53 protein-coding genes are annotated in these 57,157 nt (G+C 55.3%); 24 read left to right on the top strand and 29 right to left on the bottom strand.

Annotation, left to right across the window (positions count from 1 at the left end):
• Positions 1-18: 18 nt before the first annotated feature.
• The 3 genes from arsC to AC1V0D_RS13715 are packed head-to-tail and all read right to left on the bottom strand — an operon-like array spanning position 19 to position 2,111.
• Complete coding sequence (gene arsC / locus AC1V0D_RS13725) at positions 19-444, bottom strand: glutaredoxin-dependent arsenate reductase (RefSeq protein ID WP_337021662.1); 426 nt, start codon at positions 442-444, stop codon at positions 19-21.
• A 12-nt stretch (positions 445-456) separates the two neighbouring features.
• Positions 457-1,746 carry an arsenic transporter gene (locus AC1V0D_RS13720; RefSeq protein WP_140029310.1) on the bottom strand — a complete coding sequence of 430 codons (1,290 nt, stop codon included), beginning with the start codon at positions 1,744-1,746 and terminating at the stop codon, positions 457-459.
• Between the two features lie 44 nt (positions 1,747-1,790).
• Positions 1,791-2,111 (bottom strand): transcriptional regulator, encoded by a 321-nt coding sequence (locus AC1V0D_RS13715; protein ID WP_046102799.1) that lies wholly within the window; start codon positions 2,109-2,111, stop codon positions 1,791-1,793.
• Positions 2,112-2,682: 571 nt separating this feature from the next.
• On the opposite strand from AC1V0D_RS13715, the gene AC1V0D_RS13710 reads away from it, so the two are divergent.
• Complete coding sequence (locus tag AC1V0D_RS13710) at positions 2,683-3,501, top strand: AraC family transcriptional regulator (protein WP_337021663.1); 819 nt, start codon at positions 2,683-2,685, stop codon at positions 3,499-3,501.
• Here the strand turns inward: AC1V0D_RS13710 and AC1V0D_RS13705 are convergent.
• Positions 3,472-4,110 (bottom strand): LysE family transporter, encoded by a 639-nt coding sequence (locus AC1V0D_RS13705; RefSeq protein WP_482907587.1) that lies wholly within the window; start codon positions 4,108-4,110, stop codon positions 3,472-3,474. The two genes, AC1V0D_RS13710 and AC1V0D_RS13705, sit on opposite strands and share 30 nt — an antisense overlap.
• Positions 4,111-4,454: 344 nt before the next feature.
• Here AC1V0D_RS13705 and AC1V0D_RS13700 point away from each other — a divergent pair, with 344 nt between their 5' ends.
• Entirely contained in the window at positions 4,455-5,474 is a 1,020-nt protein-coding gene (locus tag AC1V0D_RS13700) for an alpha/beta hydrolase (RefSeq protein WP_482907586.1), read from the top strand.
• A 397-nt stretch (positions 5,475-5,871) separates the two neighbouring features.
• Here the strand turns inward: AC1V0D_RS13700 and AC1V0D_RS13695 are convergent, their stop codons facing one another.
• The gene (locus tag AC1V0D_RS13695; protein WP_140029306.1) at positions 5,872-6,384 is read right to left on the bottom strand and encodes a GNAT family N-acetyltransferase; all 513 of its coding nucleotides are present in this window, start codon (positions 6,382-6,384) and stop codon (positions 5,872-5,874) included.
• Between the two features lie 260 nt (positions 6,385-6,644).
• On the opposite strand from AC1V0D_RS13695, the gene AC1V0D_RS13690 reads away from it, so the two are divergent.
• Complete coding sequence (locus AC1V0D_RS13690; RefSeq protein WP_482907585.1) at positions 6,645-6,908, top strand: hypothetical protein; 264 nt, start codon at positions 6,645-6,647, stop codon at positions 6,906-6,908.
• A 181-nt stretch (positions 6,909-7,089) separates the two neighbouring features.
• Here AC1V0D_RS13690 and AC1V0D_RS13685 read toward each other — a convergent pair whose 3' ends face one another.
• Positions 7,090-8,340, bottom strand: a complete 1,251-nt coding sequence (locus AC1V0D_RS13685) for an MFS transporter (protein ID WP_482907584.1) — start codon at positions 8,338-8,340, stop codon at positions 7,090-7,092.
• Between the two features lie 316 nt (positions 8,341-8,656).
• Here AC1V0D_RS13685 and AC1V0D_RS13680 point away from each other — a divergent pair, with 316 nt between their 5' ends.
• The 5 genes from AC1V0D_RS13680 to AC1V0D_RS13660 all read left to right on the top strand — a co-directional run bounded on the left by AC1V0D_RS13680 (position 8,657) and on the right by AC1V0D_RS13660 (position 17,804).
• The gene (locus AC1V0D_RS13680; RefSeq protein ID WP_482907583.1) at positions 8,657-9,082 is read left to right on the top strand and encodes a VOC family protein; all 426 of its coding nucleotides are present in this window, start codon (positions 8,657-8,659) and stop codon (positions 9,080-9,082) included.
• Positions 9,083-9,580: 498 nt separating this feature from the next.
• On the top strand, positions 9,581-13,612 hold the full coding sequence (locus tag AC1V0D_RS13675) for an Ig-like domain-containing protein (RefSeq protein ID WP_482907582.1): 4,032 nt from the start codon (positions 9,581-9,583) through the stop codon (positions 13,610-13,612).
• 404 nt (positions 13,613-14,016) lie between these two features.
• Complete coding sequence (locus AC1V0D_RS13670) at positions 14,017-14,721, top strand: gluconate 2-dehydrogenase subunit 3 family protein (RefSeq protein WP_009092780.1); 705 nt, start codon at positions 14,017-14,019, stop codon at positions 14,719-14,721.
• Positions 14,718-16,493, top strand: coding sequence for a GMC family oxidoreductase (locus AC1V0D_RS13665; RefSeq protein WP_482907581.1), 1,776 nt, complete (start codon positions 14,718-14,720; stop codon positions 16,491-16,493). Before AC1V0D_RS13670 ends, AC1V0D_RS13665 begins: the two co-directional genes overlap by 4 nt.
• A gap of 12 nt (positions 16,494-16,505) precedes the next feature.
• Positions 16,506-17,804 carry a c-type cytochrome gene (locus AC1V0D_RS13660; protein ID WP_482907729.1) on the top strand — a complete coding sequence of 433 codons (1,299 nt, stop codon included), beginning with the start codon at positions 16,506-16,508 and terminating at the stop codon, positions 17,802-17,804.
• A 133-nt stretch (positions 17,805-17,937) separates the two neighbouring features.
• On the opposite strand, the gene AC1V0D_RS13655 is transcribed toward AC1V0D_RS13660, so the two are convergent.
• From AC1V0D_RS13655 to AC1V0D_RS13640, 4 genes are read right to left on the bottom strand one after another with little or no spacing between them, the layout of a single operon-like run.
• On the bottom strand, positions 17,938-18,798 hold the full coding sequence (locus AC1V0D_RS13655; RefSeq protein ID WP_058957274.1) for a metal ABC transporter permease: 861 nt from the start codon (positions 18,796-18,798) through the stop codon (positions 17,938-17,940).
• Positions 18,798-19,658 carry an iron/manganese ABC transporter permease subunit SitC gene (gene sitC / locus AC1V0D_RS13650; RefSeq protein ID WP_482907728.1) on the bottom strand — a complete coding sequence of 287 codons (861 nt, stop codon included), beginning with the start codon at positions 19,656-19,658 and terminating at the stop codon, positions 18,798-18,800. The genes AC1V0D_RS13655 and sitC overlap by 1 nt, the downstream gene beginning before the upstream one ends.
• 2 nt (positions 19,659-19,660) lie before the next feature.
• A complete protein-coding gene (locus tag AC1V0D_RS13645) occupies positions 19,661-20,476 on the bottom strand; it encodes a manganese/iron ABC transporter ATP-binding protein (protein ID WP_482907580.1) in 816 nt (271 codons plus the stop codon).
• On the bottom strand, positions 20,473-21,387 hold the full coding sequence (locus AC1V0D_RS13640; RefSeq protein WP_482907579.1) for a metal ABC transporter substrate-binding protein: 915 nt from the start codon (positions 21,385-21,387) through the stop codon (positions 20,473-20,475). The genes AC1V0D_RS13645 and AC1V0D_RS13640 overlap by 4 nt, the downstream gene beginning before the upstream one ends.
• A gap of 457 nt (positions 21,388-21,844) precedes the next feature.
• On the opposite strand from AC1V0D_RS13640, the gene AC1V0D_RS13635 reads away from it, so the two are divergent.
• From AC1V0D_RS13635 to AC1V0D_RS13620, 4 genes are all read left to right on the top strand, one after another.
• Positions 21,845-22,138 (top strand): hypothetical protein, encoded by a 294-nt coding sequence (locus AC1V0D_RS13635; RefSeq protein ID WP_009092773.1) that lies wholly within the window; start codon positions 21,845-21,847, stop codon positions 22,136-22,138.
• A 245-nt stretch (positions 22,139-22,383) separates the two neighbouring features.
• On the top strand, positions 22,384-22,629 hold the full coding sequence (gene ycgZ, locus AC1V0D_RS13630) for a regulatory protein YcgZ (RefSeq protein ID WP_009092772.1): 246 nt from the start codon (positions 22,384-22,386) through the stop codon (positions 22,627-22,629).
• A gap of 176 nt (positions 22,630-22,805) precedes the next feature.
• Positions 22,806-23,102, top strand: a complete 297-nt coding sequence (locus AC1V0D_RS13625) for a hypothetical protein (protein ID WP_009092771.1) — start codon at positions 22,806-22,808, stop codon at positions 23,100-23,102.
• A 162-nt stretch (positions 23,103-23,264) separates the two neighbouring features.
• Positions 23,265-23,519, top strand: a complete 255-nt coding sequence (locus tag AC1V0D_RS13620) for a biofilm/acid-resistance regulator YmgB/AriR (protein WP_009092770.1) — start codon at positions 23,265-23,267, stop codon at positions 23,517-23,519.
• A gap of 431 nt (positions 23,520-23,950) precedes the next feature.
• Here AC1V0D_RS13620 and AC1V0D_RS13615 read toward each other — a convergent pair whose 3' ends face one another.
• Entirely contained in the window at positions 23,951-24,145 is a 195-nt protein-coding gene (locus AC1V0D_RS13615; protein WP_009092769.1) for a hypothetical protein, read from the bottom strand.
• 367 nt (positions 24,146-24,512) lie between these two features.
• Between AC1V0D_RS13615 and AC1V0D_RS13610 the strand changes: the two genes are divergently transcribed.
• Positions 24,513-25,529, top strand: coding sequence for a substrate-binding domain-containing protein (locus AC1V0D_RS13610; RefSeq protein ID WP_482907578.1), 1,017 nt, complete (start codon positions 24,513-24,515; stop codon positions 25,527-25,529).
• A gap of 23 nt (positions 25,530-25,552) precedes the next feature.
• On the opposite strand, the gene AC1V0D_RS13605 is transcribed toward AC1V0D_RS13610, so the two are convergent.
• Positions 25,553-26,464, bottom strand: a complete 912-nt coding sequence (locus AC1V0D_RS13605) for a LysR family transcriptional regulator (protein WP_482907577.1) — start codon at positions 26,462-26,464, stop codon at positions 25,553-25,555.
• A gap of 99 nt (positions 26,465-26,563) precedes the next feature.
• Between AC1V0D_RS13605 and AC1V0D_RS13600 the strand changes: the two genes are divergently transcribed.
• Positions 26,564-27,289, top strand: a complete 726-nt coding sequence (locus AC1V0D_RS13600; protein WP_046102819.1) for an SDR family oxidoreductase — start codon at positions 26,564-26,566, stop codon at positions 27,287-27,289.
• A 47-nt stretch (positions 27,290-27,336) separates the two neighbouring features.
• On the opposite strand, the gene AC1V0D_RS13595 is transcribed toward AC1V0D_RS13600, so the two are convergent.
• The 3 genes from AC1V0D_RS13595 to AC1V0D_RS13585 all read right to left on the bottom strand — a co-directional run bounded on the left by AC1V0D_RS13595 (position 27,337) and on the right by AC1V0D_RS13585 (position 29,305).
• On the bottom strand, positions 27,337-28,077 hold the full coding sequence (locus AC1V0D_RS13595) for a YoaK family protein (RefSeq protein ID WP_009092765.1): 741 nt from the start codon (positions 28,075-28,077) through the stop codon (positions 27,337-27,339).
• Positions 28,078-28,264: 187 nt separating this feature from the next.
• The gene (locus AC1V0D_RS13590) at positions 28,265-28,594 is read right to left on the bottom strand and encodes a DHCW motif cupin fold protein (protein ID WP_058957266.1); all 330 of its coding nucleotides are present in this window, start codon (positions 28,592-28,594) and stop codon (positions 28,265-28,267) included.
• Between the two features lie 18 nt (positions 28,595-28,612).
• The gene (locus AC1V0D_RS13585) at positions 28,613-29,305 is read right to left on the bottom strand and encodes an aspartate/glutamate racemase family protein (protein WP_009092763.1); all 693 of its coding nucleotides are present in this window, start codon (positions 29,303-29,305) and stop codon (positions 28,613-28,615) included.
• A gap of 184 nt (positions 29,306-29,489) precedes the next feature.
• Here AC1V0D_RS13585 and AC1V0D_RS13580 point away from each other — a divergent pair, with 184 nt between their 5' ends.
• Positions 29,490-29,810, top strand: coding sequence for a hypothetical protein (locus AC1V0D_RS13580; protein ID WP_476640343.1), 321 nt, complete (start codon positions 29,490-29,492; stop codon positions 29,808-29,810).
• A gap of 49 nt (positions 29,811-29,859) precedes the next feature.
• Positions 29,860-30,237 carry a RidA family protein gene (locus AC1V0D_RS13575; protein WP_046102823.1) on the top strand — a complete coding sequence of 126 codons (378 nt, stop codon included), beginning with the start codon at positions 29,860-29,862 and terminating at the stop codon, positions 30,235-30,237.
• A 21-nt stretch (positions 30,238-30,258) separates the two neighbouring features.
• Here AC1V0D_RS13575 and AC1V0D_RS13570 read toward each other — a convergent pair whose 3' ends face one another.
• The 3 genes from AC1V0D_RS13570 to AC1V0D_RS13560 are packed head-to-tail and all read right to left on the bottom strand — an operon-like array spanning position 30,259 to position 31,480.
• Positions 30,259-30,786 carry a DUF4865 family protein gene (locus AC1V0D_RS13570; protein WP_482907576.1) on the bottom strand — a complete coding sequence of 176 codons (528 nt, stop codon included), beginning with the start codon at positions 30,784-30,786 and terminating at the stop codon, positions 30,259-30,261.
• Positions 30,783-31,175 carry a tautomerase family protein gene (locus tag AC1V0D_RS13565; protein ID WP_150029240.1) on the bottom strand — a complete coding sequence of 131 codons (393 nt, stop codon included), beginning with the start codon at positions 31,173-31,175 and terminating at the stop codon, positions 30,783-30,785. The genes AC1V0D_RS13570 and AC1V0D_RS13565 overlap by 4 nt, the downstream gene beginning before the upstream one ends.
• On the bottom strand, positions 31,175-31,480 hold the full coding sequence (locus tag AC1V0D_RS13560; protein WP_482907575.1) for a carboxymuconolactone decarboxylase family protein: 306 nt from the start codon (positions 31,478-31,480) through the stop codon (positions 31,175-31,177). Before AC1V0D_RS13560 ends, AC1V0D_RS13565 begins: the two co-directional genes overlap by 1 nt.
• Positions 31,481-31,576: 96 nt before the next feature.
• On the opposite strand from AC1V0D_RS13560, the gene AC1V0D_RS13555 reads away from it, so the two are divergent.
• The gene (locus AC1V0D_RS13555) at positions 31,577-32,458 is read left to right on the top strand and encodes a LysR substrate-binding domain-containing protein (RefSeq protein WP_482907574.1); all 882 of its coding nucleotides are present in this window, start codon (positions 31,577-31,579) and stop codon (positions 32,456-32,458) included.
• A 7-nt stretch (positions 32,459-32,465) separates the two neighbouring features.
• On the opposite strand, the gene AC1V0D_RS13550 is transcribed toward AC1V0D_RS13555, so the two are convergent.
• Entirely contained in the window at positions 32,466-33,011 is a 546-nt protein-coding gene (locus AC1V0D_RS13550) for a TetR/AcrR family transcriptional regulator (RefSeq protein WP_009092756.1), read from the bottom strand.
• A gap of 98 nt (positions 33,012-33,109) precedes the next feature.
• Complete coding sequence (locus tag AC1V0D_RS13545; RefSeq protein WP_046102828.1) at positions 33,110-33,673, bottom strand: GNAT family N-acetyltransferase; 564 nt, start codon at positions 33,671-33,673, stop codon at positions 33,110-33,112.
• 273 nt (positions 33,674-33,946) lie between these two features.
• On the opposite strand from AC1V0D_RS13545, the gene AC1V0D_RS13540 reads away from it, so the two are divergent.
• The 4 genes from AC1V0D_RS13540 to AC1V0D_RS13525 all read left to right on the top strand — a co-directional run bounded on the left by AC1V0D_RS13540 (position 33,947) and on the right by AC1V0D_RS13525 (position 41,788).
• Entirely contained in the window at positions 33,947-34,564 is a 618-nt protein-coding gene (locus tag AC1V0D_RS13540) for a pyridoxamine 5'-phosphate oxidase family protein (RefSeq protein WP_482907573.1), read from the top strand.
• 475 nt (positions 34,565-35,039) lie between these two features.
• Positions 35,040-36,233, top strand: coding sequence for an MFS transporter (locus AC1V0D_RS13535; protein WP_476640336.1), 1,194 nt, complete (start codon positions 35,040-35,042; stop codon positions 36,231-36,233).
• 110 nt (positions 36,234-36,343) lie between these two features.
• Positions 36,344-40,873 (top strand): ATP-dependent helicase, encoded by a 4,530-nt coding sequence (locus tag AC1V0D_RS13530; protein WP_482907727.1) that lies wholly within the window; start codon positions 36,344-36,346, stop codon positions 40,871-40,873.
• A gap of 60 nt (positions 40,874-40,933) precedes the next feature.
• Positions 40,934-41,788, top strand: a complete 855-nt coding sequence (locus tag AC1V0D_RS13525; RefSeq protein ID WP_482907572.1) for an aldo/keto reductase family oxidoreductase — start codon at positions 40,934-40,936, stop codon at positions 41,786-41,788.
• A 40-nt stretch (positions 41,789-41,828) separates the two neighbouring features.
• Here the strand turns inward: AC1V0D_RS13525 and AC1V0D_RS13520 are convergent, their stop codons facing one another.
• The 6 genes from AC1V0D_RS13520 to AC1V0D_RS13495 form a co-directional block, all read right to left on the bottom strand.
• Positions 41,829-43,328 (bottom strand): alpha/beta hydrolase, encoded by a 1,500-nt coding sequence (locus AC1V0D_RS13520; RefSeq protein ID WP_482907571.1) that lies wholly within the window; start codon positions 43,326-43,328, stop codon positions 41,829-41,831.
• A gap of 475 nt (positions 43,329-43,803) precedes the next feature.
• Positions 43,804-45,252, bottom strand: coding sequence for a sugar porter family MFS transporter (locus AC1V0D_RS13515; protein ID WP_009092748.1), 1,449 nt, complete (start codon positions 45,250-45,252; stop codon positions 43,804-43,806).
• A gap of 1,211 nt (positions 45,253-46,463) precedes the next feature.
• Entirely contained in the window at positions 46,464-47,435 is a 972-nt protein-coding gene (locus AC1V0D_RS13510; RefSeq protein ID WP_337025764.1) for a ParB family protein, read from the bottom strand.
• Between the two features lie 7 nt (positions 47,436-47,442).
• Positions 47,443-48,642, bottom strand: coding sequence for an AAA family ATPase (locus AC1V0D_RS13505; protein WP_009092746.1), 1,200 nt, complete (start codon positions 48,640-48,642; stop codon positions 47,443-47,445).
• 157 nt (positions 48,643-48,799) lie between these two features.
• A complete protein-coding gene (locus tag AC1V0D_RS13500) occupies positions 48,800-49,189 on the bottom strand; it encodes a hypothetical protein (RefSeq protein ID WP_482907570.1) in 390 nt (129 codons plus the stop codon).
• A 973-nt stretch (positions 49,190-50,162) separates the two neighbouring features.
• Positions 50,163-51,092 (bottom strand): RepB family plasmid replication initiator protein, encoded by a 930-nt coding sequence (locus AC1V0D_RS13495; RefSeq protein ID WP_009092744.1) that lies wholly within the window; start codon positions 51,090-51,092, stop codon positions 50,163-50,165.
• 457 nt (positions 51,093-51,549) lie between these two features.
• Here AC1V0D_RS13495 and AC1V0D_RS13490 point away from each other — a divergent pair, with 457 nt between their 5' ends.
• Positions 51,550-52,920, top strand: coding sequence for an aldehyde dehydrogenase family protein (locus AC1V0D_RS13490; protein WP_009092743.1), 1,371 nt, complete (start codon positions 51,550-51,552; stop codon positions 52,918-52,920).
• Positions 52,921-52,923: 3 nt separating this feature from the next.
• Here AC1V0D_RS13490 and AC1V0D_RS13485 read toward each other — a convergent pair whose 3' ends face one another.
• On the bottom strand, positions 52,924-54,102 hold the full coding sequence (locus tag AC1V0D_RS13485; protein WP_482907569.1) for an NAD(P)/FAD-dependent oxidoreductase: 1,179 nt from the start codon (positions 54,100-54,102) through the stop codon (positions 52,924-52,926).
• A 93-nt stretch (positions 54,103-54,195) separates the two neighbouring features.
• Complete coding sequence (gene zigA, locus AC1V0D_RS13480) at positions 54,196-55,425, bottom strand: zinc metallochaperone GTPase ZigA (protein WP_267371277.1); 1,230 nt, start codon at positions 55,423-55,425, stop codon at positions 54,196-54,198.
• A gap of 90 nt (positions 55,426-55,515) precedes the next feature.
• On the opposite strand from zigA, the gene AC1V0D_RS13475 reads away from it, so the two are divergent.
• On the top strand, positions 55,516-55,854 hold the full coding sequence (locus AC1V0D_RS13475) for an ASCH domain-containing protein (RefSeq protein WP_111207213.1): 339 nt from the start codon (positions 55,516-55,518) through the stop codon (positions 55,852-55,854).
• Here AC1V0D_RS13475 and AC1V0D_RS13470 read toward each other — a convergent pair whose 3' ends face one another.
• The gene (locus tag AC1V0D_RS13470) at positions 55,855-56,403 is read right to left on the bottom strand and encodes a helix-turn-helix domain-containing protein (protein ID WP_046102838.1); all 549 of its coding nucleotides are present in this window, start codon (positions 56,401-56,403) and stop codon (positions 55,855-55,857) included.
• Positions 56,404-56,514: 111 nt separating this feature from the next.
• On the opposite strand from AC1V0D_RS13470, the gene AC1V0D_RS13465 reads away from it, so the two are divergent.
• Positions 56,515-57,157 (top strand): AzlC family ABC transporter permease (locus AC1V0D_RS13465; protein WP_482907568.1); only part of this gene is annotated, 643 nt, incomplete at its 3' end.

Raw genomic sequence — 57,157 nt, 5'->3', positions numbered from 1 at the left:
TCACCTGAAATGGACGGATTACTTTACCCGCTTCCCCGTTTCGTCAGTAACCTTCTCGCCATCCTCTTTTGTAAACGCGCCTTTCTGACTTTCCGGCAGAATATCCAGCACGATCTCTGAAGGGCGGCAAAGACGAGTGCCCAGCGGCGAAACCACTATCGGTCGATTAATCAGAATCGGATATTGATGCATGAAATCAATCAACTGCTCATCACTGAATGTCTCTTCATCAAGACCCAGGCGTTCATAAGGCTCAACGTTTTTACGCAGCAAGGCGCGCACCGTAATCCTCATATCTGCAATAAGTTTGATAAGCTCATCACGGGTCGGGGGCGTGTCGAGATAATAAATTATTGCAGGTTCGTTACCGCTGTTGCGGATCATTTCCAGCGTGTTGCGTGAGGTGCCACAGGCCGGATTGTGATAGATGGTTATGTTGCTCATATCAGTATCTCATTACAAAGTGACAGAGAGCCGCCACGCCAGCGCCGCCAGAGTGACAAACAGGACGGGCACAGTCATGACAATGCCGGTTCGCACGTAATATCCCCAGGTAATCGTGATATTTTTCCGGGCAAGCACGTGCAGCCACAGCAGGGTAGCCAGACTGCCAATCGGGGTGATTTTCGGCCCTAAATCGCAGCCAATCACGTTGGCATAAATCATTGCCTCTTTGACGACACCGGTCGCCGTACTGCTGTCAATCGACAGCGCGCCAATCAGAACTGTCGGCATATTGTTCATCACTGATGAGAGAAACGCCGTCAGGAAGCCGGTACCGAACGCCGCTGTCCATAAACCCTTGTCTGCCAGCAGATCCAGCACGCCAGACAGGGTCTCCGTAAGCCCTGCATTGCGCAGGCCATAGACGACCAGATACATCCCAAGCGAGAAAATAACGATCTGCCAGGGTGCACCGCGCAGGACTTTCCCGGTGTTAATGGCATGGCCTCTTTTCGCCACCACAAACAGCACTGCTGCGCCAGCCGCTGCTATCGCACTGACCGGGATGCCCAGCGGTTCCAGAACAAAGAAACCGACAAGCAACAATAACAGGACGATCCAGCCCGCCCTGAAGGTTGCCAGATCTTTTATCGCACTGGCTGGCGTCTTCAGCAGCGAAACGTCATAGGTCGCCGGAATATCCCTGCGGAAGAAGAGATGCAGCATGACCAGCGTGGCCACAATCGCTGCCAGATTCACGGGCACCATCACGGAGGCGTACTGCGTAAAGCCCAGGTCAAAGAAGTCTGCCGAGACGATATTGACCAGGTTAGAAACAATGAGCGGCAGACTGGCCGTATCTGCAATAAATCCTGCCGCCATGATAAAGGCCAGTGTTGTGCCCTGGCTGAATCCCAGCGCGAGCAGCATCGCAATGACAATTGGCGTCAGGATCAGCGCGGCACCGTCATTGGCAAATAATGCAGCAACAGCGGCACCCAGCAGGACTATCCAGGTAAATAAAAGGCGGCCACGTCCGTTACCCCAGCGGGAGACATGCAGAGCGGCCCATTCAAAGAAGCCGGATTCATCGAGCAGCAGGCTGATGATGATGACTGCAATGAAAGCCGCTGTCGCATTCCAGACGATATTCCAGACAACGGGAATATCAGCGATATGGATGACGCCGGTTCCGAGCGCCAGCGCAGCTCCGATACTTGCGCTCCAGCCAATACTCAGCCCTCTGGGTTGCCAGATCACCAGTATCAGCGTCAGTAAAAATATCCCTCCAGCCAGTAACATTTCAGACTCCATTACATATGATTACGTGAATATGTTTTCCAGCCTCAGCAGGAGGTGCAGGCCGATTTTGCCAGCCATTCTCGCACCTCTTCCCGCAGGCACTGCCAGGACGTCGTGATTGTCTCAGCGGCCCACGCCGGTATATGCGGTGACAGACGATAGTGGACCCACTTACCTTCACGACGATCAAGCACAAGCTTCGCCTCGCGAAGAAGCGCCATATGGCGCGATATTTTGGGCTGTGATTCGGACGTGGCTGCACAGATATCGCATACACACAGTTCTCCGGATTCCCGCAGAAGCATCACGATGGCGAGCCGTGTTTCATCCGACAGGATTTTAAAAAGCTGAACAGGCTGTAGCATTTTCCACTCCGCGCCTTCGAAAACATATATGTTAGTTCATATGTATTGAGTTTAAAATCACCCAATTCCTTCGCAGAAGAAAATGGAACAATTTTCAGCCCTGAACACTGAATGCTTTGATCAGCGCATTGCTGAAGCGGGAGCCACCATCAATCCTGATCTTTTATGGCTCAGCTATGCCGCAGAGTAAGCCGGTCGTCTGCTGACGGCATGGGCGCGATGGTGGAAATCCTGAATCCCTCTGATTTACCCCTGCCTGATGATGCGCCGGAATCGCAACTCAACGTTACCGGGGTGCGCAGTCTGGTCAGATGGTTAAAGCATGGCAAAAGTTCGAGGAAAAAGAACGAATGAGACCTTCTTCATGGCATGACCGCATCGTCGATGCATTAAACATTCCCCCATCCCGAACTGACTATCGACAGACGTATCTAATCCTGGGCAGTCGTCCAGAGCTGGCAATCTCCTGACACCAGTGGACCGTGCCTGAAGGAATTACATCTATTGATAAGGCACTCAGTAAATGGTTTTATCAATAACTATTCATGAATGCTGAATAAGGCCAAAAGCATTGTCATTAGAATCCGCAGAGTGGTTTAGCCGGAATGGCATAGAGTGTTCACGGGTCAGAGCCCGTAACTCTGGCTTTCCGAAACATCTCCACGATGAATATGTCATCAGTGCAAACCTGACGGGGGTAGAGGAAATCTGGCTGGCGGGAAAAACCGCTTATGTCAAAAGCGGGCAGGTTACCTTATACAATCCGGGAACGATTCAGGCTTCACGTTTTGATACTCACGCAGTTGAATTTATCAGCGTACACATACCTCAGGCTCTGATAAAAAAGCTGGCAGAGGAGGAGAATCTCAATAGCGCTCACCAAGCCCCGGTTCTGCGCGAAGGCATAATCAATAACACCCGCCTGTTTGACGCGCTGACCCGTTTTGCATCATCGGCCCGGCTTGATCGGGGCATGGATGAGGAGCAGGAACTGATTTTACTTTGTGGTGAGCTGCTTGAGTCGCCAGCTCTACTTCAGCAGGGGGATGAGCAGAAAATCAACCTTGTTATTGCCTGCCTGCGGGAGAACCTTAGCGTAAGACCGCAGCTGGAGATGCTCGCTCAGCTGGCAGGTATGAGTAAATATCATCTCGTTCGCGCCTTCACCCGGCACACAGGTATGCCGCCTCTGCAATATCACATGCAGCTTCGTCTGCACCATGCCCGCGACCTGCTTCGCAGAAATGTGCATCCGCTTGATGCAGCTCTCAGGCTGGGATTTTACGATCAGAGTCATTTCATTAATGCATTTCGCAAAGTGATGGGAATTACCCCCCATCACTATGCTTTGCAGGTGAGATCAGGCCACAATAAATTCCCGGTACCCTGAGACAATCACGTAAAGCGCAAAATAGCTGAATATGATCGCCGAGGCGATAAAGGAATATTTAAGCAGGCATTGACCCAGCAGTTTGCCGCCAAAACTTCCAACCAGGCACAGGACACACGTCCAGAACATGCCCGCGATGAAAAATCTTCCCAGAAACCAGGAGGTAGCGGCAACATTGTGCGGACCCATCCGGGAGATCAGCGCACCGCCCACGGTCGCAAACCAGAGAATAGCCGAGGGAGACGACATGGCGAGCACAACACCGCGCCCGAATTCACGTATGAGCGGGCGGGAGTGATGCGTTTCGCTCACGTCAGGCTCCGAAGCGTTTCTGAAAGCGGCTATCAGCATTTTGCCTGCGAACCAGAGAAGCATCGCGCCACCCCCGATCCACAGTATCCAGCGAACGACTTCATACTGAAGCAGTACGGCCATGCCCGCCAGCGCCAGTAGTGCATATGCCAGATCACCCACACACGTTCCCATTCCCAGCCAGAAACCATGAAAATATCCGCGTTGCATGGCAAGGGTGATCATCACAATATTGGCAATCCCGATATCAAGACACAATGAAAGGCTCAGTAAGAAGCCATTCGAAAACTCGATCATATTGTAAAGCCTCTAATCGTCTTAACATCCCCGTTTACCCGACCAGTTAAGCAGCCGATCGGTAATTCGTATTGGAAGAAATTGCGCGAAGAGTCAGATCGAAGGACACATCGTATCCTTCATCAACGACATAGCTGAGCCGTAATGTTTAATCGGTTCGCACGTCTGGTCGCCCCACTCTCCTGTCTTGTCCGGACGGGAATCAGTCCGAAGTGTTCCTTCTGTCTCGATAACATCGCCACTTACATCGCTCGCTATTTAATAGTTTACAACAAGGCCATTTGATGTCAGTGTAATCAAACTAAATAGCACACTACTTAATAGCAAGCATAAGGAAAGCCGTCATGAAAGTGAAAATTACCGCAGGTGCTTTATTGTTAGCCAGTCAGATGACGTCAGCCTGGGCTGATTCTGCTGAAAACGTGCCGCAACCTACCGCTGGCGTGGCGACGTTCCTCAACGCACTGAACAGCAGTGGCGGAAAGCCCATGGAGACCTTATCCCCTAAAGAGGCCCGCGCAGTACTGACCGGAGCGCAGAAAGGTGCCCCACTGCCGCCCGCCCGGATCGCTGAAAAAACCATCACGGTAATGGGCAAACCGCTGACGCTGACGATAGTGAAACCTGCCAGTGCCTCTGGCGAGTTACCGGTGTTCATGTTTTTCCACGGCGGTGGCTGGGTACTGGGTGACTTTCCTACACACGAGCGTCTGGTTCGCGATCTCGTTAATGAGTCCGGTGCTGCGGCGGTATTTGTGAACTACACACCTTCACCTGAAGCCCGTTATCCGGTTGCGATTACCCAGGCTTATGAGGCAACAAAATGGGTGGCCGAATATGGCAGTGAAATTGGCGTGGACGGTAAGCGTCTGGCACTGGTGGGGAACAGCGTGGGCGGAAACATGGTTGCTGCCGTCGCGTTACAGGCTAAACAACATAAAACACCGGCAATACGCTATGACGTGATGCTGTGGCCTGTTACCGATGCCCATTTCGATGATGCCTCTTATAAGCAATTTGCCAATGGCTATTTTCTGACGCGAAACATGATGAAGTGGTTCTGGGACAACTACACCACCTCAGAAAAGGAAAGGAGTAACATTCTGGCCTCGCCGCTGCGCGCAACCAAAGCCGAGCTGGCGGGGTTACCGCCAACGCTGATTCAGACTGCCGAGCTGGATGTACTGCGTGATGAAGGGGAAGCATTTGGCCGAAAACTGGATGCTGCTGGTGTGCCGGTAACCGTCACGCACTATAACGGCATGATCCATGACTTTGGTTTGCTGAATGCCCTGAGTAAAGAGCCAACGGTGCGAACGGCGATTAGCCAGGCGTCAGCAGAGCTGAAGGAACATCTTAAATAAACGACGTGATTCATGCGTTGTAAAAGGGCAAATCAGTCGGCCAGCGCCGGCTGATTTCTCAGGTATCAATGCAGTCAGGCATCTGCGCCTTGTGACTCGTCTCTGTGCAAACTGAATAAACGCATACTCTGGCTTTGAGGTCGTGCATGCAGTTAACGCTCTGGAAATACCCCAACTGTAACTGTTACCGCGCTGGTTCAAAGGAATAAATGCGAGCACACATGCGCGTTAGCGGCTACTCGAAGAATCTCGCTTAAGAAATATATTAAGAAGTCCGCTTCTGGCACAAAATGGCATTCTTATAGGTTGAAGGTCCGCTATGAGTGAAAAGCGAACGTCATAAACTCGACGTCAGATTATTACCACCACATTGAAAGATCACAACCCGGCTGCGAACTCAGATAGGCATCCCCATTATCTTTAGCGTGCTCTGTTGGGAAGCTGTGCTGAGAACTGTGTCTTTGACATGTAGCATCCCCTGTTTTTCATAGAATCTGTAAGCTCGCTCATTCTGCTCAAGTACTTCCAACCACAGGTACTTTTTTCCACGGTTTTGCGCAATCGCTATGAATCTTTCAAACATCATCTTTCCGTAGTTCTTACCCGTCTCTGTGGGTATCAGATATAGCTTATTAAGTAAGACACCTGAAATAGAAGTCTCTGGTATACAGCTTTCCCAGGTGATCTTTGCAAAGCCGATAGGGTGATGTGCTTCTGCCAGATACCACGATGTGCTGGGATCTTGCAGACTTTTTTCAAGCGCAGGATACGAGTACTCAGCATCTAGAAATACATTCATTTCGGATTCTGAAATCCACATGTGGCTGAAATGAGAGCGATAAATGTTGTAGCCGAGCTCATTCAATATTCCTGAATCCGTCAGATCTGCATCCCGTATGTTAAATATCATGAATTAAATCCCCTGTTTAACGTTTGCTCTTAAATCCCTGAACTTCGGGAGCATTTTGGAATATGTCAGGTTCTGTACGTTGGGTTTAACATAAAATTGCTGTCAGGCTGTCCTCTGCAGCCTGCCCGAACTCAAATCCCTGTGCATAACCGCAATACGGTTCTCAATTTACACCAGGTCTTATCCTTGCTATATCTTATCTCAAATCAGCGGGCACCCTGTCCTCTCAGTCAGACCATGCGTTTATAGGGGGTATCGAAATGAATCAGACCCACTCCGTTCCGGAAATTTATAATCCTGATGTGCCGTACGCAGTGAAGTGCGAGATCGTGACTCAGTTGTGTCGGGCACTGGCTGCCCATAAAAACATGACTCCGGACGTTCTGAGGAAGTATCTTCTGGATAAGCTTCATGTGGATTTCGAAAATCTGGATGATAATCCGGTAGGAATGCTGCTCTTATACGAGTACCTCTATTCTCAGCGTCCCCCGGCCTGTGCCGAAGTGAAAGGAAATCTCCACTAAGAATAACCTCTGGCGGGGAATTTATTTACCGCACCACCCCGCCTGTGACCGCCCCTGTCAGCAATAAAAAACCTCACCCGATGCCTAACGTGGCCGGTAATTTCACTCTCATCAGAAGATACAGCCCCACTGCGCTTTTGCATAACCCGGGGACCGCGCGGGCCGCCGACGCCTGTTGAGATCACTCCGTCAGACGCGCCAGCATTTTGCCTCTGTAAGTATAAATAATCGAGCATATCAGCAGGCTAAGCAAAGCCGTGCAGATAAAGACACCCGCGCCAGTCATCGCCAGCATTACCCCACCGATTAACGGCCCGACAGAAATTCCCAGAGACGACAGCATTGAGGCACCCAGATAAGCCCCCCGATGCGCTGCCGGTGCCAGTTGATCAAGCAGGATGTTCAGGTTCGGCATCAGGATCGCTTCTCCGACACTGAACACACAGGTCACTATCAGCCAGAGCCAGATCTCCGTCGAACGCGTACAAAAAAAGCAGATTTGCGAAAGTGCGAAAATTAACCCACCCAGAAGAATGCGTTTTGGCAGGGAAACCGGAGCCAGAAACCGCATGATAAACGTCTGAAAGACCAGCACGGTGCAGGCATTCGTCACCAGTATCAGAGTTACCAGTTTTATGGCGGCGTCACCATCCAGTATAAGGAGATACTGGGGCAGGATGGCTTCGTAATGGATGAATACAATACTGCACAAAATGCTGCACAGCAGCGCGGCAATATAGATTTTGTCCCTGGCAATAATACGTACGACCTGATGCAGTTTTAACGAAACCTCACTGCCAGCCTGTGACGCTTTCAGCAATTTGCCCGCGGGCACAAATAGCAGAACGTAAACGAAAAAAGGGATATATGACAAACCCGTAATCAGGAATGTTCCCTTCTGAGAGGTAAGCCCGAACGCAATTCCTGTCAGCGGACCAAATACCGCGGCGACGTTGATAAGGTAGTAGCGCATTTGCAGGGCAAGCGCTCGGCGGCGGCGGTCCACCAGCAAATCACTCATGAGTGCACGCAGAGGAGGGTCAACCCAGGCAAAGGAAATGCCGATGATCATCAGGCCAATGAAAAACAGCCCGATGCCTGCGGCCTGAGCAAGAATGATATAGCCCAGCGCAGAAAACCCACAGCCCATGAGGAGAATGACGCGTCGACCCAGCCTGTCTGAGATCTGCCCGCCATACATACCCAGCACCACTGAAAACAGTGCGCTGCTGGTCATCGCCACGCCAATCGCAATCGGTGACATATGATAATGCTGTGCCATGATCACGGAGATAAAAGGCCAGGCCATGAAATAGCTGAAGCGGATGACCAGCATAAAAAAGAGCAGCGCATGAACTGTTGCCGGAAAAGATTTCAGCGTCTGGATTAATCCTGCCGCCGTGCCCTCCTCTGCGACGGGTTTAGTTGTCATAAATCTCCTTATTCTGTTTTATGAATGCATCCCGCGCGTAGTAGCGCATAAGTGATTAAATAGTAATAAAATTATTTCACATGTCGTGCAATACAAATGTTAAAGAAAGGTTTTATTCGCCATCTTATAAGGGAAAGACTCTTTATCTGAGAGCAATGTAAGGGAATGCGCAAAGCAGATAACAGAAAGCCGACATTACTGCTGATATCAGGGCAGCCCTCACCCCAAAACGGTAACTGGCATGTCAGGGAAAATTATTGGTTGCTACTCTGAAAGGTAAAAGGTCTGCTCACAACCGGTAACAGGAGGCAAGAAAATGCTGGCTTATATCACGACAGGAACCAATGACTTTCAGCGCTCCGTTGAATTTTATAACGCTCTGTTCGACGTCCTGGGCTATGAACGGCAGCCTGCCTGGACAGAAGGCTGGGCAATGTGGGGAAAAGGAAATAATCCGGATGAAGGATTCAGTTTCTGCCTCTGCCCTCCCTTTGACGGTCAGCCCGCAACGGCGGGAAACGGAACAATGTTCGCTTTCAGCGCCGATAACGCCGACATTGTCAGACGGTTTCATGCCGCTGGCCTCCTTGCGGGAGGAAAGAATGAAGGCGAGCCAGGAACACGAACCGCGTACGGACCCGATTTCTATGTTGCCTATCTGCGCGATCCTGACGGACATAAGCTGGCATGCGTTTATCAGCACTATTCTCCTGAAAAAGATAACCCTGCAGCGGAAGAATAGTCACAGGACGGATAAGATTTTATGGTTTTAACGTCCGGGAAATTCAGCCGTGAAATGAAAAGCTTCCGGCTAATTTTTCAAAGAATATTTAAATCACCCTGAAGCATTAACGCAAAACGGGAAAATTCCAGATTTTCCCTAATAGCCACGCATCCAGACGGGGATTAGTTTATCTCTACCCAGCGTCAACCGTTCACGTTTTTAATGACGAGAAGTCGTTAAAGTCTATAAAGCTTAAATGAGCCGACGCCCGACCTCTTGCAATGAGTGGTGCTATTTTATCTTGCCAGCAGATAAATTCTCTCTTCCAAACGGAATAGTTAATCTGGCTCTGATTTTAACCCTTATCCTTGCTGCGGATGATGTCTGATCCGTTGAGTACCGGGTCCGGCTCTATAACTTTATTGGGCGCTGGGCGTTGCGTGCCTGAAATAAATAAAGTCGCGCTTTATTTTAAAGGCATCGCCTACTCACAACCTGGTATATACGGAGATTTCCATGGCATTTTCAGGCACGGGCCGCGTCACAGTTGTTTCGCTGACAAACGGTCAGACACTGTCTCAGTTTACTGCAGACAAATTACACTCTGTTCTGAATGAACCCGCGGTTATTACGCTTCAGGGCCCGCCGTCTCAGGTTTCCTCTTTTCAGAAACAGGGGCAGGACCTCATTCTCAACCTGCAGGAAAGCGACTCGCTTCGCTATCAGAACTTCTTCACTGATTTTGCAGGCCAGCAGAGTACGCTGCGTTTTCAGGAGGGAAATTTACTGCATCAGGCACGATTTGGCCGGGATGTCACAGCCGATACGCAGAGTGTCGCCACGCTTACGCCAGAGTGGCATTCTTCTGACCATGCGAAGTCCTTAACGCCCCTCCCGACCCAGCCTGTGGCAGAGTCTGAGCCCGCCTTATCAACGGTGGAAACCACAGAAAGCCTCTACCTGGCTCCGACAGATCCGGCGTTAAACGGTGCAACTGTCACTCCGGGGGTTAGCAACAGCGAAAAAAACGCCACCTTAACGCTGGCGTCCACTTCTGAAACTTCCACTTTAAGCGCGCCCGCTGCGTCTGACGACGTGAAGGCAACCCCTGCCGCTATCCCGTTACCGGCGCTGACACTGGATCCCGTTACCGGCGACAATGCAGTGAGTTACCAGGAGGGGATCTACGGCATTCTCTTCACCGGCACCGCCGCGCACCTTGCCTCCGGCACTCCGATTGAACTGACGCTGAACGGCAGAACCTGGCAGGGCAGTGTCTATCAGGATAAGTGGCAGGTTCAGCTTTCTGACAGCGACGTCAGGACTATCCAGGACGGCAACCACCTAATAAAAGTCAGCGCAACAGACCCGGAGGGTAACAGTACCAGCCTGAGTCAGAATCTGCTGCTGATCACCCACTACAACGGCAGCAATCCAAAAGTCACCGTTAATAACATCACGCTGGCGGATGCGGTACAGCATGACGGAGACACCTGGTATCTCCTTAGCGGCACCCTGGAAACATCGCTGCCGCTCAAAACCTTTGCGGTGCAGGTTGATGATACCTTTCACTGGAATTATGCGGTGATCCAGCCGGATGGCAGCTGGCGGGCGGAAATCAGCGCGTCGGAGCTTTCTCAGGGTGGCAACAGCCTGTCGTTTGGCGTGCTGGATGGTGCGGGAAACTGGTTTGAACAGAGTGGTTATGTCACAGCCGACCTCACCACGCCGGTTGAGGGCGGGGGTGGCCTTCCGCCGATCACCGACGACAATCCAGCGGATGGCGGCAATACTCCACCAGCCGACGGTGGCACGCCGGTTCCGCCCGTCAGTGCCCCGCCATCTTTAACCATTAACAGCTTTACCGGTGACGGCGTATTAAGCGCCGAAGAGAAACTCACATCACAAACGTTCAGCGGCACCACAGAAAATCTTGCCGCAGAGAGCACGCTGACCATTATGCTGAATGGTCAGTCCTATACGACAACCCTGGCAGCGGATGGCAGCTGGAGCGTCATCCTGCCGGCTGCCGATCTGCAGGCGCTGCCGGTCGGATCTAACCGCATCAGCGTCACCTTTGAAAACAGCGCTGGCGGTACGACTACCGCCAGCAAAGCGATCACCGTCGAGCCGTCAGTTCCGCCGTCTGATGCAACCCCGCCTCAGCCGACCATCGACACGCCGTTTGGCGATGGACTGATGAACGCCAGTGAGCGCTTTGAGCCCGTAACGCTGAGCGGCTCTACCGGCGTGACCGGGGCGGGCCAGAAGATCACCCTTGACGTGGATGGGGTTAACTATGCGGGCACCGTGGACAGCCTGGGCAACTGGTCAGTCTCGCTCTCTGCCCTCCAGCTGGCCGACGCAGAGTTAGCAGAGGGGAACCATACCATCACGGTGACCGCCACCGATCGCTGGGGCCAGTCTGGAACCAGTGAGGCAACCTTTATTACCGATATGCAGGATCCGCTTGTCAGGATTGATCCGCTGGCCGGGGATGGAGTGATCGATAGTCAGGAAATCAACAGCGCGCTGGTGATCGCCGGGAGCAGTGAGGCGGGCAGCACGATTGAGGTTACCTTTGGCGCCCTGCACTGGAGTGGCATCGTCGATCAGAACGGTCAATGGCAGTTCCCGGTGCCTGCAGAAACGCTGCAGGGGATGGAGGAAGGCAGTTACTCTGTCGTGGCCAAAGCAACCGATGAAGCGGGTAACAGCCGCTCTGCCTCAGCAGGCGTGCAAATCTATGCGTCTGATGCGTTACCGCAGCTGACGCTGGATCCGGTCACCGGCGACAATGCGGTGAGTTATCAGGAGGGGATGTACGGCATTATCTTCTCCGGTACGGCTGCCCATCTCCCCTCCGGTACCCCGGTTGAACTGATCCTGGACGGCAGAACCTGGCAGGGCAGCGTCTATCAGGATAAGTGGCAGGTTCAGCTCTCTGACAGCGACGTCAGGACTATCCAGGACGGGAACTACCTCATTAACGTCAGCGCAACGGATCAGAATGGTAACAGTACCAGCCTCAGCCAGGATCTGCTGCTGATTACGCATTACAACAGCAGCAACCCAAAGGTGACGGTCAACGACATCACTCAGGCAAATCAGACAGAGCATGACGGTGAGACCTGGTACGTCATCAGCGGCACGCTTGAAGCGCCGCTGCCGCTCCAGACCTTTGCGGTACAGGTTGATGATACCTTTCACTGGAATTATGCGGTGATCCAGCCTGATGGCAGCTGGCGGGCAGAAATCAGCGCGTCGGAGCTCTCTCAGGGCGGCAACAGCCTGTCGTTTGGCGTGCTGGATGGCGCGGGAAACTGGTTTGAACAGGGTGGCTACGTCACGGTCGACCTGACTTCACCGGTCAGTGACAACAGCGGCGACCCGGTGCCGTCCGTGCCGGATAATCCCACCGACGGCGGCAGTACCCCGCCCGTGGTGGATCACCCCGGCGAGCCTGCCCCTGTCATTGATACCCCATTTGGTGACGGCTGGCTCAATCGTGCAGAGAAAAAAGAGGGCGCGACGCTGACTGGCACAACTGGCGTAACCGGTAGTGGTCAGACGGTCACCGTGATGACTGGCGGCAAACATCGCCTTGCTGAAGTCAGTGACGATGGTCACTGGAACCTCTCCCTGACGCCGGAGACAATGAAAAAAGGGTTCGGTCATGGTCAGCACGACATTGTCGTGACCGCGACTGACGCAACAGGCCACACGGCTACGATAACCACGACCTATCAGGCAGATGCCTGCGCCCCCAGAATCGCTTTTACCCATCTGACAGAAGGAGAGAAAATCGATCTTAATGCTGGCAGCCAGCAGCAGCGGATATCTGGTACAGGTGAAGCGGGCGATATCGTCACAGTCAGTCTGGGTGACCACCAGTGGCAAACCACCGTGACCAGCAAAGGCAAATGGGCCGTTCAGCCTGAGGCGCTGAATACGCACACCGCTGAACCGGGCGAGTATATGCTTACCGCAAGCATTCGCGATGCGGCAGGTAACGTTAACCACGTTTCGCACGTCGTCGAGCTTTATACGCCCGATCCACAGCCAGCACCTGCGCGCGCGATGGATAGCACTTCCTTTCATCACAACAGTGATGGCCATAGCGACACACCAGAGACACAAAGCGGTGAAACGCCCTCGCCTTCTCTGTTAAATCTGCTTACCCATCTGGACAGCGTTGCCGGTCACGACACCCTGATGCCGAATGGCTCGCACGAGGCGCTGGACTTTACCTCGCTCGGGCTGTCAGTCAGCAATAGCGGGGTTATCGACCTGAATGCCTTCAGCAGCAACAGCGTTACGCCGGAGCAAAAAGATCGGTTACCGCTGACTGGCGATACCCGTGAGTTGATGACGATAAAAGAGGCAGAGGGCAATGCGGTCACGCTGAGTACCACCGAAGGCGGTGTCTGGAGCGAGGATGGGCAGCGCAACATTGAAGGCCATCAATACGATCAATATCACACCCCCTCTGCCAGCCATGAGGGTTCGCTGGCTGATCTCCTCATTCAGCATAATCTGTACGCTTAACTGATCTGATCCAGCAGGCCATGGTGGATTTACTGCCCTGGCCTTTTGCTGACAGGCGGCTGGTGGTGTTGTGAAAAATCACGCCTGCAGTCAATCCTCCGCAACAAAATGACAACATTAATAACAAAAAAACATCTTTGTTAAACTTGTGTATAACAAAACTCACCTGTTTCACTAGGCGAAACGGTGTTTTACTGGATAAAATCAATGGAAACAGCAGGGATTCATTTTTATGTCCGCCAGGAAGGCCCAGACACAATCTGAAGTTGATGATTGCACAACAAAAATTACGCAACGTTATTAATTATGTCCTTTTTCAGATAAGGGCGAGCAAAGGAAACGGGTACAGAAAGGAATATCTCTGTGCTCAGGAAGAATCGGTATAAATTTTAAAAGAGCGCCAGATGAAGTCATCCAGACGATCATTTCTTCGGAAAACATTTTCACTCATTCCCATTGCCGCGGTCGCGGGAACAACAGCAGTCAGCGCGGTCGCATCGGCCAAAGAAAAAGGGGAAACGTTTCATTACGTCCCGGTATTTTTTAATAACGACGAGTGGCGGTTCATTTTAGCGGCTACCGACCTGCTGATCCCTGAGGATGAGTTCGGCCCCGGTGCGGTAAGTGAAGGTGTCCCGGTCTACATCGACAGACAGATGGAACTCCCCTACGGTCATGGCTACCTCTGGTATATGAGCCCCCCGTTTCAGGAGTCGATTCCGGAAATGGGCTACCAGACTAATCTGGTGCCGCGCGATATTTACCGCAGAGGGATCGCCAGCCTGAATAAATATTGCCGTGATAATCTCCAGCATAATTTTGCCGATTTAGCCAGAGACAAACAGGAAGCCATTTTACATGACCTGGATGCCGGCAAATTAAGCCTCGACGCTCTCTCCGGAAAACTCTTTTTCTCTCAGTTATTACAAAACACCAAAGAGGGCTATTTAGCCGATCCCGTACATGGCGGTAATCAGACCATGGCATCCTGGAAACTGATCGGTTTTCCGGGCGCACGCGCGGATTTTATTCAGGTGATGGAGAATCCGGACAAACCTTATCCCTTAGGTCCGGTCAGTATTTCTGGTAAGTATGGTGCATTAAAATGACGATTAAAAAAGAACCGGTTGATGTAGTCATTGTTGGCTTTGGCTGGGCGGGCTCGCTGATGGCGATGGAACTGGCGTCAACGGGACTGAAGATTGTCGCGCTTGAACGGGGTGAGCAACGGGACACTTACCCTGATTTCGCCTATCCGCGCATCGTTGATGAGTTAACCTACGGCGTAAGACTTAAACTCTTTCAGAACATTTCAAAAGAGAGTGTCACGGTCAGGCATACCCCTAAAGATACGGCTCTGCCCTATCGCCGTATGGGCTCTTTCCTGCCGGGCGATGGTGTCGGCGGAGCGGGCGTTCACTGGAATGGATTATTGTGGCGTCCTCTGGAAGCCGATCTCAGACTGAAAACGGTCGTCACTGAGAAATATGGTGCCAGCTTTATTCAGGGGGATATGACCCTTCAGGATTACCCTTTCACCTACAGTGAAATGGAACCCTATTTCGATAAGTTTGAGCGGATCTGCGGGGCTTCAGGCCAGGCCGGAAATCTTAATGGGGAGCGCATTGACGGCGGTAACCCGTTCGAAGCACAGCGTGCGAATCCTTTCCCGACTAAACCGCTGCTTTATCAGTACTCCGCCATGCTGTTTGAAAAAACTGCGAAAGAGATGGGATATAACCCCTTCCCCGGCCCGGCGGCGATATGCACCGAAGCCTACACCAACCCCTATGGTGTCGCACTCGGCGTCTGCAACTATTGCGGTTTTTGTGAAAAATTTGGCTGCTACAACTATTCAAAAGCGTCACCGCAAACCACGATTATTCCGGCGCTCAGGCAGTACGACAACTTTGAGCTGCGCTGTAAATCGCATGTGTTACGCGTCAACAAAGACAGTTCGGGCAAACTGGCCACCGGCGTCACCTATATCGATGAAAATGGCCGTGAAGTCGAGCAGCCCGCATCCGTTGTCATTCTCAGTGCCTTCCAGCTCCATAACGTCCGGCTGCTTTTGCTCTCTAAGATTGGCCAACCCTACAATCCGGAAACCGGCGAAGGCGTGGTTGGAAAGAATTATGCCTATCAGATGCTGGGTGGCGCCAAACTCTTCTTCAATGAAAAGACGTGGTTTAACCACTTTGCCGCTACCGGTGCCTCAGGGGCCTATATAGACAATTACAACAGTGAAAACTTCGATCACGCCGGAGCGGGCTTTATCGGCGGCAGCACCGTCTCTGCCCATGTGACCGGTGGCCGCCCGATTGAACAGACGGTCACGCCGAAGAGCGCGCCCAAATGGGGAACGGGCTGGAAAAAGGCTATCCGTGACAGCTATCTGCATAACATGAGCATTGGCGTCAGCTCCTCCGTCATGCCCTATAAACAGTGCTACCTAGACCTCGATCCGACCTACAAAGATGGTTACGGACTGCCGCTGTTAAGGATGACCTTTGACTGGCAGCAGAATGAACTCAGGATGACCCAGTTCATGGCGGGCAAAACGGAAAATATCGTCAAAGCGATCGGACCTGACTCTTACGATATGGGGTTCAAGTCCCTCTCTGCCCACTACGACGTTCGCCCTTATCAGTCCACTCACACCACAGGCGGCGCCATCATGGGAGACAGCCCGGCGACCAGCGTGGTGAATAAATATCTTCAGTGCTGGGAAGTTTCCAACGTTTTCGTGGCCGGCGCAAGCTGCTTCCCGCAAAACCATGCCTATAACCCAACCGGAATCGTCGGCGCGACCACGCTCTTTTCAGCGAACGCCATAAAAACGATCTACCTGAAGAACCCCGGCCCGATGGTTCAGGCTTAAAGGAATAAGATGATGAAGATAACCTGTGTAAAGTTACTGCCCTTTTTAACTTTATTGTTTAGCTTCGCCTCTGCTGCGGAAGAGACTGCGCCGGATAACATCAGCAAGGGGAAATATATTGCTACAGCGGGCGACTGCGTTGCCTGTCACTCCATTGCGGGCAGGGCGAGTTTTACCGGGGGACTGAAGATGTCGACGCCAATTGGCGCGATCTATTCAACCAATATCACCCCCGATAAAGAGACCGGCATCGGTGACTATTCCTACGACGATTTTGCCAAAGCCTTACGCGAGGGTATTGCGAAAGATGGACGTCATCTTTATCCGGCGATGCCCTACACAGCCTATGCCAGAATCAATGATGAGGATATGCATGCCTTATATGACTATATGATGCATGGCGTGAAACCCGTTCACCAGCAGAACATAAAAAGCGACATTCCCTGGCCGCTGAATATGCGCTGGCCTCTGGCCATATGGAACAGCGTTTTTCACGACGATAAGGTTTACGCCCCTGACACCACGAAAAGCGACGCGTGGAACCGGGGTGCCTACCTTGTCCAGGGATTGGGTCACTGTGGCACCTGCCATACGCCGCGCGGCATTGCTTTTCAGGAAAAAGCGCTGGATCAGCAGGGAAAAAGTTTTCTGACCGGCGGAACACTGGAAGGCTGGCACGCGCCCGATCTGACTGGGAATGTTAAGTCGGGACTGGGCGGCTGGTCGAATGAGGATATCGCGCTATTCCTGAGAACAGGTCGCACCAACACCTCGGCTGCTTTTGGTTCGATGACCGACGTGATTGAGCACAGTACGCAATACTGGAGCCAGTCCGATCTCAATGCGGTCGCAACCTATCTGAAATCAATCGGCTCATCGGCGTCTGAAGCGCCTCCTGCACCCCGCAAAGATGCGACAACCGCCGCACTCATCAGGGGCGATGTCAGCATGCCGGGTTCCAGACTCTATATGGATAACTGTTCTGGTTGCCACCGCCTCGATGGCAAGGGGTATGCAAAAACCTTCCCTTCCCTTGCCGGTAACTCTGCGGTCCTGAGTGATGACCCTTCGTCGGTTATCAGCATTGTGCTGCGAGGAGGCAAAATGGCGGTTACAAAGGATGTGGTGACCGGGCTGGCGATGCCAGATTTTGCCTGGCGTCTCAGCGACCAGGAGGTGGCTGACCTGGTGACGTTTGTCCGCAATAGCTGGGGTAATCAGGCACCACCGGTGAAAGCGGAACAGGTCGAAAAACTACGTAAAGAGTTGCCCGAACCGACAAAGCCCACCCCTGAAAACCGGAATCAGTAAGCAGCAATAAAAAAAAGTCGCGTCCCCTCCGGGCGCGACGTTTTTGTTTACAGGCACCTGCACTGATCTGCTGCCGTCTGCAACCGACAACGCTCCCGAACAGATTCGTGCCCGGATGATAGCCGGTTCAGCATCAGCCCGTTTCCGCATCGCTGCCGTGATGATGACCTTTAAGACGCTCGCGCTGCCGTGTTTTTCGGCCTGTCACGACCATCGCCACGATAAATACCGCGGCAAACAGCACCACAATGGTCGGCGCGGGCGCGCTGTCGATGAAGAACGAGAGATAAACCCCGCTCAGCGACACCAGCACCGATACCCCGGTTGCCACCAGCAGGGCATGTGAAAAGCGCCGGGTCAGCAGAATCGCGATCGCGCCGGGCGCAATCAACAGCGAGATCGACAGAATAATCCCCACCGCTTTCAGGGTAGCGACGATGGTCAGCGAGACCATACACAGTAAGCCGTAATGGAGCCAGCGCGCGGGCAGACCGCTTACCTGTGCCTGCTGCGGGTCGAAGCTGAACAGCATAAAATCACGCCATTTCACCACAATCACCAGCACGATAAGCACGGCGATAATCAGCGTCTGAATGAGGTCCGCTCTGTTAATACCGAGCATGTCCCCGAACAGAATATGGTCGAGATGCACCTCTGGTTTCACCGCGACATAAAGAATCAGCCCCACCGCAAACATGCCTGAGAACACAATCCCCAGCACCGTATCCTGCTTTATACGACTGTTATCCTGCAAAAAGCCGCTGGCGACAGCACAGAACAGCCCCGCCACAAACGCGCCTGCCGCCAGCGGTGCCCCCACCATCCAGGCCAGCACAATACCGGGAAAGACCGCATGACTCATGGCATCACCCATCAGCGCCCAGCCTTTCAGCACCAGAAACACCGACAGCAACGCACAGGGTATGGACACCACCAGCGCGATGAGCAGCGCATTGTTCATAAATGCGAACTGAAAAGGTTCAGCTATCCACATCAGCCTGCCTCCTTTTTAGCCTGATGCCGGCCACGACGCCGGTTAGCCAGCAGACCATGTCGCGGTGCAAAGATGAATGCCAGCAGAAAGAGCAGCGTCTGGGCGACCACAATGATGCCGCCCGTCGCGCCATCCAGGAAGTAACTCGCCCATGCGCCGAGGAAACTGGTAAGGCTGCCAATCGCCACTGCAATGACCAGCAGACGCGGGAAGCGGTCGGTCAGCAGCCAGGCCGTCGCACCCGGCGTCACCACCAGACAGATCACCAGAAACGCGCCGACCGTCTGCAGAGCCGCCACGGTTGAGACCGCCAGCAGGATAAAGAAAAGGATTTTCAGCCGTTCAGGCTGCAGACCAATCGCCCGGGCGTGCTGCTCATCAAAGAAGGTCACCATCAGATCCTTCCATTTAACCAGCAGAACCGCGATCGAGATGCCGCCAATCAGCGCGAGCTGCAGGATATCCGCAGGCGCAATGGCCAGAATATTGCCCAGCACAATGGTCTGAATGTTTACCGCTGTCGGGTTGAGCGACACCATAAACAGGCCAAGACCAAAAAAGGAGGAGAAGATCAGACCGATGATCGCATCCTCCTTCAGGCGGGTGCGCTGATTCAGCAACAGCATGCTGCCCGCCGCCAGGCCACCGGAGAGAAACGCCCCCAGTGCGAAAGGCAGGCCCAGCATATAGGCGCCCGCCACGCCAGGGACAATGGAGTGTGACAGCGCATCACCGATCAGCGACCAGCCTTTCAGCATCAGATAACAGGAGAGAAAAGCGCAGAGTCCGCCGACCATGGCGGAGACCCACATCGCATTGAGCATATAGTGGTAACTGAAGGGCTCCAGCAACAGTTCCATGGTCATCGCCCCTCCTGGTGTGCACCGCGCGGCGCAATAAAGGGACGCTCATCGTCGGTGATGATCTGATCATCCAGCCCTTTCACCATAACGTGACGCAGCACGCCGCTGAATGCGCGTTCGAGGTTAGCAGCCGTGAACGTCGTCTCCGTCGGGCCGCTGGCCAGAATGGTGCCTTTTACCATCACGGTGTAGTCGCAGAATGCGGTCACCGACCCCAGATTATGCGTGGAAACCAGCATGGTCTTGCCTTCATCGCGCAGTTCGCCCAGCAGGCTGATGATTCTGGCCTCGGTCTGAACATCCACGCCGGTAAAAGGCTCGTCCAGAAGGATCACACTGCCCTGCTGGGCTATGGCACGCGCCAGAAAGACCCGCTTCTTCTGGCCACCGGAAAGTTCACCAATCTGGCGATGCCGGTATTCGAGCATATCCACCCGCGCCAGCGCCTCCGTCACACTCTGCCGGTCGTGCGCTTTGGGGCGACGCAGCAGGCCCATGTGACCGTAACGCCCCATCATCACCACATCCTCTACCAGCACCGGAAAAGACCAGTCCACCTCTTCCGACTGCGGCACATAGGCCACCAGACTCTGACGCAGCGCCTGGCGGGTAGGCATGCCCAGAATCGAGATGCTGCCGCTGGCGAGCCGGACAAATCCCATCAGCGCTTTAAACAGGGTGGATTTCCCCGAGCCATTCACACCCACCAGCGCCGCAATCGATCCACCCGGCACGCTGAAGCTCGCATTCCGCAGCGCGGTATGGCCGTTGCGCCAGGTGACGGTAACATCGGACACCACGATAGTCTCTTTCATTGCGCGGACTCCCCGGCTTTAAGGCCCTTCACCAGCGTCTCCGTCGTCACGCTCAGCAGATCCAGATAGGTTGGCACCGGCCCTTTAGCCTGACTCAGGGAGTCAACGTAAAGCACCCCACCATAATGTGCGCCGGATTCTCTGGCGACCTGACGGGCAGGCTTGTCGGAGACGGTACTCTCACTGAACACTGCGGGGATGCCCTGCTTCCTGACCTGATCGATCACTTTTCTGACCTGCTGCGGCGTCCCCTGCTGGTCAGAATTGACCGGCCACAGGTAGAGCTCTTTCATCCCCAGATCGCGAGCCAGGTAAGAAAAGGCCCCTTCGCTGGTCACCATCCAGCGTTTGTTCTCCGGGATCCCGGCTATCTGCTGGCGCAGAGGCGCGATCGCAGCACTGATTTTCTGCTTATAGGCGTCGGCATTCTGGCGATAGGTTTCCGCGTTCGCCGGATCATATTTCACCAGCGCATCGCGAATGTTATCGACGTAAATCAGCGCATTGTCCGGTGACATCCAGGCGTGTGGATTCGGTTTACCGTTATAAGGCCCCTCGCCGATCCCGATTGGCGTGATGCCGGCAGAAACAATCACCTCCGGCACCCCCTCCAGGTGCTGATAAAACCGCTCAAACCAGCGCTCCAGATTGAGGCCGTTCGCCATGATGAGCTGTGCGCCCTGCGCGCGTTTTATATCGCCCGGGGTGGGCTGATACTCATGTATCTCAGCTCCCGGTTTAGTGATTGAGGTCACCTCCGCAGCCTCACCCGCCACGTTCTTCGCCATATCCGCGATGACAGTGAACGTCGTCACGACCTTAAATTTTTCTGCAGCATTACTGCTGGTGGCCATCAGTGTTGTCAGCAGGGCACTCAGTAATATCGCGGTGATTTTTTTAAATGGGGCCATACGGCACTCTCCGGAGGTGGTGAAAAACAGAACACAAATAGCCTGAGCTATTTTTTATAGCACAGGCTATACCTGTGCGAAAGCTCACCTGTGTGAAGTTTCTTCAGCGGCGGGTGTCAGATGTGAAGTTATGTAAATACTATGATTAAGATAATGAAACACAATGCTTTATTTCTGCACCCCGGGGTCAGTCAGTGAGAATGACGCGGGCAGAAAACAGGCTGTTTATGCCGTTTCGCTTTAAATGGAGAGCGGGTTAAGCGAATCGGCAAAAATAAGTTGATTTGGAAAAGGCGATTCAGCCGGATATCGCTCGTCATGACACGAGCGTCAGAACGCTTTACCCGTTCAGGAAATGGACAATTAATATTATCTTATCGATAGGCTGAATTGATTAAGTTTCTTAATTTTTTTGCTACAGTTAAAGTTACTTACCGCAATCACCCAGGAGGATATTGTGTATTTTTCCAGCGATGAAAAAGCAAATGTCATCATTGGCGAAGCTGCAATGAACCTGTTTACTGCCGGTCAGGAAGTCAACGTTGAACTGCTGATAAATGAGCTACAGGTCATGGCTAACTCGGAAGTTAATGAGATTCGCCTTGAAAAACTGAAATGTGCGCGTCAGTGGCTGATGGGCTTTAAAACCATCGGTTCGCGCGGCAATGCCCCGGCAAACTGGCTTTCCCGATCGTTCGGTAAAGAGTCAGCCATTCCCGCCCCGGCGGATGACATCGTCATTAAACACTGAGCATCGTACTTATCTCCCTGCCGACCTGCTTGTACAGGTCGGAGCGTCCGGGGGTGATATCGATACAAAATTCTGGTACAATTTTTACCTCGCCTGACATCCTCGTAACATGCTGTTTTAAAAGCGATAGCATTTTTTGCACAAAAAAAATAACGCTAAAAATTCAAAATCCTGTACAAGTTTTGGAAAGGTGTATAATTTGCATATCCAGAGCGTGGCATTTTTAATCACTCGAGGACATCAACATGCGTCAGAACGGTCAAAGCCCGGAAACGATCAGCGATATTGCCCGTTACTTCAATCAGGCCAGCTCACCTTCCCAACAGGAGACGCTGGGTTCGGTTGTCGTTGAAATTCTGCGCGCAGGTCAAAGTCTCAGTCGCAAAGCGATCTGTAGCAAGCTTCTGCGTCGCCTCGAGTTCGCCGCCACACCAGAACAAGAGAATCATTTGCATGAATTGATCGCGATGCTTTTTCGCCGCGAAGATTAATGCCCTACCACGGCCCGCAGAGTAACTCAGGACGTCTGCTTTCAGCCCTCGTTCAGGAAGATTCAGTTTAGTTAAGAAGCCCAGCACTGCCTCCCCGTATCAGGTGCCCGCAATCGCACCTCCTGACGGATACGGGCCCGCAGCATGGCCATTGATTCGTAATCAGAGAAGCCAGTATGTACAGAAGTGAAGACGAGAAACTGACAGATGTCATGATCGGCGAAGCCGTTCTGACATTACTTAAGTCAGACAAACCGGTATCCAGCAATGCCCTGATCGCACAGCTTGAAGTGATGGCCGCTGCTGCCAATGATGATGCCGCGAAGGTTTCGATTATTCGCAAAGCCATCATTGAAGTCCGTAACGGTATGGTTGCAGCACGCAAACGTGTGAAGGGTGACGTTACCGAACGTGAAAATACTGCACATCGTATGAACAGTGACGGGCCGCCTGACGGCTCCAAAAAACACTGATTGAAAAATGTTGCGTATTTGATGTGCGCGGCTGACTTTAAGCGAAGCGGCAGCCACATTAAAAAAATTTTAGTCCGGCTGGGCAAAACGAAAACAGCGTCTACACTCGTTTTTGACTTCAACCATTGCGTCTGACTCCTTTTCTTTAGAGAAAGAATAACCATGCAACACTCTTCAACAGATTCATCCATCATTGAGTATTTCCGTAGTGAAGGCGATCTGCTTGCTCAGGAAACTGAACTGCTGGGCGCAATCATTCGCGACATTGTGGCTGACCAGGGACGCGTAACCAATAAAGCCATCATCCTCTATCTGATTGCAGAGCTGGAATGCACTTCTGACGTAGTCAGGGGTGATGTGTTGCGTAAGACACTGGAAATTGTGGTAGGCCGCACACCTGACGATGCGGGCATCTGACAGGCGGCCCTGCGCTGCATTGGTAGCGCAGGGTATCTCATTCTCCCCCATCGCTGATTATTGATTATTTCTGGCTTTTCATTATTACTCCCTTTGACGGCATGTCAGAGCGGATGACTTTATGAAAATACAATTGATATTAATTATCGTATCGCTTTCGCCTATCCTGTGAAGCCGGTAAGGCAAAATGAATGATTATGAGCGCTGCAAATATGATGATGCAGAGAACAGGTAGCCTGAAATAGAGCCTCTCTGCGGCAAAAGTTACCGCAGCGTGATAATCAGATATCTAATAACAGGTGAGAATGGTCAGACTGCCCTTTCAGATTAATCGCTGAATACTTTGCCGGATATTTTCAGGCCAGGTAAAGGTGGCGGGGTCAGAATAGAAATGAGGCTGGAGATGGCACCCCTGACTGGTGCCATCAGCCTTAATGCATTTTGCGGGTAAAGAAGCTTATTGCTTCCAGACACAGTGCTTTCAGCCGGCTGTCACGCGTCTCTTCGCTCAGGCGAAACAGCGCGTCCGTGATGTCGTGAAAATTAACCGGCTCTCCCGCCTTGATTAAATCACTGACTACCGCGCCAACCAGTGCACGGATCTCGCTATCGTTGTCGTACTTCACACGACCTCCCAACGGTGTATGAATGTACAGTCTATCATTAGCGAGAACTAAAAAACAAAAAAGCCGTTACAGCGGAAATATAAGCGAAGCGGCAGAATGTCTATTATTTAGCCAACATCAGAAGCCTCTCGGGCATTATTTCCGGCTAAGATAACAACGGCGTTTTGAATAGCAAAGGCGGCACAAGGGTTAGCGCTTTGCTTATATTCAGGCGATAAAGCCCCGGCTGAACAGCTTATTTACACGTTTCTGGCTTATTCATTTCCCTGCCAGCCTGCACCACCTCTCATACTTCAACATAACCCATTCGGGTAATATCATGCAGTATGATAAAACAGACTTTATTCTCCGGCTAACGGGCGGGCACATGGCAAAATTCACCCTGAAACAGATCGCTGCCCAGTCGGGACTGAGTCTGGCAACCATCGATCGCGCGCTGCATCAGCGCGGCAACGTGCATGTCCGCACAGAACATCGCATTCAGCAGGCAATAGCCGACCTGGAACTGATGCACAAAGCGGGACTGGCCAGAGGGCGGACGATCTATTTTGACGTCATCATGCATACTCCTGACCGGTTCCAGCCTCTAATCCGTGAGGCTCTCAGCAGCCAGATCGCCAGCTTTGCCGCGTTTAAACTTCAGCTGCGTTTTCACCTCGGGGCAAATCTCACAACAGAGGGGATTAACGCGCTGCTGAATAAGAATGCGCTTCACAGTCACGGGGTCATTCTTAAAGCAGCCTGCGCTGAAGCGCTCTACCCTACCCTTGAAGCCCTGCTGAAACAGCGTGTGCCGGTGGTCACCATGATGAGCGATCTGCCCGGCAGCGCGCGCATGCGCTACATCGGTATGGATAATTTTGATGCCGGAAAGGTGGCGGCCTTTCTGATGTCAAAATGGCTGCGGGTGACCCGTTCGCACATCCTGGCAGTGACCGGCAGCCATGACTTCATCGGCGAAAGGGAGCGAATCGACGGTTTTCAGCGTGCAATAGCGCAGTTTGCTCCTCAGCATCAGGTGAGCGTGGTCGCTGGCGGATATGGGATTGATGACCGGATGCATCAGTCGGTGACGCGCTTTTTGCAGCAGCATCCGGATGCAGATGCGGTCTATACCGTGGGCGGCGGGAATCCCGGCATTCTGCGCGCTTTTGCCGGAGAGAAGCGCACGCTTAACGCCTTCATCGGGCACGATCTTGATCGCGAGAACTGTGCGCTACTGCATCAGGGTAAAATCGATGCCCTGATCGAGCATAATTTACAGCTCGATGCGCTGCACGCCTTCAGAACCCTGCTGGCGTTTCATGGATTCCTGCCGGCATCTGAGCCACCCGCGCCCTACTCCAGAATCAACATCATCACCCGTTACAACATGACGGCCTGAAAAGCCTCCTCCCGGATAAAAAATCAGCGCTGAACCGGGGCCGGCTGGGGTGACAGCCTGACGTGGTCAATCAGCGCCCGCAGCTTGGGAGCCAGATTTTTGCGGCTGGGAAAGTAGAGATAGAAACCGGCAAACGTGGGCAGCCATTCGTCGAGTAACGTCACCAGCTCGCCCCGATCGATGTAGGGCCGGAAAGTTTCCTCCATCCCAAAACTGATGCCGCCGCCAGCGCAGGCGGTGCGGATCATCACGCCCATATCATTGGTCGTCAGTTGCGGATTGACGGCAACATCAAACTCGCGCCCCTGCTCAGCAAACTCCCAGCGGTATGGAGCCAGGCCCGGTTCCCTGCGCCAGCCGATGCAGCGATGATGCACCAGCTCCTGCGGATGTTGCGGCGTGCCTGCACGCGCCAGATAGTGTGGTGACGCCACGGCGACCTGACGCTGAGCAACCGAGACCGGCACCGCAATCATATCCTGAGCAATCACCTCCCCCAGTCGCACCCCCGCATCATAACCCTGCCCGACAATATCAAACTCTTCATCGGTCACGGTGATGTCCAGCTCAACGTGTGGATAGGCGGTGATGAAGCTCGCCAGTAGCTCGCCCCCCAGCATGCGTTCCGCGATGGAGGAGATCGCCAGCCTCAGCTGTCCTCGTGGCTCTGCCGCCAGTTCAGCAATGTCGTTAACGGCGCGATTCAGCGCGCTGATGGCCGGTGCCACCTCGGCATAGAGTCGCTGTCCCGCTTCCGTCAGCTGAACCGACCGCGTCGTGCGCTGCATCAGCGTGATATTGAGCCGGTCCTCCAGCCGCCGCAGACTCTGACTGATGGCCGGACGCGTCACGCCCAGCTGTTCTGCCGCCAGCCGGAAGTTGCGCGTCTGTGCCACGATAACAAAAATTTCGAGCGCATTTTTATCACTGTTCATTGGTTAGTTTCAGTTACCAGTCTGTAAAGTGATTGGTGGATTATCTTTATAATAGACCCGTCGTAAGATTGCCACTCACAACCTGAGTGGAGAAAAAAGATGACGCAGAAAGTGATTTTAATTACCGGTGCATCAAGCGGTATCGGTGCAGGCATTGCACGCGAACTGGCGAAGAGCGATGCCATTCTGCTGCTGGGTGCACGTCGTGAAAGTCGTCTGGCTGCCCTGGCGGAAGAGCTGCGCTTTAATGGTTCTGAGGTGGCAATCAAAGCACTGGATGTGACACGCCGCGATGACGTCACGCAGTTCGTTGACTATGCGCTGGAGAAATGGGGCCGGGTGGATGTCATGATCAACAACGCCGGCATTATGCCGCTGTCACCGATGGCGTCGCTGCGGGTGGAAGAGTGGGATCAGATGATCGACGTCAATATCAAAGGCGTGCTGTATGGCATTGCGGCGGTACTGCCGTCCATGCTGGCCCGCCAGTGTGGTCACATCATTAACATCGCATCCATCGGCGCGCTGGCGGTGTCGCCCACCGCGGCAGTCTACTGTGCCACGAAGTTTGCAGTGCGGGCGATTTCCGATGGGTTGCGGCAGGAGAACAGCGAGCTGCGCGTCACCTGTGTTCACCCCGGCGTGGTCGAAAGTGAGCTGGCATCAACAATCACCGATCCGGTAGCGGCGGAGGCGATGCAGCAGTATCGCGCCATCGCACTGCAGCCGGACGCCATTGGTCGCGCCGTGCGTTATGCGATTGAGCAGCCGGAAGAGGTGGATGTGAACGAAATTGTGGTGCGGCCAACCCGAACCCGGCAGTAAGCAACCGGCCCGATGCACGATGGACACCGGGCCGGCGCTTTTTTCTGTCAGTAGAGTACTCTGCGGGTACGCTGTACGGTGACGGCGATCGCCGTCAGCGCCACCAGCATCAGGAAAACCCCCAGGCCAACCATGGCATTAAATCCATAGGCCTTGAAGAGCAGCAGTCCGGCGATACAGCCGCTTAAGAAGGAGAAGACCGTGGTCAGATGGGTATGCAGCACCTTCTGGAAAAAGCGACGGTCGTCCGTCTCAAGATGTACAGCGTGCGAAGTGTGAGCAAAAATCCATGAACCCAGCGCAATACCCGCATCGGTCAGCGTCCCGGTGATGTGGGTTGATCTGACACGTCCGTTGGAGAGCTGCGTCGAGGTGGCGTTGTGAATCCCCATCAGGAAGCCCAGCACGATCAGGATCTCTCCGTTATAACTGGGCCGATAGTACATCAGCTCGAAGATCGAGGCCGCCGTCAGTGCCAGCCCCTCCGCCAGAATGATCAGACAGAAAATAGTGCGTAACCGGTATTTATGCCCCACCACCACTGCCAGCCGCGCAACGGTACAGCCAAAAACGAAGGCAATAATCAGTGCCATCAGAAACAGCATGGTGTGGAGATCGCTGGTGGTAACTTCGGCAGAGATCTGCGAGGTGTTGCCGCTCATGTGCGAGGGGAAAAACCCAAACGCCCCCAGCGCCATGGCATTAAGGATACCGGCGGTGGTGGCAAGCACCAGCGCCAGCAGTCGATCTTCGGTATGCGAACGCACTTTCTTCTTTTTTATCAGCACAGGCTACCCCACATCAGGTGATTGCAATAAATCCATAAAACCTAAAGCATACAGCCTGATACGAATAATTCCTGTCAGAACCAGATAACTCTGATGAAATAAGCCATTAATTTTGCTGATTTTTATAAAGCAGATTCAGTTTACTTTTATAAGTGTCAACGACGCGATGAAACACCGGAGCGCAATCTCAGTCTACGATAAACAGCTGCGCGCCAGCTGACGTAAAGGAACGGTGCGGTTCAGCGTCATCTGCCACCTGATAACTGACACCCGGCGTCAGAACGAAACGGCGGCCATCGGCCAGTTCGGTGTGCAGCTCACCCGACAGGCAGAGCAGAATATGGCCTTTGGTGCACCAGTGATCGGCGACATAGCCCGGTGAATAGTCCACCATCCGCACCCGGATATCGTTGAACTTCACGGTTCGCCAGGTCGCATGCCCCTGCTCGCCGGGATGGACCGTCTCTTCAATCTGATCCCACTGCGTCAGACCAAAGGGCAGATTTTCAATTTTCATCTGTTTGCCTCGCTGACGTCAGGCCAGTGCCTGAATGACCGCCTCTTCGGCGTGGATGAGCGTAGTATCGAACAGCGGGACGCTGGCATCGGTGGCATCCACCAGCAGAGTGATTTCGGTACAGCCCAGAATAATGGCCTCCGCCCCCTGCCCGACCAGCCGCGCCATGATCTCTCTGTAACGGCGACGCGAAGCGGGATTGATCTCGCCCAGACAGAGCTCGTGGTAAATGACCTCATGGACAAAGTGACGATCCTCTTCATCGGGCGTGATCACCGTCAGATCGAATTGTTCCTGAAGCCGCCCGCGATAGAACGCCTGCTCCATGGTGAATCGTGTCGCCAGTAAACCGACCTTACGCAACCCCGCCTGCCGGATACGGCGTCCCGTGGCGTCGGCGATATGGAGCAGCGGTATAGTTGTTGCCGCACTGATTTGCGCGGCCACTTTATGCATGGTGTTGGTACAGAGTACGATGAATTGCGCACCGGCCCGTTCCAGATTGCGCGCCGCGTCGGCCAGTATCTCACCCGCCTGCTGCCATTCTCCCGCCGCCTGCAGCTGCTCAATGCGCTGAAAATCGACGCTGTAGAGCACCAGCTCCGCCGAGTGCAGGCCGCCCAGCCGTTCTTTAACCTGCTGATTGAGTATGCGGTAATAGAGCGCGGTAGATTCCCACGACATGCCGCCTAACAGACCGATGACTTTCACGATGCTCTCCAGATTCAGGGATGAAAACTCAGCATGCCAGATCGGCGGGGTTCAGCAATCATAATCAGCAGGCAGGCATAAATTCAGCTGAACAGCGTGACCCGTGCGCAGACTCTGTGGCAGGATACGCGGCCTGCGTCCTGCCCTATCCGGCAGACTGATTTTCACCCAACGCGTGACTGACATGACAAAACTCAAATTCATTCTTCCCCTCCTGCTGATTCTGGCCGCCGCGGCCTGGTGGCTGATGCCGCATGAGAGTGATGAAGAGACGGCCTATTACATCGCCGTGTTCTGCGCCATCAGTCATCAAGATGAACAGCAGCTGGCGCCGCAGATGCAAAAGGTAATCGAGGGCAGTAATTCTGACTATGCGCTGCAGAAAAACAGTTATAAACCCTCGCTGGGCAGCCGCGTGATCGGTCGCTGGCAGCAGCTGACGCCCGAGGCAAAACAGCGCGCCGCAGAAGATAGCGCGGCCTGTCAGGAATTATTAAAGCGCTGAGCCATAGCGGACGTTATTATCAGATCATTCAGATAACGAGGGATTGATGATGACACAGCCAGAACGGAAAAATTATCCGCAGCTGGGCGAAGTGAAAGCGCCCTATGTGCATGCTGTGAAGCATGCGTCCACACTTTACGTGTCAGGACTGACGGCATTCGGTACAGCGGCTCAGAATGGAACGATTGATGAACAGGCGGACGCCATTTTCGCTCAGCTTAAGGTGATAGCCGCCGCTGAGCAGACGTCGCTTGCCGCGCTAATCAAGGTCACCCTGTTTATCACCTCTTTCGCAGAGATCACCGCCTTGCGGGAAGTGCTCTATCGCCATTATGGTGAGCATCTCCCCGCCAGCTCGCTGGTGCAGGTCAGCGGCCTTTTCTCGCCTGACCTGCGGGTTGAGATCGAGGCCATTTTCGCGCTGTAGAGACTGCCCCACTCTCTCTCGCTAAAGCAACATCTCTGCCGCGGCAGCCCCGCGTGCGAGATAGCCAATGTGATAGCTCTCCTGCCCGTCTGCTGGAGGCTGAACGCTGGCTGAGATCTCCACGCCCTGCCAGCGGCTGATGTCCCAGGCATTGAAGTCTCCCCTGACCGGCAGTGCCGCCAGGTCGGAGTGGGGAGCGATCGTCCAGCGCTTCAGCGTCATAAACCGCGCTTCGGTCAGATGCCTGACCACAGAGTGCCCCTCAAACGCCAGCCAGCTTTCGATGATCGGCCAGCCAAAGTCACTGATCAGAGTGGCAAAACCGGGACTTTGCAGGAAGCGCTGCATCGCACTGGCCTCCTGCCAGAAATAGAGCGGTGCATAGCGGTTTTCATGCAGCGTGCCTTCACTCTGACTGCTGTAAAGAAACGCCTTTGCCACCAGCCCCGGAAATCCATCCAGCCGGGCGCCATTCTGTCTGATGCGCTCTTTGATGATCGCCATGTCATAATCCGCTGGCAGGGTAAACCGGTAGTGCATCGCAATCATCGCGCCTCCTCCTCTGCCAGCATCCGGCCACCGCTAAAGCTCCACTCCTCGGTGCTGTTGAACTGAAGAATGATCATCACATCGTCAGGGTCGATGGCCATCTCCGCCTGAAGCGCCGTGCAGAGCGCGCGATAAAAGCTCTGCTTCTGATGCCGGGTGCGTGGCCTGCCCGCCAACACCTGAAACAGTACAAACCTGTCACTCCGTCCGCCGCTCAGGTAGTGCCGGTCAAAGACCCGCTGACTGGCCGGCAGCCTTTCTGTCACCTGAAAGCAGTCACGTTCAGGCACATCAAATTCTGCAACCAGCGCCTGCTGAAGGAGGATGGAGAGTTGCTTCAGCGCGGTGTCACTGTAACTCTCACCTAAGGTAATCCGGGTAAATGGCATCAGGCCTTCTCCTCCAGATAGCTCAGGGCGGTAACCGCGGCGGGCCAGCCGGCATAAAAGGCCAGATGGGTGAAGCTCTCAATCAGTTCCTCCTGCGACAGCCCGTTTTGCCGGGCGAAATCGATGTGCCAGGGCAACTGCTGCACACGTCCCAGCGCCGTCAGCGTGGCCAGCGTCAGCAGGCTGCGCTCTCGCGGAGACAGCACGCCGCGCTGCCAGATATCCCCAAACAGCACCTGCTGCGTCAGTTCAGCCAGTTTGGGCGCGCGCTGCGCCAGGGTTTCCCGATCCAGTGAATTTTTCATTGCGCTCTCCTGTGTTGTCAGCGAGAGTGTCGCCTGAGGATATCATCCTGAAAATCAAATTAATCCGCACTTACCATCCACATTAACAGGACAGTCATGAAAAAAGTGCCCGAGTGTCTCGATATGGATGCGCTGCGCAGTTTCGTTGCGGGCATTGACGCAGGCAGTTTTGCCTCCGCGGCGCAGCACCTGTGCCGATCGACGTCCGCCATCAGCGCACAGCTTAAAAAACTGGAGCAGCAATGCGGAACAGCACTGGTGATGAAAAAAGGGCGACACCTGCAGCTGACCCGCAGCGGTGAACAGCTGATGAGCTACGCCAGACGCCTGCTGTCACTGAATGATGAAACCTTGCGGGCCGTGCGAGGCGAAGCATTGCAGGGTGAAATACGCATCGGTATGCAGGAGGATTTTGGCGAGGCGCTGATGCCTGCGATTCTGGGCGCCTTTAACCGGCAGCACCCGGAGGTGATGCTGACCGCCCGCGTCGACAGAAATCTGCCACTGCTTTCGGCGCTGGCGCGTCATGAACTGGATCTTGCCCTGCTCTGGCAGGCGGAACCGCAGGCTGGCACGCCGCTGATCGGTCAGTGTCCGTTAGCCTGGATTTACCATCCGGACGTTGACCTGGCGGGCATGTTACAGCGCGGCGAGCCTTTGCCGCTAGTGGTGTTTGATGCGCCGTGTGTGATGCGTTCGCGTGCCATCGACGCGCTGGACGCAGCCGCTATTCCGTGGCGGGTGGTATTTACCAGTCACAGTCTTAGCGGGATCTGGGCAGCATTGCAGGCCGGTCTTGGCGTGACGCTCCGCACCCGCGCCGGTATGCCCGACAGGCTGGTGACAGAATCACAGCGGCTGCCCCCGCCTGGCACGCTGGGCATCGCGCTCGCCCGCGCAGATCGGGGCGAAGATCAGGCGCGCACGCTGTTGCAGCAGCTGATCGCTGAAGCTGCTCTGCCGTTTGTTCAACGCTGACCCGCCGTCAGAATGCCCGCGTAATCAGGGAAGCACAGTACTCCGCAGAGACGTCACGATCGCCGAACAGAATATGGTACATGACGGGCGCCACCACCACATCCATGACGCGATCGATGTCAAAGCCCGCTTCGCCCCGCGCGACAGCACGGTTGTGCAGGGTTTCGAGATGCTGATAGGTAAACCCGCAACATTTCTGGCTGGCCTCCTCCGCATGACTGTTCATCACGTCGGCCAGCATGTCGCGGCCGACTTTTGACGACATCTCTTCCGCATACTGCTGGATAAACAGGGTAAGATCGCCGGTCATCGACCCGGTATCTTCCGGTTCAGCAATGGGCCGCATCCGCGCCACTGCCACGTCGGCCAGCAGCTGCGTCAGATCGCCCCAGCGCCGGTAAATCGTGGAGGGCGTCACGCCTGCCTGTTCGGCTATCATCGGCACCGTAATCGCGGAGCGGTCAAGTGTCTCAAGCAGCCGGTTCACGGTGTTGTGCACTTCCGCCTGAATACGCGCACTGCGCCCGCCCTGTCGGACCATCTCCCTCGCCATCTTTTCCTCCTGGCTCATCAGCTTCAGATGTAAAATTAAAGCAACGAAATTGCATTAACGGATTATCGCAGTGTACCGCATCTGAAATTTTACAGGCGTTAAAGCGTGCTACCGGGAGAGGAAGGCGCGTTGCCTGCCCTGAGCCAGTCGCTGCGGGTCAGGGTAAACATCAGGCTCGGCGAGAAGCCCTCCAGATCGTTGACCTTTTTCAGGAAGGTTAATCCGGCCTTCTCCAGCACCCGTCGCGAAGCGAGATGATTTTCGCGCACCACACCCGTAATGACGCTCAGTTCAGCTTCTTCAAAGCCATAGCGTATGGCCCGGCGGGAGAGTTCGGTGGCATAACCTTTTCCCCAGGCGGCTGGCTCAAAACGATAGCCGAGATTATTGGTCTGACGGCCATCGAACTGGCTTCTGAAGACGCCACCAAAGCCGATAATTTTTTCCGGGTTCGCTTTTTCAAATATCGTCCAGTCGCCAAACCCCTGTTCCCGGTACCCCTGCAGGATGCGCTCCATGGACTGCAGAGCATACGATCTGTCGGGCCAGGGGCCGCGCGGATTAAATCTGTGTGTTTCAGGGTCGCTGTAGATTCTGAAGAGGTCGTCAATATCTTCCTGGCGGGTAAATCTGTAGAGCAACCGCTCTGATTCCCAATACATTTTCTGCTCCTTGTGGGGACGGAATACGCCGCGGCTTACTTTTATATCAGCAATGTCTTTGGTAACCAACACCGCGCAGGTCAGCCTCCTCTCAGGAGAGAGCAGCGGAGTGCCTTCAGCGCTTTACAGACGGGCCGGTATCACAAATGACTACATAGCTGTTCTGACGCTGCGGTTATTAGTGCTAACTTTCTGTTTCATCTGACGCGCCCGGACGGTGGCGTGTCGCCATGGCATCATGGACATTATGACTGATGAGGAGGATGGAGCCACATGACGGAACAGAGCAGCGTCATCACTGAACTTACTGAACTTGAACGTCTTTACGGCACGGTAGCCCGGCCGTCGATCGCTAAGGTGACGGATCATATCCACCCCGCCTATCGTCCCTTTATCGACGCTTCGCCGTTTGTTGCCCTGGCCACATCGGGACCTGACGGGCTGGATGTGTCACCGCGCGGCGATCCGGCCGGCTTTATCGACATCGAGGATGACAGAACACTTCTGCTGCCAGACCGGCGCGGCAACAACCGCATCGACAGTCTGCGCAACATTCTGCATGACAATCGGGTGGCGCTGCTGTTTCTGATCCCCGGTATTGGCGAGACGTTGCGGGTAAACGGCACTGCCGCAATCAGCACCGATCCGGTGCTGCTGGAACGTTTTGCCGTCAACAACCAGCTGCCAAAAACGGTGCTGCGTATCGCCGTCGACACTGTTTTCTTTCAGTGCAGCCGGGCGATTCTCCGCGCCGGACTCTGGGATGTGACAACGCAGATCCCGCGGCAGAGCCTGCCCAGCACCGGCTCCATTCTCCGGCAGATTGCGGAAATTGATGGTGACGCTTATGACAAAGCGCTGCCAGAGCGCCTGAAGAATTCGCTCTATTGATCCTTCGTGCCTGCCGATCGCGTTTCAGGGATCAGCAGGCTCATTGCTGAGAGCAGGAAGAGATCGCGTCAGGCGAAGCGCGCCAGAATGCTCTTTGCCTGGCTGTAGTCGTAAGAGGTGACTTCAATCTTATTTTCGCTGGGGTCGTTGAAATAGACCGACATCGACACCTCATGGTCACTGATGCTGAACGGGATGCTGTTCGGCCTGTGCAATATCTTCAACGTACAAATGGATATGATCGATCTCCGCTATTTTCATGTTCAGGCCTCCTCAAGCCCGGTTTCCGGGATACTCACTTAGATTGATTTAATAACATTACCCCCGCCTCTGGCCGTCTCAGCGTCAGATGATTAACGCGCCGGAGAGGCGCGTCATTCAGACAGCAGGATTCGTTAAAGCAAAAATATTGCATTAAGCCCTGAGCAGGCGTATACCTCTTTTAAAGCTAATATTTTGCATTAAGGGACTTATCATGACCCATGCTCTGACGCCTCAGGCCGCAACCCGCACCACGATCTTCAGCTTTACCAGCGCCGCGCTGATCTCCGCCACCAGCAGTGCGCCCACACCGCTCTATCCCCTTTACCGGACACTTTTTCACCTGACGCCGACGATGCTGACGCTGATTTTTGGTGCCTATGCTTTCGCACTGCTGGCGGCGCTGCTGACGGTAGGGAAAGTGTCCGACTATACCGGGCGACGTCCGCTGATGTTGCTGGCGCTGGCGCTCAACGCCATTGCCCTGGTGATCTTTATGACCGCCGGGTCGGCGGCAACCCTGATTGCAGCCCGCCTGGTGCAGGGGTTTGCCACGGGAATTGCGTTACCGACATTCGGTGCCAGCCTGCTGGATGCCAGTAAAACACGCGGGCCGCTGCTCAACTCGTTTACCGCGTTTCTGGGGATGACGCTGGGCACCCTCGCGGGCGGCATTCTGGTGAGTCTGGCCCCCTATCCTACCGTAACGCTGTACGCACTCCTGTTGTTACTGATGCTGATTGCCATGACACTGCTGCCGCTTATCCCTGAAACCATTTCGCCTCAGCCTGGCGTGCTGGCCGCTCTGCGCCCTCAGGTCAGCATACCGCGCCGTGCGCTCGGCCCGTTGTTAAAAGTGGCACCGGTGAATATCGCCACCTGGATGCTCGGCGGTTTCTACCTCTCTCTGATGCCCACGATGGTGGCAAACGCCACCGGGCTCACCTCGCCCTTCATCGGCGGCTCGGTTGTTGCGACGCTGATGCTGAGCGCAACGGCAGCGGTCTTTCTTTTTCGTCCGCTACCGCCCGCCCGCGCACTGGTCATCGGGACGCTGATGCTGATGACCGGCGTGAGCGTGACGCTGACCGGCCTTTCGCTGCATAGTGTGGCCTGGCTTTATATCGGCACCGCCCTTGCGGGCCAGGGGTTTGGATCTATTTTCGCTAACGTGCTGAAGATCATCATGCAGTTAGCGGAAAGTCATGAACGCGCGGGCCTCTTCTCCGCCTTTCTGATCAAAAGTTATCTCGCGTTTGCCCTGCCCGCGATTGCCGCCGGTATTGTCGCGCCGCATCTCGGACTGACCCGGACGGCCTGGTGCTACGGGATGACCATCCTGGTGCTGGCGATGGTGTCGCTGCTGGCAGTAAGAGGCCGTGCGCTGGCGGGCGCAGCCGGTTCCTGATCCCTGGATGACGCGGCCGGTTAGCAGCCGCGTCATCCACAATCGGCGATTTTCACTTACACTCAACGCATTAATGTCTGGTGCAGTTGCTGTGCGATACCGTGAGAATGATGCCGAAATCCCAATCCGTTCCGGTCCTGGACCGCTTTTCCCCTGCTACCCGGCGCTGGTTTTCTGCCGCCTTTAAGGCCCCGACCCAGGTACAGCAGGCGGCATGGCAGGCCATCGCCAGCGCAGCGCATGCGCTGGTGATTGCCCCTACCGGCTCAGGAAAAACGCTGGCCGCCTTTCTGACCGCCATCGATGCGCTGTTTCAGATCCGGGCAGATCAGCCCGCACCCTCACGTGAAACCACGACCCGAGTGCTCTACATTTCGCCGGTCAAAGCGCTGGCGGCGGATGTGCAGCGCAACCTGACGCTTCCGCTTGCCGGCGTCTGTGCTGAGCGGCAGGCGCTGGATGAGCCCGCGATCACCCTGACTGTCGGAATGCGTTCCGGCGATACGTCGACTGCAGAGCGCGCCCGGCTGCTGCGCCGCCCACCCGATATTCTGATCACCACCCCGGAATCGCTGTTTCTGATGCTGACCTCAAAAGCGCGCACGACGCTGCAGGGTGTCACCACGGTTATTGTTGATGAAGTGCATGCTGTAGCGGGTTCAAAACGCGGCTCTCAGCTCGCCCTGAGTCTGGAGCGGCTGGATGCACTGCTGCCGCGGCCCGCTCAGCGCGTGGGGCTCTCCGCCACGGTGCGACCGGTTGAGCGTATCGCTGCATTCCTGGGAGGCAGCCAGCCCGTCCAGGTGGTTAACCCCTCCTCCGATCGCACCCTGCACCTGACTATCGAAGTGCCGGTGCCGGATATGACAGACATCGCCAGTGACAGCGACCTCAGCGGCGAAGCATTGTCAGCCAGCGGATCAATCTGGCCGCATATCGAAGCACGCATTCTGCAGCAGGTGATGGCCCACCGCGCCACGCTGGTGTTTGTTAATTCGCGAGGGCTGGCTGAAAAACTCACTGCCCGTCTCAATGCGCGTTTTTTTGAAAGGCAGGCGGCGGAAGATCCGGATACCGCAAGCAGCGACAGCCGTGCTGATCCTATCGCCCGCTCGCATCACGGTTCCGTGTCCAAAGAGCAGCGCGCCGGGATCGAATCGGCACTCAAGCAGGGCAGCCTGCGCTGCGTGGTCGCCACCTCCAGCCTTGAACTTGGCATCGATATGGGGCCGGTGGATCTGGTGATTCAGGTAGGCGCTCCGCTCTCGGTCGCCAGCGCTCTGCAGCGCGTGGGGCGAGCCGGACATCAGGTTGGCGGCATGTCAACCGGCATCCTGTTTCCCCGGACGCGACACGATCTGCTGGATGCCGCTGTCACCTTACAGTCGATGCGTGCCGGTCAGCTCGATGCGCTTAGCCCGCCCCTTAATCCGCTAGATATTCTGGCGCAGCAGACGCTGGCAGCCGTTGCCATGGACTCCCTTCAGGCCGAGGCATGGTACAGCCTCGTCTGCCGGGCCGACCCGTTTCGCGGGCTGTCGCGCCGCCTGTTTGACGCCACGCTGGATATGCTGGCCGGGAAATATCCCTCGGAGGGTTTCGCGCAGCTACGGCCACAGCTGATCTGGGATCGTGAGAGCGGTCTGCTGAGCGCGCGTCCCGGCGCTCAGCATCTGGCCGTGACCAGTGGCGGCACTATTCCCGATCGCGGCATGTTCAGCGTGATGCTGCCGGAAGGCGAAGAACAGGCTGGCTCACGTCGCGTCGGGGAGCTGGATGAAGAGATGGTGTATGAATCGCGCGTCAATGACATCATCACTCTGGGCGCCTCCTCCTGGCGGATTCAGCAGATCACGCACGACCAGGTGGTGGTGGTGCCTGCTCCGGGCCGTCAGGCTCGTTTGCCCTTCTGGCGGGGAGAAGGGGTTGGCCGGTCGGCCGATGCCGGAGCCAGCCTCGGGCTGTTTCTGCGCCAGCTGAATAACGTCTCCCCGGCTGAGGCGGAGAAACAGCTGCTGTCGCTGGGCCTGAATCCCCATGCAGTGACCAATCTGCTGGCCCTGCTGGCGGATCAACGCACCGCAACCGGCGTCATCCCGGACGACCGGACGCTGCTGATTGAACGCTGCCGTGACGAACTGGGTGACTGGCGGGTCATTCTCCATTCGCCGTGGGGAAAGCGGGTCAACGCTCCCTGGGCACTGGCCATTGCTGCACGTATTGAGCACCGGATGGGCCTGGATGCCTCTGTGGCGGCCAGCGATGATGGCATCGTCGCCCGCTTCCCCGCCAGCGAGGAGGAGCCACCGGGCGCGGAACTCTTTGTCTTCGGGAGTGACAGGCTCACGCAGATCGTTACCGAGAGTGTGGGTCACTCTGCGCTGTTCGCCGCCCGCTTTCGTGAGTGTGCCTCGCGCGCGCTGCTGCTGCCCAGGCGCAATCCGGGCAAGCGCTCCCCGCTCTGGCAGCAGCGGCTGCGCGCCGGTCAGTTGCTGGCGGTTGCCAGCGCGCATGATGACTTTCCAATCCTGATCGAGACCGCACGCGAATGTCTGCAGGATGTATATGACCTGCCTGCGCTGCACCATTTAATGGAGCAGATTGCGCAGGGCGAGGTGCAGTTCAGCGAAGTCACCACCGGACAGCCCTCCCCTTTCGCCGCTCCGCTGCTGTTCGGTTATGTCGCTGAATTTATCTATGCCAGCGATGCCCCTCAGGCGGAACGTCGTGCCTCTCTGCTGTCACTCGACAGCAACCTGCTGGGTGAACTGCTTGGCCAGACCCGCAAGCGTGACCTGCTGGAACCCGCTGTCATCGTCGGGGTTGAACAGGCGTTACAGCGCCGTGATCCCCGCTATCAGGCACAGCACGCCGAAGGCATCATCGATCTGCTGCGCGATCTCGGTCCGCTCTCCGTAACGGAGATACGGGCACGCTTCAGCGGGGATGCACAGCAGGTCACCGGGGCGTTAACGCAGTTTGCGGCTGCGCGGCGTATTATTCCGGTCATCATCGCGGGTGAAGATCGCTGGGCTGTCATTGAAGATGCTGCCCGGCTGCGCGATGTGCTGGCGGTAGCGTTACCTGATGACCTGCCTGCGACGTTTCTGTTACCACCCGCCGCCCCGCTGCATGATCTGATCGGCCAGTATGCACGCACCCATACGCTGTTCACCACCCGGTCACTGGCAGCCCGCTATGGTTTGGGTGTCGCCGTGGTGAATGAGGTACTGCTGACCCTGCTTCAGCAGGGCAGTCTGCTGAATATGGGATCGGCAGCAGGCGAATCGGAACCGGCGTGGGTTGCCGCCGATATCTTCTCGCGACTGCGACTGCGTTCACTGCAATCAGCACGTGAAGCCACGCGCCCTGTTCCGCCCGCTGTCTGGGTCACTCTGTTGCTGGAGCGCCACGGCGTGCTGAATGAACGGCGTCAGGAGCAGCAGGGTGCCGAGGGTGTGTTGCGGGTCATTGAGCAGCTCGCCGGCGTGCCGTTACCCGCCTCGCTCTGGGAGTCACAGATCCTGCGCGCCAGAGTGGCCGACTATCAACCCGCCATGCTTGATGAACTGCTCAGCCGTGGCGAGGTGATCTGGTGTGGTCATAAGGCGCTGGGCCACAACGATGGGCTGATCTCGCTGCACCTGACGGAATGTGCCGCGGAGACGCTGCCGGTCATTGACACCACCCAGCCTGTCACGCCGCTGCAGCAGCAGGTTATTGACGCACTCAGCCGGGGTGGCGCCTGGTTTGTTCATGAGATCATGGCGCAGCAGGGGGAGGCAGAGTTGCCGTCTGACAGCCTCTGTGAAGCGCTGTGGCAACTGGTGTGGCAGGGTTATGTCACCGCAGACAGCTGGATTGCGGTGCGGGGCCTGCTCACGACACCCGGTGCATCCCGTGCGCGTCCGGCTCGTACCCTGCGCACGCGTTTTGGACAGCGCTTTACACCTGGCGCGCTGACGGCACGCAGACCGGCGGTCAACACTCTGGCCGGACGCTGGTCGCGGCTCCCGCGTCAGCCGGTTGCGCCTGCCCGACTGGCCCTGTCGCTGGCGGAGAACCTGCTTGACCGCTATGGCGTGATCACCCGCGGCAGCGCGGTCGCTGAACAGGTCCCGGGAGGGTTTCCGGCTCTGCAGCCGGTGTTGCGCAGTATGGAAGATGCCGGCCGGCTGTTACGCGGACGTTTTGTCGACGGTGCGGGCGGTGCACAGTTTGCCGATCAGCAGACGATTGAACGACTGCGCAAACTGGCAGAGAACCCGGTCGCTGAGGCTGAAGCCGTCGCACTGGCGGCACCCGATCCGGCTAATCCGTTTGGCGCGATGCTGAGCTGGCCGGTTCATGGCAGCGGTACACGCCCCACCCGTCGTCCGGGCGGACGCGTGGTGATTGCCGGTGGCGCACTGCTGCTCTACCTGACCCCCGGCGGTAAAGAGTTACTGACCTTTACCAACGATCCCGCACGGCAACAGGCGGCGGTGGCGGCGCTGGGTGCGGCGCTGCAACGGGAAAACTCCGCCATGTTTACCCTGGAGCGGGCAGATGGCAAACCGGTAACCCAGTCTCCCCTGCTTAACGCTTTACGCCACGCCGGCTTTTCGCGGGTGCCGCAGGGTCTCAGCTGGTATAGCTGAACACCTGCCGGATCGCTGAATCACCATTACACTTAATCGACATCCACGCAGGAGGTTTTCATGTCAGATACCACCATGACTTTCAAGTTAGGCAATCGCGAAGTTAACCGTCTTGGCTATGGCGCTATGCAACTGGCCGGGCCTGGCGTGTTTGGCCCGGTTAAAGATGAAGCGCGCGCGATACAGGTTTTACGTGACGCCATTGAAGCTGGCGTCAACCACATCGACACCAGCGATTTTTACGGTCCGCACGAAACCAACAAATTAATCAGGAAGGCGCTCCATCCCTACCCGGAGGATCTCTGTATTGTCACCAAAGTGGGGGCACGTCGTGATGCCAGAGGCGGCTGGCAGGTGGCGATGGAGCCGGAGGCGCTGACCCAGGCCGTAGAAGATAATCTCCGCCACCTGGGCCTGGACGTTCTTGAGGTGGTGAATCTGCGCAGTATGCTGCATCCGGCTAAACCCAAAGAGGGCTCTCTGGCCCCTCAACTGGAGGCACTGCTGGCGTTACAGGCGCGCGGGCTGATTCGCCACATCGGTCTGAGTAATGTCACGGCTACCCAGATCGCAGAGGCCAGGGCGATGACGCCGATTGTCTGCGTACAGAACATGTATAACCTCGCGCATCGGCAGGATGATGAGCTGGTGGATCAGCTTGCTCAGCAGGGCATCGCCTGGGTGCCTTTCTTCCCGCTGGGCGGATTTTCTCCCCTGCAGTCGGAGCAACTTAATGAGGTGGCTGCGTCCCTGAACGCCACCCCTATGCAGGTCGCCCTGGCCTGGCTACTGCGACGTTCGCCCAATATTCTGCTGATACCGGGCACCTCCTCCCCCGCGCATCTGCAGGAGAACCTCGCCAGCCGCAGCCTGGTGCTGTCAGACGAGGTGATGGCAAAACTGAACACACTATAAATCCCGGCCTGCACGCTGCAGGCCGGTTGTGATCCTGCATTCAGAAGTCACTGAGGCAGGCTGCCAGTGGGGGCCTGTCACTGCAGTCAATGTGATGTATGATGCGCGCGATCATGTAGGGATAGAACGGGTTAGAGGTCGCACGCATAATCGAGTCCAGCCCCACGATCAGCACGGCACTCTCACCGCGCAGCGACAGCGTGCCAAAACTGATACCGAATTCATTTTTCCTTTCAGGCGCACTGCCATAAAGCCCATCCTCCGCCGGAAACGGAATAGCGACATGTGACAGAGAGTAGAGGCCGGCAGGATAGTCGATCGCCAGCGGCGCCCTCTCCTCCTGCGTCTCTCCCGCAGGCACGCTTCGGGTCACCATTTTGAGCGAGGTAGGTGATGCGTTGGTGATGAGAGTCGTGGCGTAATCCCGACGCGCTTCTGGCAACAGCTGACTGACCGCGGTGTAGGACGAGCGGCGGAATAACGGACTGACGCTGACCGCCTGATTGATATCAAACAGCACCAGCTGACTGCCATTTTCCGGCAGGTAGTGATAGAGCGATCGGATGACCGAAGGCGTACTCACCGTCGAGTCCATCACGGACTGAAAGGTCAGCACCGGCGGGAAATCTGATAGTCGCTGGTCACGGGCATGCTGCTGAATCTCCTTCTGCAGCGCCTGCGTCAGCAGCCAGGTCTGGCGGGCTGCGTGTATCGGGAAGGAGTTATATTTAAACGGGTTAAACTCCGGCACGATGTTCAGCCAGGCCGTTTTCGAAAAGGCCGGCAACACAGAGGGCAGACCGGCCATGCCCGCGAAGCGGGCAAAACGGGTCACACCGATCATCGGCGATAACAGAATCAGCTGCTGCGGCTGACGCAGCGTGGGATCATTCTGGCTGTCGAGGGCATATTTTACAGCCAGCGCCCCGCCGTTCGAGAATCCCACCAGATGCAGAGGTGTCTGCGAGCCTGCCAGCCGTGTCGCCTCTCTCACCGCCAGACGTGTCGCAGCCATCCAGTCCTGCCAGTCAACATCGGTCAGCCCTGCGGGCACCGTACCGTGACCCGGTAACCTTATTGCGACCGCCACATAGCCCTGCTGACGATACACTTCTGCAACGTGCCGCAGGCTATAGGGACTGTCGGTCAGCCCATGCAACAGGACAACGCTACCACGGGGTTTGCCGGTCGGGTGCAGAATATAGGAGCGGTTCCAGTCCTGAGCAAAATGGCCCGGATAGATCATGCTGTCGGCAGAGTAGCGGTTGAGTGGGGTTTTCTCATCATCGCTGAGCTGGTCAGTGACCTGCTGCTTCATCTCATCGAACAGCCGGTTCTCTGCCCTGAGATAGTCGGCATAGCTCGCCTTATCGAGCGCTTCAACGGTCAGCTCATGCGGAACCCAGGTATGCCAGCGCTGTAGCTCAGGTCCGCGTTCTGCTTCATAGATACGAAAAATCAGTAACAGAAGTATCAGCCCCCCAGCCACCAGGATGACAAGCCATAGCCTGCGGGAAATGGTTTTCAGCTTCCGGGTCATAGTTCCTTTCCAGAAAAATCAGAATGTACAGCGAACCCTGCGAACGGCACATTGCCGTTACTGTATGGCCGGGAGTGTGAGTGAACGGCCCGTTCAGCGCCTGAGACTCTCTGAATAAAAGCGCATCAGAACAGCAGCGTTTTCTGAGCCCTCCGCGCGGTGAACCCCTTACGATTGGTGTGCAGAGCAGATGACAAGGGAGTATAGCGCAGCGCCTCTGGCAATCTTTGTCTGCGGTCATGCTTCATCTGACTGACCGGTTCTGTAATAGCTACCGGGAGAGTGATGCGTTGTTTTCTGGCGATTTCAGCCTGAAATCGCCAGAGCGGTATAAAAACAGACCACACCTCTATGCTGATTACAGTGAACGTTTATTCTAGTGACGCATCAGCCGGAGGAAGAAAAAGGCAGATTGAGGGGAATGCGGAGAGGAAAACCGGATTCGGCGCGTGTGCCGAATCCGGGGGTGGAATTATCAGGCTTCAGCGGCTTTCTGCTTTTCGCCAAACTTCTCTTTCATGTGCGATTCGATCTCTTCCAGACTCTTTCCGCGCGTTTCCGGCACCATCGCCATCACGAAGATAAGCGATCCGACGTTAATCGCGGCAAAGATAAAGAAGGTGGTGCTGCCGGCATATTCCATGATCGGCGGGAAGCCAAACGCGACCACCGCGTTGAAAATCCACTGAAGTGACACTGCACCGCCCGTCAGGACGCCGCGCAGCTGCATCGGGAACAGCTCCGACATCATCAGCCAGTAGACCGGCGAGATGCACATCTGCATGCAGAACAGGAACAGCAGAATACAGGCCAGCGCCAGATAACTCTGCATCAGGCTGGTGCTCATAAAGGTCAGCACGCTGCCCAGCAGAATCTGCGCGGTGACAACCAGGCAAAGACCGGTGATCAGCATGGTGCGACGCGGGAAGCGACTGATAGCCCAGATGCCGACAAAGGTGGCCAGTACCGATACCACGCCGTTACCGATGGTAGCGGCGATCGAGGCACTGGTGCCCAGACCGGTCGACTTCAGGATAATAGGCGTGTAGTACATAAACCCGTTAACGCCGGTAAACTGCGCGACGAAGCCCAGACCGACGCCGATGATCATCAGCCGGATGACCCATTTCTCACGGATCAGGGTTTTTGCATCCGGACCCCGCTCTGCCGCCCTCGCCTGCTTCTTCATCTGCGCCATCTCATGGCGCACCTCACGCGGCGTCTCGCGCAGGTACTTCAGGATCTTTTTCGCCTCTTTCAGTCGGCCTTCCGCCACCAGCCAGTGTGGTGATGCAGGCACAAAGAAGGTGCCGATAAACAGCAGAAGCCCCGGCACCATCGCAATCGCCAGCATATAGCGCCACAGGTGCTCATCATGCAGCAGATAGCTCAGCAGCGTACTGGCAACGTAGGCGACCAGCTGCCCGGTAACAATCATCAGCTCGTTACGGCTGACCAGTGGCGCACGCAGGCGCGGCCCGGCAATCTCGGCGATAAACACCGGCACAGTCGACGAGCCACCGCCGACAGCGATACCCAGCAGGAAGCGCATTGCCACCATGACGTTGACCGAAGGCGCCAGCGCAGTTCCCAGTGAACCCAGCACGAAAATCACCGCCAGTGAACGTAACGTAATACGGCGACCAAAGCGGTCAGAGAAGAAACCACTGAGGAAAGAACCGATCGCGGCCCCGAACACCAGCGAAGAGGCGACCAGTCCTTCGGTGAAGGAGTTAAGCCCCAGCCCGCCCTGAGCAGGCGGGGACGTCATATAAGGTAATGCACCTGAGATAATGCCGGTGTCGTAACCAAAAGCCAGCGCTCCCATCGTCGCCACCAGCACCACCAGAAAAATACGCTGGCGAACCGTATCGGCTGGCGCGTGGTCGCCTGTATCACCCGAGTCTGAAGTATTAATACTCATCATATCCCTGTCATAAAAGTTAAGCGGCCCGCCTGATTAAATTTCATACGGACCAGAAATGGAACATTCGCACCAATTGTGTAAAGAAGTGTAGACGGTATTCTGGAGTTAGCTCTGGCAAGGCACTTTTTATAAAGCGTGACTTTTAAAACAGGTTAATCAGCGTGATAGTCGCGCTGACTGACTAACCCTCTGCCGGTGTGATGACATCGCTCATGGTGATGCTGTCCGGCGGATACCGCGTCAGCTGGCTGGCAGAAATGTGCATTTTCCGATCTTATCCTGACAACCCGGAATGACACCTGAACGGCCTTTTACTGATTGCAGTGGACAGTGCAGGTGGAATATCGACGCACTATCGTTATGAACAGATCGGATGATTGCGCTACCTTATCGATGCCAGTGGCCAGGGGCGACGTGTGGCGATAAGTGCAAAGGGACAGCCGTGGGAAGCAGGGCGTAAAGTCTGTCGGTGCAGTACCCGGAACCGATGACTTCCCGATTCACTGTAAACAGTAGCAGGCTTATTAGCGGAGAGAAAAGTTATCCACTTTTTCTGTGGATAACTGAGGGATATTTTCTGAGTATCTTTTCATACTGGCTGAGCTTCACGCGGCTATGAAGCAGACAGGCTTCGTTTCTCCTCCTTTCTGTTCATTTGTAAACACCACGCTGGTGACGGGGTAGTGGCGCAAATGGCGATTTCAGGCTGAAATTCTCAGTACATAAAGATTAAATACAACGGTTTAAGGTCAGAATCACCACGCAGACAAGCGCACTTTTACTTAAAGTCCGCCGGACGGCGCTGAATAATTCTGAGCTAAGGCACGACAACTTAAAATCAGTCAGGCCGGGCTGGTTACTAATGAAGCACCTTGGCGACAGCAGTATGCCGTTACCCTGACCAGGAGGCACGATCCAGCGCAATAAGAAGGTAAAGCAGAGAAAGGCAAAGTATGCCTTCAGCATAAACCAGGCGGCAACGAAGCGCGCGTCAAAGGGGCTGATGACGTGGCGATTTCATGACGGCTGAAAGCAGAATTTTCATGAATAAACACATGTTATTCAACAGGTTAATCATTATCCACACGCTGAAATCATGGCGATTTCAGCCTGAAATTCGCCTTTAAGTCGTCTGTCAGACGGCGTATGCAGGGATAACCATAAAAAAAAGCCAGCCCCGAAGGCTGGCTGATGAGAAAAGGGCGTACTCAGCGGTTGAGATATTTTTTTAGCGTCTCGGCGATGACTTTATCCAGTTCTTCCTGCAACTCTTTCGACTGCCGGTTAAACTCATAGCTGAACATCCGGCCACGCACCTTTTTGCGGGCAAAGCGGTCTTTGTCTGCAAATGACCAGAGCGCCACAGAGTGCGTTTTATCTTTCTCCGGTTCCTTGATCAGCGTCTGGCTCCCCTGACGAATCAGTCGCAGGATGTGATTTTTAATCTCATCCTCCGCCAGACCTTCGCGGGCGCACACCACATCAATTTCCATCGAGATGGCTTCAATCAGCGCCTCTGTGCTTTGTCCTGACTCGTTCAGCTTCTCCGCTGCCTGCAATAACGCTTTATAGTCCGGATAAGTGAGTTCAGCCTGATTAGGGAATAGGGAAATCAGATCGGCAGGCACGCTGGCAGCCTGAAGCGCACGCGTGACTTTTGCCTGAGACAGCCCCTGATTTTCGGCAATCTCTTTTTGTGATAATCCGCCATCCTTAAGCGTCAGCAGCCGCATTCCCACTTCACGCAGGTTATGCTCCCGGGCCGTCTGAATATCCTGCGCCAGTCTGCGCGCCTCATCGGCGGTGACAGGCGATTCGGTTATCAGGACATCCAGACCGGTCTTGCAATAAAGCGCTGCGGCACGGCGACGTGAGCCGTCAAGGATCTCGATGCGATCGTCACGCATCACACCAATCGCAGGGAAAAACTGCTGCAGTTTGATGGTGCGGATAATGTCACGCAGGGAATCAGGTGTCAGTCCTGCCTGATCGCGTCCGTTGGTTTCCATCGTGACAAAGGTTTTGCTTTCAACATCGCCTGCGGCAATGCGTTCAAAACGAAACTGCGCACGCTTGCCGGTAGCCAGCACGAAAGTCTGGCTGTGCTGGCTATCAGGTGCATCATTTTCCAGTGGCGTCTGGCTGAAGGTTCTGCCAATCGTGATTCTTTTTGCGCTCATACAAACCTCAGTTCAGGCGAATAAATTCGATACGGTCGAAAACGGCTTTTGCAAAATCCTCTGCGGCGGAGCGCGCATTTTTCAGGGCTTCGCTGCTGCCAACGTAGGTCGACGGGTTCGCGGAAATGACCGTATCAAAGGATTCACCACAACGTTCAAAACCATCCAGGCGGGGAAGGGCTGCATCAAGCATATCGCCACCAAAAATCTCTTTTGCCAGACTGTGGCAGAGTTTATGGTCTGCTTTATTTGAGAGCTTTGACATAAAGCCGATGTTGCCCTGTAAGCGGCAGGTTGCGCCGGAATCTTCAATAATCGCGATCAGCTCTGGCAAGCGAGTCAGATACTTAAGCGTTGAGTGGAAGTCAACCTGGGCCGGAGGAACCGGCGTCATCAGCAGGTCAGAAGCTGCGATGGCGTTCTTGAGAAACGCATCCAGATGCGGCCCGCTGTCGACAAAGATAAAGTCATAATCTTTTTTCAGCTTAGCGATAACGTTGTCATACAGCACGGCATGAACGTTCTGCTGTGGCAGATGCTCAGCGCAAAGCTCATCCCAGCGCGAAGCGATAAAGGCATCATCAATCGAGGCTGGCAGCACATCAACGCCGGGAATGATTGAAGGAACGATAAATTCGTTAACCAGCTCATCCCGCGAGACATTCTGCAGCATCGCCTGAGCAGCCGTCGCCTCCACCAGCCCTACTGAGCGCTCGTGGTTCAGAAACATCGTGGCTGAGGACTGCGGATCGAGATCAATAACCAGGATACGCAAGTCTTCAAACAGCAGATGGGGGTGGGCGCGCAGGGCGTGCGCCAGGGAAACGGTAGAAACGGTTTTGGAAACGCCGCCCTTCAGATTGCCGACAAAGAGGGTGTAGGCTTCACCATGGCGGTCGCGATACTTTGGCACGCCACGATGATGATAAATATCGATAATATTCTGGATCGACATGGCGTACTTAACAGACGTCCCTGCGGCGCGTTTATCAAACTGATAGCCACTCTCTTCCATCTCATTAACGGCATAATCGACGCTGGCTCGGGTCAGTTTAGGCAACTTGGCTAACGCCGCCTTGGCGTAAACCTGATAATAGGTATTTTCATGCAGTTCCTGCTTCTGCGCCTGAATCTGCTCGGTGAGACTGAGCAGCATGCGTTCTGAACGCTGTGCAACTTTCATCACCTGCTTGTCGTCGTTAGCCATAGTTGCTCCAGATATGTAGGATTTACGACTTTATACAGAAATCCTGCACATGAGGCAATAAATTATCTTCTCAACACAATCTGCGTTTTCATGTAACAGCACGGGTTATAGTGAGCTTCATCACACTATTGCTGCAGAGCGGAACGATATCGCGCGCTCAGAACCGGAAACATTCACTGTAATCAGCACAACGTTCACTGTAATGAGTGAGCCGCTTAAGGGTAAGCAGTGCATCATTGCAATGACAGATAAGAGGGAAAAGCAGCAGGCACAGGAAGATAAGCGGAAAAAATTCACTGTAATCAGCAGCAGCATAATCACAATGCCGGTAACGATCGGCAGGATGGCGCGCCAGATCAGAATTGGGCAACCTGCAGATATCTGCATTCAGCGGGAAGAAGTCGCTTTCGTGGCTCAGCCAGCACAAAGCAAAACGTTCACTGTAATCAGTAGCGTTCAGTTTGCTGACGATAGCCTGTCTGATGTTCACTGTAATCAGCAGGGGGAGGTTATAGGCCATTTCAGGCAGAGAGGGAAGGGTAAACATTCACTGTAATCAGCAATAGTCTGCTGACCTTCTTCGCGGAGGGCAAACATGGCGCGGAACAGCAGATAAAAGGTGAAACTGTCACTTCACCGGCGGATAGCTAACTGCGTGTGGCTGGTAACGTTCACTGTAATCAGCCGGCCCACTTTGGGCTACTATTCACTGTAGTCGGTAATTGAACAAAGTCCAGGCTGACATTCACTGTAATCAGCAGAAATGTCAGATCCGGTTTGGCTGCTGTAAGGATTAATCAGGGCCCTGCCCTGACGCGGTAACTGACAACGTCTCTGCAGGGTATCTCTGATTCCCTGCTAACGTTCACTGTAATCAGCAAACAGGAGCAGCAATTGTTCGTTAACGGCCAGGCATTCACTGTAATCAGTACTACATTCACTGTAGTCAGTACAACGCTTCCGATCGTCTCCTGATCAGCATGCAAGCTTCAGGCAGGCGTCAGAAACATTCACTGTAATCAGTAGAGGTCACGCAGCGTTCCGCAACCCTGTATAACGGCAGCCTTAGCCTGTAACTGTTCACTGTAATCAGTCACGCAACCCCGCTGTTCTGACTCTGGCGGCAGAGGATCACAGCGCGCTGAACCGGTGCATCATCATCACGCTGCTTTAAAGCAGGGAGAGACTCCTGCATTCACTGTAATCAGCAGCAGGTCAAAGGAAGACGCTTCGGAACGTTCACTGTAATCAGTAAACGTCAGCGCAGAGAATATGACGAGAAATGTATGTGAGTACACACTTTCGTTTAAATCCCTGAAAAGGTGGCATCTGCAGGAAAAGGATTATCGCTGTTATTGTTCTGAGAGGTAAAAGGCTACTGATTACAGTGAACGTTGCTGAATACAGTGAATGGGTGGGGGTGACTGATTACAGTGAATGGTGAGGAGAGGCTCGCTTCCCACAGGCAGCGGGAAAGTGACACTGCCACGCGGTCTGCTGATTACAGTGAACGCGAGCCTTTAATCATCAAATTCGATGTCATCCAGGGAATCAATACTCTCCAGATTGCTGATGCCATCCAGCTTTGGCGTACGGCTGTGGATAATGAAAAAGACTGAGCGACCACGCTTTACTTCTGAATAGTCCAGATAGCCAATCTCTTTCAGCTGCTCCATCGCACGTCGTACCACGTGGTTCTGCGTCGTGGTCTTGGAGCCCAGATTCAGGCGCATGCGCAGGCGTGCCAGTGAGATAGGGGCCGGATTGGTGGGCAGACTCTCCAGGAAGGTATAGAGCGCCTGAGCAGACTCCTTGCGCTTCAGACGGGATATCGCGCGCAGCTGAAGCAGGACTTTATGGTCAAAGTTATAGAGTTCGAACAGCTTTGGGTCAGCCTGAATACGCACGATATCCTTTTCGCGATCGTAATAAGCAGACTGAACAAGGTGGGTGTGATACGCCTTGCCATTGCCTTCAAAGGAGAGGGTATTGGTCGCGATACGGCGTAACGACGCGTCCAGGCGCTTACGCAGTGCGGCTGAAGAGTTTGCCGAGGGAATGCCGCACATCTTCACAAAGTCGATAAAGGGGAGTGTGACGGTATCGCCTTTGGTGGGATAGCGGGAGAACGACTGAATGATGCCCGCCCAGGTTTTGAAATCGTTATCCATATCCAGCCGCGCGCCGGTAATGGTAATCTTTTCGTAACCTTCGGCTTTCACCAGCGTCAGGTTCTTCAGTTCTTTAGTCGCATCCGTTGAGGCCATCGCACCGGATTTACCGCGAGCCGTCGATTTCAGGGTCGGCACGAACAGTCCCAGACGCATTAAGGCGACCGGCTGAACGGTATTATTCTTATTGGGGTGAAGCTGAATAACTTCACCACTGTTTTTGGTCACTGACAGAAAAGGTTCTAGCAACGCTTTATTTTCATTGTCTTTATCTGCCATGGCGTAGGATCTTCATTCTGTGGATGAAAGGGATCGTTTTCTGACTACAGTGAACATTAGCACTGTTTACAGTGAACATGCTACCTGGTACAGTGAATAAAGTACTGATTACAGTGAACACTTTACTGATTATAGTGAACGCGATCACCCTTTAAGCCCTTGGTGGGTGCGGCCTGCGACGATCGGGGATCTCTTAGGATCTCTATATGATCTATTAAGGATCGTTTTTTAGGATCGGGTCACTGTATAAGTGGATAACTTCCTCATTCGCTTATGCTTCAGAAGCGTTCAGGCTGCATCTCGTCTCTCTGTACATTTCGCGCCGGAAGCCAGTTCGCAGCAATCCTGCCACCTGCATTCTCGAAAAATAAACAACTTCCTCACTATTATTCATTTTTCATCATCAACTTCAGCGCGTATCGTATTTTCATCACTGAAAGAATAAGGAAAGGGCACCATGACTGAACATGTACTCTCACGTAATCCGGCAACCGGCGAAATTCTGGCTCGTTATCCTCTTCAGAGCCCTGCAGAACTTGAACAGGCACTGACAAAAAGCGCCTCTGCTTTTGCCCTGTGGCAGCGCAGCAGCATGGACGATCGCGTTCGTGTCCTGCGTCAGCTGGGCGAACAGATCCGACTGCGGGAAAACGATCTCTCCCGCACCATTACCCTGGAGATGGGCAAACCGATTGCTCAGGCGCGCGCAGAGGTTCTGAAATGCGCGAACCTATGCGACTGGTATGCTGAACATGGCCCGGCCATGCTGGCCGATCAGCCGACGCAGGTTGCTGATGCCTGGCAGCGGTTTCGTCCTCTGGGCGTCATCCTGGCGGTGATGCCGTGGAATTTCCCGCTGTGGCAGGTTCTGCGCGGTGCAGTAAGCATGCTGCTGGCCGGGAACACCTACCTGCTGAAACACGCGCCAAACGTCATGGGAAGCGCCACGCTGATGGCGGAACTCTTTGAAGCAACCGATCTGCCAGCTGGTGGCTTTAACCTGATTAACGTCGACAATGATGGGGTCTCCGTCGCCATCAGGGATGACCGGATTGCCGCTGTTGCGGTGACCGGCAGCGTACGGGCAGGTGCCGCTATTGCCGCACAGGCGGGCGCAGCACTGAAAAAGACCGTGCTGGAACTGGGCGGATCCGATCCCTTCATCGTACTGGCAGACGCCGATCTTGATGAAGCCGTGAAATCAGCCGTCATCGGACGTTTCCAGAACACCGGACAGGTCTGTATGGCTGCCAAGCGCTTTATTGTGGAAGCGCCAATCGCAGAAGCCTTTGAAAAACGCTTCACCGCAGCCGTGCAGGCCCTGACCATGGGCGATCCCCTGGACGAAAAGACGTTCCTGGGCCCGATGGCACGCGCCGATCTGCGTGATGAACTGGATGGTCAGGTTAAGGCGACACTGCGTGAAGGCGCCCGTCTGGTACTGGGCGGCGAGAAGGTAGCAGGGGAGGGGAATTATTATGCTCCGACTATTCTTGCCGATGTTACGCCTGCCATGACCGCTTTCAGAGAGGAGCTGTTCGGCCCCGTCGCCGCCATTGCGGTCGCACGCGATCCACAACATGCACTGGAGATCGCCAACGACAGCGACTTTGGCCTCAGCGCCACCGTCTGGAGCGGTAACGAAGCGATCGCCGATCAGCTGGCGCTGCAGCTGGAAGTCGGGGCCGTCTTTGTGAATGGCAACGGCGCATCCGATCCGCGTGTCACCATCGGCGGCGTGAAAAAAAGCGGCTACGGCCGTGAACTGTCACATTTCGGCGTACATGAGTTCTGTAACGTCCAGACCGTGTGGAAGAATCGCCGCTAAGCGTTACTGTGCAGCCGGAAGATAGGCAGGTGCGGGTCTGGAACCCGCACTGAGCGGACGCAGCAGCCGATGCGGAGCAAAAGCACTCAGCATCGGTGAAGCTGTTCCGCTCAGCATCGCCTCTGCCACCAGCCTGCCCAGCAACGGGGCAAGGGTCATCCCGCTATGGCTGACCATCAGGTAGACACGTGAAGCATCACTGATATACCCCAGCGCAGGCAGTCCATCGGACGGCCGCGACCGCTGTCCCGTTTCTATCCGCTCAATCCTCGCGCCTTCGCACTGCCTGAAAAGCCGCTGCAGGCGTCGCAGCATCTCTTTTCCAATCAGCCCATCAGGAGAAGCCGGACGGGCCGGATCGGCGTGCTGATCCAGATCCAGTGCCTGCAGCATCAGACGACCCGCGCCATCCGGCCGTACATTAAGTTCCGGTGTAATCAGATTGCAGTTGAGCGAGACGGGTAACGGCTGCGTCTGTGCCAGAAAACTGCAGGCAACAGGATCGGCCCGGTTCGCATCGGTCATCGCCAGTTGCAGCCCGCACTGGCTCATCAGTTCCGGAGCCCAGCGGCCGGAGGCCAGCACCAGCTGATCCCCCTGCCAGGTTTCACCGCTGGCCAGGGTCAGCTGAATATCGCGGTCTGATTCGGTCAGCGTGGTCACCTCATTGTTGCAGACCAGCTGGCCACCACTGGCCCGCAGGTCGGCTATCAGAGAGGCGATAAACAGGCTCGGATAGAGCAGGCATTCCGAAGGGAAATACCATCCCTGCTGAATACGGGGATCGAGTCGAAGCTCCGGCAGTGCGCTCAGCAGCGCGGCACGATCGCGGGTTTCGGCGGGATAGCGCAGGGCGGAGAGTTTCGCGGCTCGCTGCTCCAGCTGACGCTGAGTGGCTTCATCGCTCGCCCACTCCAGCGTACCGGTTTCCAGCAGCCACTGTGGCGATGACGGGTGTGCAGCCTGCCAGCGCTTGTGTTCGTCAATCGCAGCGGCATTAAGCTCATGGTAACGGGCGGGATCTTTGCCGTTAGCGTTAACCCAGGCATAGCTGATCTGGCTGGTGCCGCAGCCGGGAAGGTTTTTATCAAAGACCGTCACCTGCGCGCCGCGGCGGGAGAGTGACTGCGCAACGGCTAAACCCAGCACGCCGGCACCGATAACGGCAATACGTTGTGGCATAGTTGGCTTCCCCGGAATGAAGATCGGCGGGCGAGGGTCGCCCGCCGGGTCAGTTCACTATTACGGAGCCCGGAAGTGCCGTCAACTCTCCTGTCAGGCCGTCACCTCATCAAACCAGGCGGGCACCGGATCGGGCAGGGTGACCCACTGCTCCGGTCCCATCGCCATCTCCTCAGGGGTCAGCAGCGCCTGTTCCAGCGCGTCCCGTATATGTGCCTCGTCCATCTCAATACCGATAAAGACCAGCTCCTGACGTGCATCCCCGACGCCTTCCTGCCACTGTTCAGCGATGAAGTTAAGGGTGTCCGCATCCTGCGGCCAGTCGGATCGTGGCACGCTGGCCCACCAGCGTCCGGCGTAACCCTGGCGCGCTACCGCGCCCGCCTGTGACCAGAGCGCCGCATAACCCGGCCGGCTGGCGAGCCAGAAATACCCTTTAGAGCGGATCACGCCCTCCAGCTGGTGATTGACCACCTGCCAGAAGCGCGCGGGATGAAAAGGACGACGGGCACGCCAGGCAAAACTGCGAATACCGTACTCTTCTGATTCCGGCTGATGCTCACCGCGCAGCGTCTGCAGCCAGCCGGGAGCCTGCGCGGCCCGGTCGAAATCGAACCGGCCGGTGCTGAGCAGCGTCGCCAGCGGAACCTGCCCGAATTCGCTGTTTACGATGCGGGCATGGGGATTGAGGGCCCGCAGCATGCCCTGCAGCTGATGCAGCTCCGCCGGGCTGAGCAGATCCGTTTTGTTCAGCACCAGCAGATCACAGAACTCGATCTGATCCACCAGCAAATCCACCACCGCGCGCTCATCCTGCGCGCCCAGCGACTCGCCGCGCGACTGCAGATCGTCCACCGAACGGTAGTCGCGCAGGAAGTTAAAGCCATCCACTACGGTGATCATACTGTCCAGCCGGGCATAGGCGGAGAGGCTTTCACCCTCTTCATCCTCAAACGTAAAGGTTTCCGCCACGGGCAGCGGCTCCGAAATACCGGTGGATTCAATCACCAGATGGTCAAAACGTCCCGCCTGAGCCAGCCTTTTTACCTCTACCAGCAGATCTTCACGCAGCGTGCAGCAGATGCAGCCGTTACTCATTTCAACCAGTTTTTCATCGGTGCGCGACAGCTGCGCACCGCCGTTACGCACCAGGGCCGCGTCAATATTCACTTCAGACATATCATTGACGATGACCGCGATGCGGCGTCCTTCCCGGTTGTTGAGAATATGGTTAAGCAGGGTGGTTTTACCGGCACCGAGAAAGCCGGAGAGAACCGCAACGGGGAGACGCAGATCTTCTGATGTCAGGGTGGAAAGTGGCATAGTATTACCTGTAATGAGTGACCAATTGATATGTTATAACATAACATTTATGGCGCTGTTTTCAACCGGGACGCAAAAAAAGGAGACGTCATGCAACAACTCACGCTCGTTCCGCGTCTGATGCCTGAAGTCAGGCGTGGCGAAAAAACCTCGACGGTGCGCTGGCAGGAGGGCGAGATCGTCACCGGTCCGCTGAGGCTGGTCAATCAGCAGAATGCGGCGGACTCGGTGGTGGTGTGGGTGACGCGGATAGATACCCTGCGGTTATCCGATGTCGCCGCCGCACTGGGAAAGGAGGCAGAGTGGCCGGATGCGGTGCTGCTGGCGGGGATGCGTGAGCACTATCCGGCCATCACGCTGGCGTGTCAGGTGCAGCTGATTACCCACCTGACGCCCGAACAGAGTCAGCCTCTCCTGACCGGAGGGTGATCAGTGATTCTCAATAATCATCATCGCCAGCGTATCCGCTTCCAGTGCGCGGAAAAGATGAGGTTCGTCACCCGGATAGGTAATGTAATCCCCGACGTTCAGTTCGACCGCCGTATCGACCGGCCCGACCAGCGCCCGGCCGCGGGCAATAATAATATGCTCGACCGTATTGGGATTATGCGGATGTGAAACGCGCTCGCTGCCAGGCTGAACCTCCAGCAGGTAGATATCACGCCGGGCACCGGGAGGACAGGAAGCCAGTAAAATGGCCTGATAATCGGCCAGCTCAGCGGTCACCGACAGGCCTTCTCCACGGCGGATCACCTGCAGCTGACGGGTGTCCGGCTCCATCAGGCGCGAAAAGGGGATGTTCAGCGTCACGCAGAGTGACCACAACGTTTCGATGCCGGGATTGCCCACACCGGCCTCCAGCTGTGACAGGGTCGATTTGGCAATCCCGGCACGGCGTGCCACTTCGGCCAGCGACAGGCCTGCCCGCTGACGTTCCCGCACTAATGCACTGGCGATAATGCTGATAGGGGTATTCACTTGCACTCCTGACAGATGCACTGTTTTTTATATCGAACGAAACGTTCGACTTGTAAATCGATTATAACGTGTTCATTATATCGGATTATATGTTCATTATGAGAGGGAGTGATGCTTTTTCCGCACATGCAGGTTCTGGACAAGGGGGTGATCAAAGCGATCTTTCTTGTCTGCGTCGCTGACGGTATTGTCGGTTTATCCTATGGCTCGCTGGCGTCTGCCGACGGATTCCCGCTCTGGGTGCCGCTGGCCCTCTCAACGCTGGTGCTGGCGGGGGCGTCAGAATTTCTGTTCATCGGCATCGTAGCCGGGGGAGGCAGTCCCTTTACCGCCGCCGCGGCGGGCCTGCTGGTGAACGCGCGTCATCTGCCATTTGGCATCGCGGTCAAGGATCTGGTGGGTCAGGGACCACGGGGCTGGTTTGGCTGTCACATCATGAATGATGAAAGCGTGGTCTTTGGCATCTCTCAGCCGCAGCTGGCTCAGCGGCGCTGCGCATTCTGGCTGTGCGGCATCGGTATCGGGCTGATCTGGCCGATCACCGTGATGACCGGGGCGATGATTGGTCAGTTCATCCCCGATATCTCGGTCATCGGACTGGATGCGGTGTTTCCGGCGATTCTTATCGCTCTGATTTTCCCGGCGCTGCGGCAGCGACGCACCCGGATCCCCGCCACCGTTGGCGCGCTGCTGTCACTGGTGGCGACGCCGCTGGTACCGGCAGGCATGCCGGTGCTGTTTTCGCTGCTGGGCC

Source organism: Pantoea sp. PA1 (assembly GCF_056856975.1).
This window is presented reverse-complemented; position numbering and strand designations above follow the sequence as displayed.

Coding starts and splice junctions, on each gene's coding strand:
- arsC (WP_337021662.1), bottom strand. CDS start 444: ATGAGCAACATAACCATCTATCACAATCCGGCCTGTGGCACCTCACGC.
- AC1V0D_RS13720 (WP_140029310.1), bottom strand. CDS start 1,746: ATGTTACTGGCTGGAGGGATATTTTTACTGACGCTGATACTGGTGATC.
- AC1V0D_RS13715 (WP_046102799.1), bottom strand. CDS start 2,111: ATGCTACAGCCTGTTCAGCTTTTTAAAATCCTGTCGGATGAAACACGG.
- AC1V0D_RS13705 (WP_482907587.1), bottom strand. CDS start 4,110: ATGATCGAGTTTTCGAATGGCTTCTTACTGAGCCTTTCATTGTGTCTT.
- AC1V0D_RS13700 (WP_482907586.1), top strand. CDS start 4,455: ATGAAAGTGAAAATTACCGCAGGTGCTTTATTGTTAGCCAGTCAGATG.
- AC1V0D_RS13695 (WP_140029306.1), bottom strand. CDS start 6,384: ATGATATTTAACATACGGGATGCAGATCTGACGGATTCAGGAATATTG.
- AC1V0D_RS13690 (WP_482907585.1), top strand. CDS start 6,645: ATGAATCAGACCCACTCCGTTCCGGAAATTTATAATCCTGATGTGCCG.
- AC1V0D_RS13685 (WP_482907584.1), bottom strand. CDS start 8,340: ATGACAACTAAACCCGTCGCAGAGGAGGGCACGGCGGCAGGATTAATC.
- AC1V0D_RS13680 (WP_482907583.1), top strand. CDS start 8,657: ATGCTGGCTTATATCACGACAGGAACCAATGACTTTCAGCGCTCCGTT.
- AC1V0D_RS13675 (WP_482907582.1), top strand. CDS start 9,581: ATGGCATTTTCAGGCACGGGCCGCGTCACAGTTGTTTCGCTGACAAAC.
- AC1V0D_RS13670 (WP_009092780.1), top strand. CDS start 14,017: ATGAAGTCATCCAGACGATCATTTCTTCGGAAAACATTTTCACTCATT.
- AC1V0D_RS13665 (WP_482907581.1), top strand. CDS start 14,718: ATGACGATTAAAAAAGAACCGGTTGATGTAGTCATTGTTGGCTTTGGC.
- AC1V0D_RS13660 (WP_482907729.1), top strand. CDS start 16,506: ATGAAGATAACCTGTGTAAAGTTACTGCCCTTTTTAACTTTATTGTTT.
- AC1V0D_RS13655 (WP_058957274.1), bottom strand. CDS start 18,798: ATGTGGATAGCTGAACCTTTTCAGTTCGCATTTATGAACAATGCGCTG.
- sitC (WP_482907728.1), bottom strand. CDS start 19,658: ATGGAACTGTTGCTGGAGCCCTTCAGTTACCACTATATGCTCAATGCG.
- AC1V0D_RS13645 (WP_482907580.1), bottom strand. CDS start 20,476: ATGAAAGAGACTATCGTGGTGTCCGATGTTACCGTCACCTGGCGCAAC.
- AC1V0D_RS13640 (WP_482907579.1), bottom strand. CDS start 21,387: ATGGCCCCATTTAAAAAAATCACCGCGATATTACTGAGTGCCCTGCTG.
- ycgZ (WP_009092772.1), top strand. CDS start 22,384: ATGCGTCAGAACGGTCAAAGCCCGGAAACGATCAGCGATATTGCCCGT.
- AC1V0D_RS13625 (WP_009092771.1), top strand. CDS start 22,806: ATGTACAGAAGTGAAGACGAGAAACTGACAGATGTCATGATCGGCGAA.
- AC1V0D_RS13620 (WP_009092770.1), top strand. CDS start 23,265: ATGCAACACTCTTCAACAGATTCATCCATCATTGAGTATTTCCGTAGT.
- AC1V0D_RS13610 (WP_482907578.1), top strand. CDS start 24,513: ATGGCAAAATTCACCCTGAAACAGATCGCTGCCCAGTCGGGACTGAGT.
- AC1V0D_RS13605 (WP_482907577.1), bottom strand. CDS start 26,464: ATGAACAGTGATAAAAATGCGCTCGAAATTTTTGTTATCGTGGCACAG.
- AC1V0D_RS13600 (WP_046102819.1), top strand. CDS start 26,564: ATGACGCAGAAAGTGATTTTAATTACCGGTGCATCAAGCGGTATCGGT.
- AC1V0D_RS13590 (WP_058957266.1), bottom strand. CDS start 28,594: ATGAAAATTGAAAATCTGCCCTTTGGTCTGACGCAGTGGGATCAGATT.
- AC1V0D_RS13580 (WP_476640343.1), top strand. CDS start 29,490: ATGACAAAACTCAAATTCATTCTTCCCCTCCTGCTGATTCTGGCCGCC.
- AC1V0D_RS13575 (WP_046102823.1), top strand. CDS start 29,860: ATGACACAGCCAGAACGGAAAAATTATCCGCAGCTGGGCGAAGTGAAA.
- AC1V0D_RS13570 (WP_482907576.1), bottom strand. CDS start 30,786: ATGATTGCGATGCACTACCGGTTTACCCTGCCAGCGGATTATGACATG.
- AC1V0D_RS13565 (WP_150029240.1), bottom strand. CDS start 31,175: ATGCCATTTACCCGGATTACCTTAGGTGAGAGTTACAGTGACACCGCG.
- AC1V0D_RS13560 (WP_482907575.1), bottom strand. CDS start 31,480: ATGAAAAATTCACTGGATCGGGAAACCCTGGCGCAGCGCGCGCCCAAA.
- AC1V0D_RS13555 (WP_482907574.1), top strand. CDS start 31,577: ATGAAAAAAGTGCCCGAGTGTCTCGATATGGATGCGCTGCGCAGTTTC.
- AC1V0D_RS13550 (WP_009092756.1), bottom strand. CDS start 33,011: ATGGCGAGGGAGATGGTCCGACAGGGCGGGCGCAGTGCGCGTATTCAG.
- AC1V0D_RS13545 (WP_046102828.1), bottom strand. CDS start 33,673: ATGTATTGGGAATCAGAGCGGTTGCTCTACAGATTTACCCGCCAGGAA.
- AC1V0D_RS13540 (WP_482907573.1), top strand. CDS start 33,947: ATGACGGAACAGAGCAGCGTCATCACTGAACTTACTGAACTTGAACGT.
- AC1V0D_RS13535 (WP_476640336.1), top strand. CDS start 35,040: ATGACCCATGCTCTGACGCCTCAGGCCGCAACCCGCACCACGATCTTC.
- AC1V0D_RS13530 (WP_482907727.1), top strand. CDS start 36,344: ATGCCGAAATCCCAATCCGTTCCGGTCCTGGACCGCTTTTCCCCTGCT.
- AC1V0D_RS13525 (WP_482907572.1), top strand. CDS start 40,934: ATGTCAGATACCACCATGACTTTCAAGTTAGGCAATCGCGAAGTTAAC.
- AC1V0D_RS13520 (WP_482907571.1), bottom strand. CDS start 43,328: ATGACCCGGAAGCTGAAAACCATTTCCCGCAGGCTATGGCTTGTCATC.
- AC1V0D_RS13515 (WP_009092748.1), bottom strand. CDS start 45,252: ATGAGTATTAATACTTCAGACTCGGGTGATACAGGCGACCACGCGCCA.
- AC1V0D_RS13510 (WP_337025764.1), bottom strand. CDS start 47,435: ATGAGCGCAAAAAGAATCACGATTGGCAGAACCTTCAGCCAGACGCCA.
- AC1V0D_RS13505 (WP_009092746.1), bottom strand. CDS start 48,642: ATGGCTAACGACGACAAGCAGGTGATGAAAGTTGCACAGCGTTCAGAA.
- AC1V0D_RS13500 (WP_482907570.1), bottom strand. CDS start 49,189: ATGTTTACCCTTCCCTCTCTGCCTGAAATGGCCTATAACCTCCCCCTG.
- AC1V0D_RS13495 (WP_009092744.1), bottom strand. CDS start 51,092: ATGGCAGATAAAGACAATGAAAATAAAGCGTTGCTAGAACCTTTTCTG.
- AC1V0D_RS13490 (WP_009092743.1), top strand. CDS start 51,550: ATGACTGAACATGTACTCTCACGTAATCCGGCAACCGGCGAAATTCTG.
- AC1V0D_RS13485 (WP_482907569.1), bottom strand. CDS start 54,102: ATGCCACAACGTATTGCCGTTATCGGTGCCGGCGTGCTGGGTTTAGCC.
- zigA (WP_267371277.1), bottom strand. CDS start 55,425: ATGCCACTTTCCACCCTGACATCAGAAGATCTGCGTCTCCCCGTTGCG.
- AC1V0D_RS13475 (WP_111207213.1), top strand. CDS start 55,516: ATGCAACAACTCACGCTCGTTCCGCGTCTGATGCCTGAAGTCAGGCGT.